Here is a 55,350-nt window from a genome sequence, read left to right on the forward strand (position 1 = left end):
TTCCTCCTCACCGGTGCCAGCGTCGCCGAGCGCACGAACGCCTCCACGACGGGGCTGCTGAGCATCGACGACGGTGATTGGGACACCGACCTCGCGACGCGCATCGGCATCCCGCCGCGTCTCCTGCCTCCGTTGGTCGACCCCGGCGCGGTGATCGGGTCGCTGCAGCCCGAGCTCGCCGAACTCGTCGGCAAGGCTCTCCCGGTGATCGCCGTCGGGTCGCACGACACCGCCTCTGCCGTCGTCGCCGTCCCCATGGCATCGCCCTCAGCCGCCTACATCTCGTGCGGCACGTGGGGCCTGGTGGGTCTGGAACTGGCGGAGCCCGTGCTGACGGATGCGGCGCGCGAGGCGAACTTCACGCACGAGCTCGGCGTAGACGGTCGATACCGCTTCCTGCACAACGTCACCGGCCTGTGGCTGCTGAGTGAGAGCGTGCGGGCGTGGGAGGCTCAGGACGGTGCACGCATCGACCTGACCGAGCTGCTCGCGGAGGCGGCCGCCGTATCGGACGACGTACCGCTGTTCGATGCGAACGATCCTTCGCTCAGTGCACCCGGCGACATGCCCAGCCGCATCGCGACGCTGGTCGAGGCGTCAGGAGCATCCGCTCCGACGGAGCGAGCCGTGTTCACGCGCAGCATCGTGGAGAGTATCGCCGCGGCGTTCGCCGAGACCGTGCGCGCGGCGTCCGACCTCTCCGGGCGTGAGGTCGACGTGATCCACCTCGTCGGCGGCGGATCCCTGAACGCGCTCCTCTGCCAGGCCATCGCCGATCGTTCGGCCCTGCCGGTGCTGGCCGGCCCTGTCGAGGCGACCGCGCTCGGCAACGTGCTCGTGCAGGCGCGTGCGCTGGGCGCAGCGGTCACCGACCTGGAGGGGCTGCGCGAGCTGGTCGCCGCCACGCATCCGGTCCGTCGGTTCGAGCCGCGCGGCTGACCGCTCCGCTACCGCGCGGCTGACCGTGCGGCTGACCGCTCCGCTGACCGCGCGGCTGACCGTGCGGCTGATCGCGCGGCTGACTCGATGGCGCCCTGACGGGCGCGACGTCAGATGACGTGCGTGTTCGGCAGCGAGCTCACGGTCGGGCGGGCGTAGGCGCGGCGCCGGGCGGAGATGTCGGTCGGGCGGGCGGCGCGCGGAACGCTCCGATCGACCGCCACGACCTCGAACTCCTGGATCTGCGCCGGCCGAACCGGGGTGAGGTGGATCATGCAGATCAGCTCGCCGCGCTCGCCGGGGATCGACCAGGTGATGTCGGCCGGTGTCGCCGCGGAGACGACTTCTGGCGTGCCGAGGTCGTCGCGCAGCGGACCCACCAGGGCGAAGAGCTCCTCGATCGCGGCCCGGCGCTGGAGGAGCGGGCGGTCGAAGTCGATGTTGTCGGCGAAGATCGCGGCAGCGGCGTCGTCATCCCAGGACCGGATCAGCGCGTCGGCCGCGGACATCAGCCGACGTGTCTCCGGCCACGGCTGCACGGTGCGGGCAGGGGCGTCGTGAAAGGCGAGTGCGCGGAACAGCGCCTCCTCCGAGAGGGCGACCGGGTTGCTCCGGTGGCTGTTCGTCAAGACGACGATGCCCATGCCGGACCCCGCGTGCCACACCATGTTCAGGATGAACCCCGGGAGGCCGCCGCTGTGCGTGACGATGCGTCCGCGGTGCAGGTCTTCGCGCACGAAGAGGCCGAGCGCGTAGCCGCCGGCGACGAACTTCCAGGAGCCGTCGGGGCGGGCCTGCAGCGAGGGGATGTCGACCTGATGGATGCGCTGCAGCTCTCGTCGTGAAGCCCGGCTCACCACGGCATCGTCGCTGCCAGGCAGTGTCGATGCCGCGAGGAACCTGACCCAGACACTGAGGTCGTTGATGGTCGACTGCATGCCACCGGCCGCGGCCATGGCGTCGGACACTTCCGACGGGAAGCCCACCCAGTCGCCCGCGCTGTCCAGCGAGTAGCCGACAGCCCTCGCGAAGCCGCCCTCCGGAGCGCGGTTGTCGAACCACGTGCTGTTCATCCCCAGCGGGCGCAGGATCTCATCGGTGACCCAGTCCTCGACACGGCGGCCCACGGCTGTGCCCACCGCGAGACCGGCCATCGTGAAGCCGATGTTGGAGTACTCGAAGGCGCTTCCGGGGTGGGTGCTGTAGTTGAAGCCGGGTCTGATCCGTTCGACCAGCTCCGCTTCGGAGAGGCCGAGGAACGGGTCGACCCAGGAGTTGTCCTCGGTGAGACCGCCGCCCATGCTGAGCAGCTGTCGCAGGGTCGGAGCGATCGCCGGTTCCTCGCCCACGGTCCCGTGCCATTCGGGGTAGAAGTCGGTGATGGGAGCCTCCAGGTCGAGGAGGCCGCGGTCGCGGGCGAGCAGGGCACCGAGCGCGACGAAGCTCTTGGTCATCGAGGCGATCGGGAAGACGGTGTCGGCGTCAGGAGACGTGCCTTCGTCGTCGGCGGTGCCGAACCCGCGCGTGTGCTCCAGGCCGTCGGGTCCGACGAGGCCGTACACCAGACCAGGCGACTGACCCGCGGCCGTGTACTGCCCGAAGAACGCGTCGAGCTGATCGACGAGCGGCACGACGAGGGTTTCGCTGGACATGGAGACTCCCTTGTTCTCGCGGTCGGCATTCGGCCGTCGCGCTGGTTCGTCTCCACACTCTCGTGTGCCGGGCTCGAAGTCATGTCCGCGGGCACCGAGTGTCGGCTCCTGCTTGTGCGAGGTGACGAAGAAGCGGCTCGGAGCGGGCTGGCCGGGACCCCGTCTACCCGGCCGTCTCCCGTACCGCGGGCCGGGTGAGCCTCGGGATCAGTACCGGAGTCTGTTCGCGGTAGGCGACGTAGTCGGCCTGGTCGCCCCACTTCTTCTCGGCGCGGGCTTCGAGCAGCGGGATGCCGCTGACGCGCGTGAGCAGCAGGATCACGAACAGGGGCGAGAGCAGCGCGACCCACTGCCATCCGACGAGCACGGGGGCGGCGGTGACGAACACGCCCACCCAGATGACGATCTCGCCGAAGTAGTTCGGGTGACGGGACCGCGACCATAGGCCGGTGCGGATGAAATCGTCCCGGTTGCGCGGGTCGGCGCGGAACGCCGACTTCTGGGCGTCGGCGACGATCTCGATCACCATGCCGAGGGCCCAGACGACGATGCCGACGACGGTCAGCCATCCGATCGGCGCGCGGGAGGAGGCATCCGCACTGATCGCGATCCAGGCGGCGGCCGCGGTCAGCGACACCCACGCACCCTGGATCACCCACACCTGCAGGAACCGCAGCGGCGACCCCTTGATCTGGTCGAAGCGCCCGTCGGATCCGGCCTTGTGCACGCGCAGGGCCAGGAACGAGCCGAGGCGCGCGGCCCACAGCATGACCATCGCCGCCAGGATCCAGCTCCGTGGGTCGGGCATCGGCGCCAGCAGGACGAGTGCTGCGGAGATCACGAAGAACGTGAGGCTGCCCGTCAGGTCGAAGAACCGTTCGGTCTGCAGCAGCATCGCGGGGATGAACGCGATGACCTGGATCGCGAAGGCCGCAGCGACGGCGAGGGCGAACAGCGGCACGCCGCCGATGGTCGCACCGCCCTGGCTGCCGGCGATCGCGACGAGCGCGCCGACCACGAGGGCGACGACGATCGCGATGAGAGAGGAGCGCGAGGAGGTCGGACGGGTGGGGGTGGGGGAGGACATGGTGTGCTTTCCGATTCTCAGAGGTACAGGTCTTCGACGGCGAAGGCGGCGCGATCCAGCACGACGCTCCGCTTCAGCTTCATGGTGGGGGTGACGAGTCCACGGTCGTCGAGGTCGGCGAAGACCACGCTGAACCGGCGGACCTGCTCGCTGCGCGCGACGAGCGCGTTGGCCTCGTCGACGGACCGCTGCAGGTGAGCGTGCAGGGCCGGGTCGTCCACCGTGCGGATGTCGGTCGGGCTGGTCGTGCTGGTCGACGGGATGCGGCTGCCCTGCGCTTCGGCCCAGGCGCCGGCCTGCTCCGGATCGAGCACCAGCAGCGCGGAGAGATACGGCTTCCCCTCGCCGACCATGACCGCATGCGAGACCAGCGGATTCGCCTCGACCGCGCTCTCCCAGCGGGTCGGCACGATGGTCTTGCCGTTCGAGGTGACGATCACGTCTTTGAGCCGTCCGTCGAGGATCAGCCTTCCCTTCTCGTCGAGCCGCCCGAGATCACCGGTGCGGAAGAAGCCGTCGATGAACGCACCGTCGTCGTGCGCGGGGTCCCGGTAGCCGTCGAAGACGCCGATGCCGCGAGCGAGCACTTCGCCCTCGTCGCTGATGCGGACCGTGAGCCCTGGCAGCGGTGCGCCGACGGTTCCCGAGGCTATGCGCCCTGGAAGGTTGCCGGTGAGCGGTGCGGTCGTCTCGGTCAGTCCGTAGCCCTCGATGACGGGAACCCCGATGCCGCGGAAGAACAGCGAGAGGTCGGCGTCGAGGGCGGCGCCGCCCGACAGGATGTAGCCGACCCGCCCGCCCATCACCGTGCGAAGGCGGCCGTAGAACAGTGCATCGAAGAGGCGGTGGCGCAGGCGCAGGCCGACGGTGCGTGCGGCGCCACGACCGGCATCGACTCGCTCGGCGCTGCGGCCCCACGCGATGGCCGTCGCCTCGGCATGCGCCCAGATCTTCGTGAGTCCCTTGTCGGCGGCCTTGCCCGCGGCGGCCGCCTGGATCTTCTGCAGCACCCGTGGCACGACCACCAGGAACGTCGGTCGGAGGGTGTCGAGCGTGGCGACCACGGTCGAAGGGTCGGACAGGTGCGCGATGCGCATGCCGCTGGCAAGGCAGATCAGCTGCAGGCCGCGCGCGAGCACGTGAGCGAGCGGGAGGAAGATGACCGTGTTGCCGGACTCGTTCACGATCTCGCGGTAGGCCGCGGCGATGTTCAGCACCTGACCGAGGAAGTTGCGATGCGTGAGCACGACGCCCTTGGGCTCGCCCGTCGTTCCCGAGGTGTAGACGATCGTCGCGGGGTCATCCTGCGTAGCTGCCGTCCTGCGGGCCTCGAGCTCCTCGTCGGTCACGTCGATGCCGCGGGCGGCCAGGTCGAGGAGGGTCCACGGCGAGGTCTCGGCGCTCATCACCCACGCCCCGAGGGTGACTCCGCCGGCGTGCGAGAGCGCCGACTCGAGCAGCGCCGCATGTTCGGTCGTACCGCCGATGGCCAGGCGCACACCGGCATCCGCGACGATCGCGTCCACCTGTGACCCCGACGAGGTCTCGTAGATCGGCACGACGACAGCACCGGCGTACCAGGCCGCGAGGTCGGCGACGGCCCATTCGTAGCGGGTGGGCGCCATGATCGCGATGGGGTCGCCGACTCGGACGCCCTGGGCGATGAACCCCTTCGCCAGAGCGCGCACCTCGTCCTCGAACGCTCGGGTGGTGATCGGCCGCCAGGAGCCCGTCGACGCGTCCTCGACCTCGAACGCCACATGGTCCGGGGCGGCGGCGGCCCGCGCAGCCAGCAGGTCGGTGACGTTGCGGTGGCCGTCGAGGGCGGCGAGCGGTGGTGTCGACGATTCGATCATCGGGGCTTCTCTCGGTCGTGCGGACGGCGCGGAGGGCGCACGAAATCGCCCTTCCTGTCTCTGTTCGGAACCGATGACGATTCGGATGGGATGCTTTTCCGCGGCCGCCCAGGCATCGAGAACGGGAAAACGATCTGCCAGTATGGCGTCATGTCCGGCACGCAGAAGGTCGCCCCCGCGCTCGTCGTGATCGGTGTGACCGCCGCAGTGCTCGTCGGGTGCACCTCGCCGGTGGCAGTCCAGACGCCCGAGGCATCCGCTCCCGCGGTCGACCTCCGGACGGCGGCCGAGGCTGCCTCGACGCCGAAACCGACGGAACCGGAAAGATGCTCCGGCATGTCAGAGGTCTACAGCGACGGCGACGGTCTGTATTGGGAGCGACACGGAACGCTCCGTGATCTCGGCGCGCGCGAGTTCGCGCGGGGCGAGGTGACAGTCGATGAGGACGGCACCCCGGTGACGTATACCGTCGAGCCCGGCGACGTCGAAGCCGTGGTCGCTGAACGGCTCTGCGCGTACCCGAACCTCGGCTCGATGAACCACCGGCGGGATATCCACCCTGGGCAGGTGCTCTGGCTCACGCCCGACCCCGATCTTCCCTGGGTGCCGTACTACAACCCTCATGACGCCCCCGGTGGGTTCCAGCAGATTCCTTACCAGCAGGCCATCGAGTCCGCGGGCGCGGCGGTCGATGCCGGTGACGTGGACACCGTGCGGGCGATCTGGAACGGCACGCTCAAGGGCATGTTCGCGACCCAAGAGACCATCGACGCCGTCCAGAAGGTGGTCGATTCCGGCGACCTCGAAGCGCTCCGCCAGCTCTTCTCCTGACGCGGCTCGGTCACGGACCCTTCGGCGGGGAGAGCTCGGTAAGTCACACGTGGAGGGGCTGACGGGAATCGAACCCGCGCTGTCTGCTTGGGAAGCAGAAGTTCTACCATTGAACTACAGCCCCGTACCCGCATCCGAGGAGCGGGCGAACGCCAGCCTACCCGTCCGGTGCCCTTTGGCCAAAGCAGGCACGGCGTCGGAAGCCCCTGGCAACTAGGCTGGTGCCGTGCTTCTCAGCGACCGCGACATCAAGGCAGAACTCGCATCCGGCCGCATCGGCCTCGACCCGCGTGAAGACGGGATGATCCAGCCGTCGAGCATCGACGTGCGTCTGGACCGGTACTTCCGCCTGTTCGACAACCACAAGTATCCGTTCATCGATCCGTCGGTCGACCAGCCGGAGCTCACGCGCCTGATCGAGGTCGACCCCGACGAGCCGTTCATCCTGCACCCCGGCGAGTTCGCGCTCGGGGCGACGTTCGAGCAGGTCACGCTGCCCGACGACATCGCGGCACGTCTTGAGGGCAAGTCGTCGCTCGGACGCCTCGGACTCATCACGCACTCGACCGCGGGTTTCATCGATCCCGGCTTCACGGGGCACGTCACGCTCGAACTCGCGAACGTCGCGACCCTGCCGATCAAGCTGTGGCCGGGCATGAAGATCGGTCAGCTGTGCTTCTTCCGGCTCACCTCTCCCGCCGAGAACCCCTACGGATCCGGCCCCTACGGCAACCGCTACCAGGGGCAGCGCGGACCGACGGCCTCCCGCTCGTTCCAGAACTTCCATCGGACGGATGTCGGCACCACCGACGTCGGAGCAGTCGGAGGCTGAGATGACCGACGCGAGCGGTACCCAGCCGGAAGAGCCCGTCATCCCGGAGCAGACGCCCTCCCTGGAGGAGCCGCGCTCGTCGGAAGGGCTCGATCTTCCGGACGAGTCGCTGATCCCGCCCGCCGACGTCGTGATCCCGCCGCCTCCGCCCGAGATCCCGATCCCGGACGGGCTGCTGACCCCGCCGCCGTCTGACCTCCCGTCCGCCGACACGGTGATCCCGCCGCCTCCGCCCGCGACGCGGCGCGGCGACCGTGCCCGTCCAACTCCCGCCATCCTCGAGGGGGAGCCGCCCGCCGCGGTGGCCGATGACTGGGCGCTGCCGTCCGTCGCACCCGAGGTGCCGACGTCGGGTGGCTACCGCGTGCTCACCATCGTGATCTTCGCGTTCCTGTTCCTGCTCCTCGTCGCCGCGATCGTCGTGGGCGTGTACCTGCTGAACACCACCAGCTTCCCGTTCGCGGGCGCCGACGTCGCAGCGTCGTCGATCTCAGGCGTTCCGCTCCTGTGACCTGCTGAGCTCAGGAGCGTTTCGGGGCCGTCCTGCGTCGAAGTGCTGCCGAGGCGACGGCGACGACCGTGCCGACGGCCACCCCGATCACGGTCTCGATCGCGCGGTCCTGCAGCAGCATGTCGACGGGCGTGGGTGCGGCCAGGTGCACCATGAGCAGGGCAAGCGGGGTGATGAAGATCATCGCGATGCCGTAGTTGCGGCCGACGAACAGCTCGGCGGCGGCCTGCAGCACGACCACGAGGGCGATCACGGCGAGTGGGGGCAGGTCGATGGCGAGGATGCCGGCGGCGACGAGCACTCCGAGCAACGTGCCGACAAGGCGCTGGATGCCGCGGATCACGCGGGCGTTGAGCTGAGGTCCGCTCACGGCGGCCACCGCGCCGACCGCCGCCCAGTACCAGTGCGAGTCCATGATCAGCAGCCCGGCGAAGCCCGCGCCCAGGATCGCGACTCCGACCGACGCGGCCATCTCGCCCGCGATCGGGCCGACGGGCTGCAGGGTCTTCGGCGGCACGTCGTCGGTGCTGCGGGTGAGGATGCCGATGAGGGCGGTGATGGCCAGGCCGAACAGCACGCTCGGTCCACCGACCAGCAGCACGTCCCCGAAGGAGGCGGCTGAGGCGGGGATCGTCGCGCAGGCTCCGACCGCGAACACCGGGAACAGCGGCCCCGGCGGGTGCCACCGCATCGTGTAGGCGAGCAGGGTGACGGCCGACGCGATGACCGCGACCACGAGGATGCTGGCCGGGGCCGGGGCGGCGAGGACCGACAGTGCCGTGCCGACGAGCATCGAGGCGAGGATCACGCCACCGGCGCTCGCCTGCATGCGGATGCGGTCGCGGAACACGTCGTGCCGCCCGTAGAGGGCGGCGAAGGCGCCGAAGCTGGCGTAGATGCTGAGGTCGAGGCGTCCCAGTGCCCAGAGCACGAGTAGGGGGACGGCCACGCTGACCGCGGCGCGCAACGCCACCCGGTGGTCGCCGCGGTGCGGCTCGACGCGCAGAACGCCGGTCCACACCCTTCCCCGCGAATCCGCCACTGATCCAGCCTACGTCCGACTCCCGACCGCCTCCGTCGCCGGGTCAGACTGCCGAGGCGCGTAGGAGCAGCCGGGTCTTCTCCAGGATGTGGTTCAGTGCTCGTGTGGCGGCGAGCGCGTCGTCGTGATCGACCTCGTCCCAGATGGGGCCGGCGACGCGTGCGATCTCGCGGCTGATCTCGGCCACCAGTGTCGTGCCCGTGGGGCTGAGGTGAGAACCCTCGACGAGTCCCCGCTCCTGGAGGGCGCGGAGGAAGAGCGCGGAGTCGGGGTCGTGTAGACGGTCAGCGACGAACCTGTCCACGCTGCCCTCTCCCTCGAACTGGGAGACGAGGCGCAGTGTCACCCATTCCCGTTCCGACAGGGCGTGGGGGAAGAGCAGGGTGAGCAGGAGGGCGTTCAGCGCCTTCTCCGTCTGGCCGATGAGCTGCGGGCCGAAAGGGATCATGAGGGCTCCATATCGTTGGTGCGGCCAACGGTAGCACATCATTGGTGATACCAACGAGTAGCATCGGTTCATGGATCGACTCGAACACAGGGCGACGTGGTGGGTCAGTCGGGCGCACCTGCGCTCCCACGCGCTTCTGCAGGAACTCTTTGCCGACGTGGGCGCTCGCGCGTACCACTACCGCCTGCTCGCGGCAGTGGAAGAGGCGGGCCCGATCAGTCAGGCCGACCTCGGACGCGCGACCGAACTCGACCGCAGCGACGTCTCGGTGGCACTGGTCGTGCTGGAAGAGGGCGGGTTCGTCGCGCGTGCCCCTCATCCGTCCGACCGCCGCCGCAACGTCGTCAGCCTCACCGCAGCAGGCCGCGCCGAGCTCGCCCGGCTCGATGCGGTGGTCGATCAGGCCCAGGAGCAGTTCCTGGCGCCGCTGACCGCAGACGAGCGTGCCGTGTTCCTCGACCTCACCCGCCGGGTCGCTGTCGCGACCGATTGATCGCCCTCCGGCGGGTCACTCGTCTTCCGCCTCGTCGCGGTGGGGCCGCTCGTCGTTCAGCACCTCGAACAGGCTGGAGAACCCCTGGTCGCCGTGGCCGTCGGAGATCCGGCGATCCATCAGCCGCCTGATCTCCCGCATGCGCACCGTGTCTATGCCGAGCGCTTCGCGATGGCTGACGAGGTCGTCCATGAGTGCTCTCTGCACGTGCAACGAACCCAGGTCGGGCCCGTACTCTCCTGCGGCCACGGCCTCGCCGAAGCTCTTCACCAGCGGCACATATCCCTCGACGGTCCCCGCGACGCGCTCCGCGAACCCCACGACATCGGCCCCCTCGGCCGTGATCAGTGCGAACGTATGCAGCAGTCCGATCAGGAACTCGTAGCCGACCGCCACCTGAGCGAGGAACTCGACGGCCGCGTGGCCCGCATCCTCTCCGTGGTATCCGACGGTGCCGAGGCCCTCCAGCGCCCCGCGGTGCGTGTCGAAGCCGACGCGATCTCCGCTGAAGGAGAGGAGCACCTCGGGCGACCCCACGGCGGCGGGGTCGCCCATGATCCCGCCGTCGACATATCGCGCGCCGTGCGTCTGCGCCCACTCCCCGGCGGCTCTGGCCTGGGCAGGAGAGCCACTGGTGACGTTCACGATCACCTTTCCTCGTGCCGCCCCGGCGATCGTCTCGAAGACCGCCTCCACGGCGGTGCCGTCGAGCAGGCACACGATCACGAGCGGGCTCGCGGCCACCGCATCGGCGGCCGTCCGGGCGACATCGGCACCGAGCGCAGCCAACGGTGCCGCTCTGCTCCCGGTGCGGTTCCACACGGTGGTCGGGTGGCCGCGTCCGACGAGCGTCCTCGCTATGGCTGTTCCCATCTCGCCGAGGCCGATGACGGTGACGGGCGTCCTCGGGTTCTCATCCACGTTCATCCTTTATGTCTCTCTCGTTCAGTCGGTGGCGGGTTCGGTGGCGGGAGTGGGAGCGAGGGGTGGGTCGTCGTCCGTCGAGGAGAGGCCGATGCCCCAGCTCGCGCCGCGGGCGACGAAGACTCCGAGCGCCGTGACGGCCGCGAACGCGAGCATGAGCAGTCGGGCGGCATCGACGACGTCGGGCATGGCGAGGTTCACGAGCACGCCGGCCATCGCCGAGCTGAACGCACTCGCGATGATGAAGACGGTGTTGACGGCCGCGGCGGCCTTGGCGCCCTCCTCTTCGCCCGAGGTGCTGCCGAGCGCCGCCACGGTCAGGTGGGGGAAGCCGATGCCGATGCCGGCTCCGGCGAGGAACAGTGCGATGAACCACAGGGCGATGACGAGGACGGAGGGGCCCTCGTGCTGGAGCAGGCCGTAGGCGGTCAGCCCGGCGGCGACCACGAGCGGACCGAGGGTGATGAGCGTGCGCCGGGACCGGATGCCCATCGCGTTCGCGCTGAACACCTGTGTCACCGACCATCCGAGGGACAAGGCTGCGCCGAGGAGCCCGGCGACGAACGGGGCGAGCCCGCCGATCTCCTGCCCGAACAGCGGGATGAATGCCTCGGTGCCGATCGCGAAGGCCAGCACGGCGACCGTGACGTAGACCCACCCGAGCGATGATCCGTGCGCGAAGGTGACGCGCGGCAGGATGCCGGTGCGACCGCGACGCTCGTGGCGCAGGAACCAGGCACCGAGAACGACACCGACGGTGATGGCGACCCCGGTGCCGAGGCCGCTGGGGACGACGCTCGCGATGCCCACGGCGGCGACCCCGCCGGCCAGCAGCAGGAGCGAGCCCCAGGGGAGTGACTCGCTCGACCGCGTGCGAGCGGTCCGCGGCAGTGCGCGGACCACGACGATGCCGATCAGCGCGGAGACCACGGCCAGTCCCACGAAGGTCACCCGCCAGGCATCGAGCTGCGCGAAGATGCCGCCCACGACGGGGCCGACGATGTTGCCGACGCCCCACATCGCCGAGACGAGCGCCGCGCCCCGCGCCCAGAGCCGCTCGGGGAGTGCGCGCTGGATGAGCGCGTAGCCGAGTCCGGCGAGAAGTCCGCCTCCGAGGCCCTGCACCGCCCGCCCGGCGAGCAAGGCCCACATCCACGGACTCGCGGCGCAGAGCAGCGACCCGAGAGCGAACAGGCCGAGGGCGAGCAGGTACGCCCGGACGGCGCCCTGCTGGGTGAGAACACGGCTGACCATCATCGAGCTCACCACGGAGGCCAACAGGAAGGTCATCATCGTCCAGGCGTAGAACTCCGCCCCGCCGATGTCTCCCACGATCGTGGGGAGCAGGCTGGTCGTGAGGTAGACGTTGCTCGCTTCGAGGAGCACACCGCCTGCGAGCACGGCGGCGGTCGGTGCGTAGCGGCGGCCGAGGAGTTCGCGCCAGCTGCCGGCGGGGGCGGTGCGTTGCGGAGTCTGGGTCATCGGGGGTGCCCTTCGTGGCGTCGATGGGGCGGGAGAGCCGCCCGGCGGCGCCGTGTCTCGGCGGCCGTTCGTCACGCTAATACCTCGAGTAAACTCGAGGTCAAGAGGAGGCGATGATGTCTTTGGAGCCCGACGATCTGCTGGCGATCGGCGAAGTCGTGCGACGCTCCGGCGTTCCCGCGACAGCGCTGCACTTCTACGAGCAGCTCGGCCTCATCGCCTCGACACGGACCTCGGGCAACCAGCGCCGCTACCGGCGCCACATGCTGCGTCGGATCTCCCTGATCGTCGTCGCCAAGCGGCTGGGCATCCCGCTCACCGATGTGCACGAGGTGTTCCAGAGCCTCCCGGTGGACGAGCCGCCATCGCAGCGGGACTGGCAGCGGGTGGCGAAGCTCTGGCGCGCACAGCTCGACCTCCGGCGCACACAGCTCGAGCATCTGCGCCGCGAGCTCACGGGGTGCATCGGCTGCGGGTGCCTCTCCCTCAAGGCGTGCCGACTGCTCAACCCCGAGGATGCACTCGCAACGGACGGTCCAGGACCGCGCCGCATCTGACGGCGGGCGCAAGCCGTTCGGGCGCCGTCAGTCCTCCGGATCGAGGTCTGTCGGCAGCAGCGGTCGCATGAAGGTGCGTTCGTAGCGCAGCACGCACCCGCTCTCGTCGCGGATACGGTCCGCCTCGATGAACTGCGGATCGACCCCGAAGCCCTTCCGGTACACCTCGTAGTCAGCGAGCGACGGGAAGGTGAACAGTGCCAGGGCCTGATCGCTCGCTCCCTCGGAGGGAAGGAAGTAGCCGTGATGTCTGCCGCCGTGATCATCGACCAGCCGCATCCAGGCGCGCGCGAACTCTTCGAAGGCGTCGATCTTGTCCGGATCGATCGTGTACGTCACGACGCAGGTGATCACGAGGTCAGGTTACCCCGGGTCACCGCACGTGCGGAGAGGCCGTCAGCGCGATGACGGCATCGAGCGTCGCATCCGCCGACAGCACCCTCGTGTGTCCCTGGCCCTCTGTGCGCACCAGACGCGACCGTGCGCCGTGGGCGTCGTGCAGACGGAGCGAATCGTGGTCGGGCATCCTCCGGTCGCCGCGGTCGTGCACCACGAGCAGGGCGGTGTCGGCGGGGAGAGGGCGCTTCACGGCGTCGTATCGTGCGGTGACGGCGGACTGATCCATGTGCAACCTCCTGCGGAATCGCTCCGACAGACGGGCGGTCGTCGCGGCGTCGAGGTGCAGGTCTGTGGCGAACTGTGCGAGGAAGGCGTCGGGGGCGGCGGCGCCGGCGATCACGGCGACGGCCGGAACCGGAACGGTCGAACGGGCTGCGGTCAGCGCCGCCAGCGCCCCGAACGAGTGGCCGACGATCACCACGAACGGCCCGTGCTCGGCCTGCAGCTGCTCGGCCGCGTCGATCCAGTCGCGGATGTCGGTGATCCGCCCGGACGATGAGCCGTGCGCAGGAGCGTCGAACGCGATCACCCGGAACCCCTCGGAGCGCAGTTCCCGCACCAGTGGCGCGAATTGCGAGGCTCGCCCTCGCCAGCCGTGCAGGAGCAGCGCGGTGTGAGGTCCGGTGCCCCATTCGTAGGTGACGACCTCCTGACCGCGTACCGTGAGCCGGCCCCGTCGGGCATCGGCGTGCGTGGGAGCGTCCGCTTCACTCACCCGCATCCGCGGCGACGTCGTGAAGAACAGTCGATAGGCGATGTCGCCGGCGAGCGTCGGCGAGACAGCGGCGGCGAGCGGGATGCTGCGGGCGAGCAACGCGGGCACGGACGGCATGGAGGCTCCTTCGCCGGAACAATACGAACGATCATACGTATAGTAGGCGAACGATCGTTCGTATACTAGGTGTGTGACCGAGAGCGCTGTTCTGGATGGGCGGAGGGCCCGTGGTGATGCCTCGCGCCGCATCGTGCTGCAGAGCGCGACCGACCTCGCATCGGTCGAAGGGCTCGACGGACTGAGTATCGGACGGCTGGCTGAGGCCTCGGGGTCGAGCAAGAGCAGCATCGCCACGCTGTTCCAGAGCAAGGAGGGGCTGCAGCTCGCAACCGTCGCCGCCGCCCGCGAGATCTTCACGGCGCGGATCGTCGAGCCGGCGCGAGTCCATCCGCGCGGGCTGCACCGTCTCGCCGCGCTGCTGCACAACTCGCTGTCGTACTCGCGGGACCGGGTGTTCACCGGCGGATGCTTCTTCGCGGCGACGGCCGCCGACGTCGACTCGAAGTCCGGACCGGTGAGCGATGCGGTGCGGTCGGCGCTGGTCGACTGGTACGGCTATGTGGAGGCCCAGCTGCGTCACGCCGTGGATGCCGGAGAGGTCGAGGCCGACCCCGAGGTGCTCGCGTTCGAGCTCGTCGCCCTGAACGAAGAGGCCAACTCGCGCTCCCTGCTGCTCGATGACGCCCGGCCGTACGCGATCGCCGCCGCCGCGATGCGAGCGCGGCTGCGTGCCGCCGGGGCGACCGAGTCGGCCCTGCTGCTGCTCGACCTCTGACTCTCGGGCGCTGAGAACGCGAAACGCCCCACCCGAGTGTCGGGTGAGGCGTCTCGCAGTGTTGCGGGGGGGATCAGGCGTCGCGCCCGCGGGTGAATCCCGCATCGAAACCGCGCTCGAAGGCGTGCTGGGCGATCCGCGCCGCACGGTGCGGACCGTGTCCACGACCGCGTCCGTGACCGTGCTCGCCGTGACCGTGCTCGCCGTGACCGTGCTCGCGGCTGTGCGCGTGCCCGTGCTCGCATGCGTGTTCGCGGTCGAAACCGTGCTCCCGGTCGTGTTCGAAGCCCCGCTCGACTCCCGCGCCGAAGCCACGACCGAAGCCGCGTCCGAAGGGTCGTCCGAAGCTGTGGCCGAATCCGCGACCGTGGCGGGGTTCGCCGAAGCCGTGACGGCGTCCGCGGGGAAGAGGGGTCTCCTCGTCCCATCCGAACGCGCGGGCGATCTTCTCGAGCGAGGCGAGCGTGGTGGCCATGTCCTCAGGGGAGACGGCTTCCTCCACCTTGGTGCGGATGTCGTCGACGATGGCGCCGAGGCGATCCTTCGCGGCGCGACCGTCGTCGGTGATCGCCCAGCCGTCGCCCTCGGGAGAGACCCAGCCGCGCTCGACGAGCCGATGCAGCTTGTGGCCGTTCAGTGGGCGGTCGGACGGGACGGTGCCGTCGACGATGTTGAGGATGCGCCAGTCGCGACGACTCGCGTGTTCGCCGTCGAAAGCGGCGGCGAACTCGGCCGCCATCAGGCGGTCGGCGGCCTTCAGCCAGTAACCGAAGGGGCGGGAGGTGTTCTGTGGTTCAGAGATGTTCTGTGGTTCAGAGGTGTTCATGAGAAGTCCTTTTGTCGGAGTGACGTAGTTGTCAATGTGCATGTGTATGTCACAGTGCATGTACATGTAGTGTGACATGAAGTTCTGATGCATGTCAAGTCGCATGTAAAATCGAGCCATGGCCACCGAACCGAACGATCCCGCCGAAGCCATCGCGCAGGCGCTGTCCCGTCTGCGCGGACGGCGTCCCGGCGAGCGCGGCCCGGGGGGAAGAGGTGGTCGCGGTCACGGCGGCCCCCACGCGTGGCAGGACGGCCCGCACGGCGGCCCCGGCGAGGGGCACGGTGGCGACGATCCGCACGACCACTTCGCCCATCACCGCGGTCACCCTGGGATGCCCCCGTGGATGGCCGACCCCTCGGGGCGCCTCGGCGGCCCCGCCCGCATGCGGATGCTCGAGGCGCTCGCCGCCGCGTCCGCCCCACTCAGTGTCAGTGACCTCGGCGCGGCGATCGGTGTCGACCAGCCCCGCGCCTCACGGCTCGTCCAGCAGGGGGTCGAACGCGGATTCGTGCGCCGCGAAGCCGACCCCGACGACGCGCGGCGCACCCGCATCGCGCTGACCGACGAAGGACGCCGCCTCGCCCGCGGCATGCGCGGCGAGCGTCGCGAGATGCTGACGACCGCGCTGACCTCGTTCACCGAGGAGGAACGCGTCGAGCTCGCCAGACTGCTCAACAAGCTCGCTGACAACTGGCAGCGCTGAGGGGAGCCTTGAAGCGGCGGCGTTAGCGGCTGAGTTAGCGGCGGATTTAGCGGCGGAGGCCCGCGACGTCGGCGGCGACGTCGATGACGGAATCCACCGGGATCGCCGTGTCGGCTGATGCCGAGAGCAGCATGCCGGTGGCCACGATCGTCGCCGTGCCGCGAGGGGAGAGCAGCTGAACCGAACCCACCTCGCCGAGATTGTCACCCTCGCCCAGCAGCAGCACCCGTCCATCGAGAGCTGCAGCGCGCGGATCGTCGATCGCCCCCTGGAGCGTGCTCAGCTCGTCCGTGCTCCAGGTCGTCTCATCGATGCCTACCGCGAGGGAGGCGTAGTCCTCGAGAGCGGTGGACGCGGAGGCCACCGCGTCGTTGATCCAGACACAGGTGGTGCCGGAGGTGTCTTCCCAGGAGTCGTCGGGCGAGAAAGCGAAGCCCGCGGTGATCGGCGCTGCGAGCGGCTCGATGTCCGCGCAGGTGATGTCGGGGTCCGCCGAGTCCGCAGGCTCAGGCCGACGCGAATCCCACCGACGGCTTGTCGTCTACCGATAGGGACAGCACAGCGGTCTCGACCGCGTCGTGCTGCTCGATCCGCTGCTCCAGGTCTCGCAGCTGCCGCGCCACGTCGTGCTCGCGCGCATCGCCGGCGAGGTCGACCTCCGCCACGATGAAGAGTCGATTCGGACCGACGTACTCGATGTGCAGGTAGGTCACCCGCTCGACCTGCGGCAGGCCCAGCAGGGCGCTCCCCACCCGCGCGCGCAGTTCCGGTGCGGCGGTCGCGCCCACGAGGAAGGCGATGTTCCGCCGGATCAGGATGATCGCCACCACCCCGAGCAGGACACCGACGAGGATCGAGCCGATGGCATCCCAGGCGGCGACGCCCGTGATCTGGTGGAGGAGGATCGCTCCGCCGGCGAGCACGAGTCCGATGAGTGCGGCGGAGTCCTCGAAGAACACGGCGCGCAGTGTGGTGTCGCTCGTCTCCAGCACGAAGTCCCAGGTCGACGAGCCGCGCTCCTTCGCGAGGCGGCGGGATTTCACCATCGCCTGCGTGAACGATGCGCCCTCGAGCACGAACGAGACACCCAGCACGATGTACGCCACGGTCGGGCTCTCGACAGGGCCGGTGTCGGACAGTTCCTGGATGCCGTGCATGATCGACACGATCGAACCGGCGGTGAAGATCCCGAATGCAGCGATCAGCGACCACACGAAGGCGTTGCGACCGTAGCCGAGCGGATGCCGCGCATCCTTGGCCTTCGCCCCTCGGCGGTCGGCGATGAGGAGGAACACCTCGTTCCCCGCGTCGGCCCACGAGTGCGCCGCCTCGGCCACCATCGACGCCGACGAGGTGATGATCGCGGCGACGGTCTTCGCGATCGCGACGAGGATGTTGGCCAGGAAGGCGAGGATCACAGTCACGCGGTCAGGCTACTCCCGCCCCGTGGCTCACGGTCTCCGCAGTACTCTCTCAGCGTGGAGCCTTGACGGGGAGCAGGAGCAGGAAGCCGGCGATCAGCACGACAACGATGCCCAGGATTCCGTAGGCGGTCTGGCTCGTCAGCACGATCAGCACGGTCCAGGCGCCTGACGCCATCCAGCTCGCCGCGCGCCCGGTCGTGGCGTAGAGACCGAAGATCTCGCCCTCGCGTCCGGCCGGCGTCACTCTGGCGAGGAAGGATCGGGCGGCAGCCTGGGCGGGGCCCACGAAGGCGCACAGGATCAGACCGCCGACCCAGAACACCATCACGCCGGCGTCACGGAGGAAGAACACGGCGAGACCCGCGACGATCATCGACCCGATCGAGGCGAGGATGATCCGCTTCGGCCCGAGCCGGTCGTCCAGCCGGCCGGCGGCGATGGTCGAGATGCCGGCGATCAGGTTCGCGGCGATGCCGAAGATGATGATGTCCTGCGCGCCGAACTTGAACACCGCGGTGCCGATGATGGCGCCGAACGCGAAGACGCCTCCCAGCCCGTCACGGAAGACCGCGCTCGCCAGCAGATACCAGAAGGTGGGCCGCGTCTCCTCGTTGCGGTAGAGACCTGCGACGTCCTTCACCAGCAGCGGATACGAGGCGAAGAAGCCGACCTTGCGCTCCGGACGGCCGAGTGACGGCTCCGGCACGTTCAGGAAGATCGGGATGCTGAAGATGATCGCCCAGACGGCGCATCCGACGGCGATCAGCCGGTAGGCCAGCCCGTTGTCGGTCGACATGCCGAACCAGTCGAAGGTGTCGAGCACGACCACGATCACGAGCGCGATGATGCCGCCGAGGTAGCCGAAGCCCCAGCCGAGGCCGGAGATGCGACCGACGTTCTTCGGGTTCGCGATGCCGATGAGCATCGCGTTGGAGTTCACCGCCGCGATCTCCTGGAAAACCGTCGCGGCCGAGATCAGGGCGACGCCCAGCCAGAACAGGCTTGGCATCGGCTCGACGAACCAGAGGCCGAGCATGCACAGGATCAGCGCGCCGGTGCCGATCCCGAGCCAGAGCTTCTGACGCCCCGCCGCATCCGCGCGCTGGCCGAGGACGGGCGCGAGCAGCAGGATGCCGAACGCCGCGATCGTCGAGCCCAGACCGAGACCGGACGCGAGGTCTGCCTCCGCGGCGAGCCGGACCGGATCGTCCACGTCGAGCGACGCGACCTCGGGCGGGAGGAAGCCCTCGCCCACGAGATAGAGCGCCGTGAACACGAACGTGAGGATGACGGTGTTGAACGGCTGCGTCGCCCAGTCCCACAGCGCCCACGAGTAGACCTGCTTCTTCGGGGCGGGCGTCTCGCCGCGCAGGTCCAGGCCGACGACGGCCACGGCGCCGCTGTTCGCGGTCGCCACGGGCTCGGGCACGGCGCTGTGCCCCTCGGTTTCGCTCATTCTCGAAGTCTGGCGGTGCCGGGTGAACGCCCGGTGACGGCGCGCCGCGCGGTGCGGCGCGGAAACGTGGTGGTGGGGCTCGTCAGAGGGCCGGCCCGCGGCGGATGCGGACCGGACCACGGGCCTCGTCGATCCCGACGGCCTCCCCCTTCTGCGTTACGACGATCTCTCCGCTCTCCGCCAGGGCCGCGGCCACGCGTCGGACGTCGGGCATCCGTGAACGCCAGGACTCCCCGCCGATGGCGCGGGCCACGTCGCTCGGACAGATCGATGACTCCGAGCGCTTGCGGGTGAGGGTTCGGATGGTGGCAGCGATCCGATCGTCCGCGGCTTCCGGCTCTGGGTCCTCCCACCATGGGGCTCCGCGCTCGCCGAGTGCGGTCTTGGCGTCGTGCACCCGGCGACGGGCATCGTCGTCCGAGGTCTTCACCGCTCGCCGCGCGGCCATGAGCTCATCCACCAGTTCCTGTCGCAGCGTGTCGGGGATCGACGGATCGCTCGCACGCCAGCGTCGCCCGTTCACGACGATGTGGTGCCCGTCCGCCGTGCGCTCGGGACCGGACTCCGTCGCGGAAGACTCCTCGCTGCTCATGCGGGCAGCCTGCCCCTGTCGGGCCGCGTCCTCCATCCCCTTGACGCAGGGGCCGCGCCTCAGTCCGTCCGCAGTGGACGCAGCGTGCGGGCGTAGTCCTCCTTCAGCACGGCGAGGTGCAGCCAGGCCTCGATGCGCGTCACTCCGGGCAGCGCACGCAGGCGTTCCAGGCTGGCGTAGAGCGCGCCGGCCGAAGGCTCGACCAGAGTGGCGACCGCGTCGAAGCGGCCGAGCGTGCGCGCGGCGAAGTCCACCCCACGGCCGCGACGCAGCTCGTCGATCACGGCGTCGTCGTCGTCTCCGAGGGTCATGCCCACCCCCATCGACAACTGCCGGTGCGCGAGTCCGCGCGCCTCGACCGCGCTGATCTTGATCACGCCGGCATCGATCAGCCGCTGCACCCTGGTCGCGACGGCCGAGGGGGAGAGGCGCACCTCTTCGCCGAGCGCGCGGAAGCTCTTGCGCCCGTCGGCCTGCAGCTGCTCGATCAGCGCCTCGTCGATCGCGTCGAGGGTGACGCCGCCGTGATACTCCGAGACGAAGAAGCCCTTGATCACGGTCGAATAGATGATCGTGCTGATGTCGAGCACCCCGTCGATCGCTCGGATCAGGGCCAGCAGGTCGTGCAGCTCCGACATCGACCCCACGCGCACTTCGGTGACCACGTCGTGCGCGCCGCCGACCGCCGACACCAGCACGGTCTCGCTCATGTCGCGCAGGTGCTCCGCCACGAGCTCGACCGATCCATCGGTGCGGATCGAGACGTGGGCGAGGACGTGCTGGCCGAGGAACACGGGGTCGACAGCGGCGACGACACGCACGGTGCGGTCGGCGAGCATCGTGCGCAGTCGCGCGGCGACAGCGGCTCTGGACTGCCCGAGCCGCTCGGCGAGGGAGAGGATGCTCGCCCGGCCGTCTTCCTGCAGCGCGCGGATGAGTTCGGCGTCGAAATCCATGGTTCCGCCCATTTCGTCAGTTTCCTGCGATCGCACGCTTCGCCGTGCGCAAGTTCAGTGTAGGAGAGGTGATCGCCGTCGGGAAGGCGCGCATTGCACAGATGCGCGATCATATATCCAGTGAATCCCCGTTATCGCTGGAGTTCTGCCCTTGCCGACGGGCCCGCACCTCCGTAGCATCCTTCGCTATCCGACATCTTCCGCAAAGGAGCGGGCACCCCCATGACCACTACCCCCACCAGCGGCACCCACAGCCGGGCGCGCCGCGCCGGCATCGCCGCCTTCGTCGGTACCACCATCGAGTGGTACGACTTCTACGTCTACGCCACCGCCGCGGCGCTCGTCTTCGGTCCACTGTTCTTCCCGAGCGGAGACCGGCTGGCCGAGACCGCAGCCGCCTTCGCGACCTTCGCGGTCGCCTTCCTCGTCCGGCCCCTCGGTGGCATCATCTTCGGTCACATCGGCGACAAGCTCGGCCGACGCACGTCGCTCGTCATCACGCTGGTGATGATGGGCGCGGCCACGGTGCTCGTGGGCTGCCTGCCCACCTACGAGAACATCGGCATCCTCGCCCCGATCCTCCTGATCCTGCTCCGTGCCGTGCAGGGCCTCGCGGTCGGCGGCGAGTGGGGTGGCGCGGTGCTCATGAGCGTCGAGCACGCCCCCGAGAAGTCGAAGACCTTCTACGGCGGTTTCACGCAGCTCGGCAACCCGGCCGGTGCGCTGCTGGCATCGGGCATCTTCGCGATCATGACCCGTATGGGCGACGACTTCATCATCAACGGTGGCTGGCGCATCCCGTTCCTGCTGTCGATCGTGCTGGTCGGCGTCGGCTTCTGGGTCCGTTATCGCGTCGAGGAGACTCCGGTCTTCGAGGCGAAGGTCGAGGGCCGCAAGCAGTCGATGCCGCTGGCCTTCGCGCTGCGCACCAACTGGCGCCCGATCCTGCTCGGCATCGGCATCCTGCCCATCTCGACCGGCGGTTACTACCTGGCCACCACCTTCGCCACGGCCTATGCCACCGGCGACGCGGTCGCGATCAGCGAGCAGGTCATCCTCGATGCCATGACGATCGCCTCCTTCGTGGAGTTCGTCGTGACCCTCCCCGTCGCCTGGCTGGGCGACAAGTGGGGGCGGAAGAACGTCATGTACATCGGTCTGATCACCTCGGTGCTCACCTTCGTGCCGTTCCTGCTGATCCTGCCCGGACGCATCGAACCGCTCATCTTCCTGTTCGCCTCGCTGGTGCGCATCGCGATGAGCGCCACCTACGCACCGATCGCCGCCCTGCTCTCGCAGATGTTCCGCCCGCAGGCCCGCTACACCTCGATCGCCCTCTCCTACGGTGTCGGCGCAGCGGTCTGGGCCGGATTCTCGCCGTGGTTCGCGACGCAGCTGATCGCCTGGACGGGCAGCATCTGGTCGGTGATCGCGATGTTCATCGGCATGGCCCTCATCGCCGGAATCTGCACCCGCCTCGCGCCGCAGCACTCCGACGAGGCTCCTGTGACGGCGTCCTTCACCGCGCGTACGGACACCACGGCGAACCGGCTGCCCTGACGCCGGAGCGTCCTCGACAGCCCTGACGCCAGAGCGTCCCCGACAGCCCGCCTTCCTCCGTCCGTCACGACCGCGAACAGGTTCCCCATGAGAAAGCTCACCCCCTTCGACCGCTCGGCTCAGACGGCTCCCCTCCTCCTGACCGCGCACGCCATCCATACCGCGGATGACGACGCCACCACGGCGACGGCGATGTTGACCGATCGCGGGCGCATCCTCGCGATCGGCACCCCCGCCGAGTGCGAGGCGGCGGCGGAGGGGGTGGGCCTCTCGCCCGAGCGCATCGATCTCGGCGACGCCGTGATCGTCCCCGGCTTCGTCGACGCGCACGCTCATCCGCTCATGTTCGGGCAGATGATGAGCTGGGTCGACTGCGGCCCCGAGAAGGCGGGCAGCATCCCCGAGATCGTGGCGCTGCTGAAGGCGGCGGCCGCCGAGCTTCCCGAGGGGCGCCCGGTGCGCGGCTACGGCTACGAGCAGCGCAACCTCGCCGAGAAGCGCCACCCCACCCGGTTCGAGCTCGACGAGGTCGCCGCCGACCGCGAGGTCTACCTCATGAACGCCTCGGGTCACGGCGGTGTGGTGAACTCGCACACCCTCACGACCAACGGTGTCGACCGGGACACCCCGAACCCCGACGGCGGAGAGTTCTTCCGCGACGCGGACGGTGAGCTCACCGGGGAGCTGTCGGATGCGGCCTGCAACATCCTCACCGGCGTCCACGGCGTGAAGATCGGCCACCACGGTCCGAACTTCCACCTGGCGGACGAGCCGGAGGAGCACCTGCGCCAACTCGACGCGGCGACCCAGCGGTTCCTGGCCGGTGGTGTCACCTCGATCGGCGACGCCCAGGTCACGCGCCGCGAGTTCGACATGTACCTGCGCCTCGCCGAGGCCGGGCGCCTGGAACTGCGCGTGTCGATGTACCTGCTGTCGCACCTGCTCGACGAGGCGCTCGAGATGGGTCTCGTCGGACAGTTCGGCAACGCGCACCTCAGCTTCGCCGGCATCAAGTTCTACGCCGACGGCACGCTGGGCGGCTGGACCGCATACTTCCCTGACGGCTACGTGGGCGATCCCTGCCGCACCGGCCAGCTGTACCACGAGCCCGCCGAGTACGAGGGGCTCATCCGCAAAGCGCACGCCGCGGGGTTGCAGACCGCGACACACGCGCAGTCGCCCACCGCAATCGAGATGGTCGTGTCCGCGATCGAGGCCGCGCTCGCCGAGCACCCCGATCCCGACGCCCGTCACCGCATCGAGCACTGCGGCCTGCCGACTCCCGAGCAGATCGAGCGGATGGCCGCCTCCGGCATCCGTCCGGTCAACCAGACCCAGCACTACTTCAACTGGGGCGAAGGCGTGGAGGAGGCCATCGGCACTCCGGGCGAGCGCTTCAACCCGCTGGGCGAGTTCGAGCGCGCGGGCGTGCCGTTCACGATCTCGTCCGATGCCCCGGTCGCCGAGCCCATCCCGCTCGAAGCGATCCAGACGGCCGTGACCCGTGTCACGCGTCGGGGGCACAAGCTCGGGCCGGACGACCTGCGCGTCTCGGCGCTCGCAGCTCTGCGCGCACACACGATCGAAGGTGCCGTGTCGATCGGCCGCGAAGACGATCTGGGGTCGCTCGAAGTCGGCAAGTACGCCGATTTCGCGGTGCTCTCCGGCGATCCGCTGGCCGTTCCCGCCGAGGAGATCTCGGCGATCACGGTGCGGGAGACCTGGGTCGACGGCGTCCGTCGTCACCGAGTGTGAGGATGATCCGATGAGCAGCGACACCACAGCGGCAGAGCAGTACGCCGACACCGCCGGGCGGGCCGTGCTGGAGACGATCCGCGCGTACGGGGTCACCGCGATCTTCGGTATCCCCGGCACCCACAACCTCGAGCTCTACCGCCCGCTCGCCGGCCTCGGCATCCGCGCGGTGACGAACCGTCACGAGCAGGGCTCCGGCTACGGTGCCGACGGGTGGGCGCAGCAGACCGGCCTCCCCGGAGTCGTGATCACGACCTCCGGTCCCGGACTGCAGAACGCCATGAGCGCGATCGGCACGGCCTTCTGCGAGTCGCGCCCGCTCATCGTGCTCTCGCCGGGAGTGCCGCTCGGTGCGGAGTTCGCCGACGTCGGCACACTGCACGAGACGAAGGACGCTTCGGCGATGGTCGCCGCGATCGCCGAGTGGTCGCGGCGGGTGACCAGCGCCGCCGAGGCGGTCGAGGCCGTGCACGATGCGTTCCACCTGTTCCGCACCGGCCGTCCGCGCCCCGTCCACATCGAGATCCCGCTCGACGTGCTGGAAGCGCCCGCCGACGTTCCCGCCGAGGCGCGGCAGCCGCGTCCGGTCCCTGCGCGGGTCTCGGGCGAGCCGGCTGCGCTCGCCGAAGCGGCCCGGCTGTTGGCGGAGGCGAAGACCCCGGTGATCGTCGCCGGTGGGGGAGCCGTGGATGCCGCGCACGAGGTCACCCTCCTGGCCGAGCGTCTCGGAGCCCCGGTGCTGACCACGCTGAACGGCAAGGGCGTGGTCGACGAGCGGCATCCGCTCTCGCTCGGGTCGAACCTTCGTCTCGCCGCGGCCCGCGCGGTCGCGGAAGATGCCGACGTGCTGCTCGTGGTCGGCTCGAAGCTCGGCGAGGCCGAACTGTGGGCGCCGCGGCTCGAAGCCGGAGGCGTGGTCATCCGCATCGACATCTCGCTCGCGCAGCGCGACAAGAACCTCGCCGCGACGGTCGGGATCACGGGGGATGCAGCTGCCGTTCTGGACGCGCTGTCGACTGCCCTCCCCGCCGGTGTACGCCCGGCGCGTGACCTCACCGCCGAGCGCACCGCGATCGACGCCGAGATGCGCGCGACCGCCCCCGACACGGTGGCACTGGCCGAGATCATCGTCGAGGCTCTGCCCGCCGATGCCGTCGTCGCGGGCGACTCGTCGCAGATCGTCTACATGGCGCTCGGCAGCGTGCTGTCGTCGGCGCATCCGCACTCCCTGCTCTACACCCCGACCTACGCCACCCTCGGCTACGGTCTTCCGGCAGCGATCGGTGCCGGAGTCGCGCAGACCGAGCACCCGGTCGTGACCGTGATCGGCGACGGCGCCCTGATGTTCTGCGTGAACGAGCTGGTGACGGCGGTCGAACAGCGCCTCGACATCACGATCGTGTGCGTCGACAACGGCGGCTATGCCGAGATCCGTCAGAACGAGGTCGACCGCGGCATGGAGCCGATCGGCGTCGACCTGGTACAGCCCGACTGGGCAGCGCTCGCCTCGGCCTTCGGCGCGACCGGGCGGCGGGTGGAACGCCGTGACGACATCGCATCGAGCATCCGCGCCGCGATCACCGACGGGGGAGTGCAGCTGGTGCACATCCCGCAGAGTGCGCTCTGAATCCCTCGACATCCCCGACGAACAGGAACGAGCAATGACCGACAACATCGGCCCCATCGACGCCTCCGTGAACCCGCGGTACTCCGGCATCGCGACCTTCGCCCGGCTGCCGCGTATCGAAGACGTGCCGCGTGCGGACATCGCCGTCGTCGGCATCCCCTTCGACTCCGGTGTGAGCTACCGACCGGGCACGCGCTTCGGCCCGTCGCACGTGCGGGAGTCCTCGCGGCTGCTGCGCCCCTACAATCCCGCCCAGGACGTGTCGCCGTTCGCGATCTCGCAGGTGGTGGACGCCGGTGACATCCCGGTCAACCCGTTCGATCTCACCGAGGCCGTGACCGAGGTCGAGCGCGCGGCGCTGGCGCTCGGCGAGCAGGTGCAGCGCATCGTCACGATCGGCGGCGACCACACGGTCGCTCTGCCACTGCTGCGTGCGGTGGCGGCGAAGCACGGGCCCGTGGCTGTGCTGCACTTCGATGCGCACCTCGACACCTGGGACACCTACTTCGGGGCCCCCATCACGCACGGCACTCCCTTCCGTCGCGCGAGCGAGGAGGGGCTGATCGACCTCACCGCGAGCTGCCATGTCGGCACCCGTGGCCCTCTGTACTCCAAGCAGGACCTGGAGGACGACGAGCGCCTCGGCTTCTCGATCGTGTCGAGCGAATACATCGAGGAGCACGGGGTCGAGGCCGCCATCGCCCGCATCCTGCAGCGCATCGGCGACAAGCCGCTGTACGTGTCGATCGACATCGACGTGCTCGACCCCGCCCACGCGCCCGGCACCGGCACCCCCGAGGCGGGCGGGCTGACGAGCCGCGAGCTGCTGCGGATCCTGCGGGCCCTGACCTCGCAGAACATCGTCGGGGCGGATGTGGTCGAGGTGTCGCCCGCCTACGACCACGCGCAGATGACCGGCATCGCCGCGAGCCATGTGGTCTACGAGCTCGTGACCCTGCTGGCTGCGCGCGTGGGATCCGGCGCTCAGTAGAGCACGGCGAGCAGCTCGGCGAACAGCTCCTCGGGGTCGCAGTCGACGCGTCGCCGGGTGAACCACTCGCAGATGTTCATGCAGTCGCGGTGCAGCAGGTCGAGGCCCTGTGGGTTGGCGATGATGTCGACGATCTGCGGCAGGTCGATCACGCGCACCCGCCCTTCGTGCACGAGCAGGTTGTATGCCGACAGGTCGCCGTGCGCGAAGCCGGCTGCGGCGAAGGCCCGCATCAGGTCGACCGTCTGCGCGTAGAAGTCCTGCAGCTCGGCGCGATCGCTGCGCACCTGGGCGAGGCGGGGCGCGGCCGTGCCGTCGGAGGTGCCGAGGAACTCCATCAGCACCTCGGTTCCGTTCACCTGCACCGGGTACGGCACGGGTGCGCCGAGCTCCCACATCCGGCAGAGCGCCTCGAACTCGGCGAACGACCACTGCGCTGCGGCCACCTCCCGGCCGTGGACCGACTTCCGTGCGAGCGCGCGCGTATCGCGGGTGTTCCGGGTGCTGCGGCCCTCCGTGTAGATCGACGAGCGGTGGAAGCTGCTGTGCTCGGCGCTGCGGTATCGCTTGGCGGCGAGCAGGCTGTGCTGCGTCGGGTCGCCAGGCACCGCGCGTTCGAGCAGGAACACGTCGGCTTCCTTGCCGGTCTTGAGGATGCCTCGCTCCGTGTCGAGCGCCCCGGCCGAGGTCACGATCCACGCGGGCCGGGGTTCGGGACCGCGCTCGGACGGTGTGACCGCCGGCCACGTCGTCCACCGCTGCCCCTCGCCGGGAACGACGTCGGCGAAGGTTAGTTCGGTCTCGAGGGCGTCGAAGGAAGAGGCGTCGAAGGATGGTGCGTCGAAGGACGCGGCTTCCGAGGAAGCGAAGAGATCAGACAAGATGTGGCTCCGGGAGCAGGAGGCCACACCAGGATCAGGAGCGGGTGGCCTCGGAGGGAAGGTGGTCGGCGGGGAGCGCGACAAAGACGGTGTTCATGTCTTCGGCTCCTTCCGCTCGGGCTTCCCGGGATCCTCCCGGTGCGTCGTCGAGCCTAGGGCGTCGACCACACCGTGTCCAGAGGCGGAGTGAGCCCGCTGGAACCGGACCGGACGAATGGTCGGATGCGGCGGACGCCTGATCGGGCGTCGGCCTCCGCGGACTGCGAGTGTGGAGAACATGACCACGACTGCCCCCGTCCCCACCCTGCCGCCGTCCGCGGCTGTCCGCATCCGCTACGGCGGACTGATCGTCCTGATGCTGATGGGGTTCCTGCTGGTCACGGCCGAGTTCCTTCCCAACGGCGTCCTCACCGAGATGGCCGACGGGCTCGGGGTCACCCCGGGGCAGGCAGGGCAGACCGTCACCGTCACCGCGCTGGTGGGGCTCGTGGTCGCTCCGACCGTCGGACTCATGTTCCCGCGGCTCGACCGGCGGTCGCTGCTTGTATGGATGGCGCTCGCGGCCGCCGTGTCGAACCTCATCGTCGCGATCGCCCCGAACCTGATCATCGTGCTGCTGGCGCGCTTCCTGCTGGGCGCGGCGATCAGCGCGTTCTGGGCGATGTCGATCACGGTCGCGGCACGGCTCGCGGGACCGGAGAATCTCGGTCGCGGTGTCATGTTCACCTCGGCGGGGGTGTCGCTGGCGACGGTGGCGGGTGTGCCGCTGGGGGTCATGCTGAGCGAGCTCGTCGACTGGAGGATGGTCTTCGCCATCGCCGGTGTGCTGATGGTCGTCCTCGCCGTCGTCCTGCGTTTCGCGCTGCCCTCGGTTCCGGCCGAGAGGGCGTCGAGCCTGCGTCTGCTCGTGGACACGCTGCGCCGCCCGGGGATCGGTCTCGGCATGGTGGGCCACGTCCTGGTCGTGCTCGGACACTTCCTCGCCTACACCTATGTGCGTCTCGCGTTGGAGCGCATCCCCGAGGTGGACGCCTCGACCATCGTGGTGCTGCTGGCGCTGTTCGGCGTCGGCGGGCTCCTCGGCAACATCACGATCGGGCTCGTCATCGACCGCACCTTCGCGTTCTTCGCGGTGTTCGCACCGCTGGTGATCGCCGTGTCCGTGATCTCGATGATCCTGTTCTCCGGGTCGATCATCGGCGTCGGCATCGTCGTGCTGGTGTGGGGCTTCTTCTTCTCGTCCTGGTTGATCGTCGCCAACACCTGGGTCGGTCACCGCATGCCGGATCGTCTCGAAGCGGGAGGCAGCCTGGTGGTCGTCGGGTTCCAGGGAGCGATCACGCTGGCGGCGGGCATCGGCGGTCTCCTCGTCGACACCCTGAACGTCGAGCTCGTCTACGTGATCGGCGCGATCGCGCTGCTCGCCGGTGCGGTGCTCTTCGGCGTCTCCAACCGGGTCAGCAGCAAGGACTGAGTCGGACGCGGCCTCAGGCCGAGACGGGGAGGCGGTGGGCGAGCCGCCACGACGAGGGGGTCATGCCTGTGCGGCGTCGGAACGCACGGCTGAACCCCTCGTCGGAGGCGTATCCCAGCTCGCGCGAGATGTCGGAGACGCTGCGTCCTGCCTCGAGCATCCGCTTCGCCGCGTCGACACGCACCTCGGTCACATAGTCCGCCGGTGAGCGGCCGACCGCGCTGCGGAACCTCTCCGCGAAGGTCGACCGCGACATGGCGCCGATGCCGGCCAGGCGCTCGACCGTCCAGTCGCGTCCGGGCTCCTCGCGGATGGCGTCGACGACGCGGTCGAGGAATGGATCGTTCGACAACGAGGGCCATCCCGTCGGCGCGCAGCCGTTCGCCGCCCATGCCCTGATCAGGGACAGCAGCACGGTGGTCGCCATCATGCGGCAGATGATGGGGTCGCCCTGGCGCGCGGGTGTCACCGTGTGATCGATGATCCCCATGTTGAGGGCGAGGGCTGCGGCGGCGGGCTCCACGGCGTCGAAACCGGTGACCGTGAGGAACGGGGGCAGCAGGGCGGGGAGCGGGGATGCCGCATCCGCGAGCTCGATGTCGGCGATCATCAGACTCGTGTCGTCCTGTGCTTCGAGAACGAAGGGCGAACGACCGAGCGTCAGGAAGGCGTCACCCGCCACGAGCATGTCTCGGCGGGCCTTCGGGTCGAGGGCGAGGGAGTCGAGCGAGAAGCGCTTCGAGTCGGTGTCGACGTCGAGTCGGCAGCCGTCGCCGAGCGGCGGGTGCCCGTTCACGCCTCCTGCGGCGACGTAGACCAGGGTGATGCTGTCGGCCGGGATGGGCAGCAGCGATCCCGCGGGCAGCGAGGCGCGTCGACCGATGCCGACACGGAGGTCGACGGAGCCGAGCACGTTCGAGAGCGCATCCGCATCCACTGTCACCATGCCTTCGGCAACGCCGTCGGGCCGTTCGCTATTCCGTCGCGGCGTCTGTGGCGGCCTTGCGATGATGCGCTGTGCGGTGTCGGCGCTCTGCTGACCGACCTCAACCATTCGGTTGATTCGGAGCCCTGAGCGTGCGGATACGGTGGAGGGACACCACCCGAGGAGTACCGTGTTCCGCACCCCCGACCGCCTGTTCCGAGTTCTCGCGATCGCCGAGGCGATCACCTGGACGATCCTGATCTCCGCGATCATCGCGCGCGCCGTCGGCGCTCCAGGAGTCGTGGTGACCGTGGGCGGTGGCATCCACGGGTTCGTGTTCCTGTCGTACGCCGCGACGGCGATCCTGGTCGCGCTGAACCAGCGCTGGCATCCCGGCGTCGGCGTGCTCGCGGTGGCCAGCGCCATCGTCCCCTATGCGACGATCCCCATGGAGATCTGGCTGCATCGCACCGGCCGACTCACCGGAGACTGGCGCCTCGAGGCGACGGACGATCCGCGCGATCGGCGCTGGTACGACCGGCTGATGCGGTGGTTCCTGCAGCGGCCGTGGGTGCTCGCGCTGCTGCTGGTCGTGGGCATCGTCGCGCTGTACGTCATCCTGCTGCTGGTCGGCCCTCCCGGCGGGAAGTGAGCCGACGCGGGCCGTCCTCCGCCGTTCAGGGCGTGACCACGACCGCGTTCTCCTCGTTGATCTTCGCCATGGTCGCTTCGGCGTCCCCGGCGGTGCAGTCCACGATCACGGAGAGTCCCACCCCGGTCTGGGTGAAGGCGCGTGCGGCCATCAGCCAGGTGCGGCTGCCGTCCACTCCGACGACCTGACGCGTCTCGACTCCGCCGTTCCCTCCCGCCATGTAGCTGAACTCACCGGTGGTGGCGGGCGGCGTGATGTCTGCCGTCGGCATCTGCAGCAGCACGCCGAGGATCGCGTCGGACGACGCGCTGTCGTCACCGGGGACCACGGCCACGTCGGTCGTGTGACCCTGCCAGAACCGTGCCGTGCAGGTGCCGTCGACCGTGCCGTAGGTCCACCCGCCGTTGCCGTCGTCCGGCGCGACGATCTTCCACCCGTCGTCGACGACGAGACCGTCGCCCCACTCGATGTAGGTGTCGCTCGTGAGATCGAGCCCTTCCGCGAAGGTCAGGGTCGAACCGGAGGGGCCGTCGGCCGGTGCGTCGGTTTCCGTGCCCGCGGAGGGAGCGTCGGAGGGCGAGCCCGTCGGGATCTGCGCGTACAGACATCCGCTGAGGGACAGGACGGCCAGGGTGGCGACGGCCGCGGCGGTCAGGCGCAGGGAGATCGAGAAGGCGCGCGTCATGCCGGTCAGCCTAGTCCGGTCCCGTTGCGCTCTCACGCCGATGATCGTTCAGTGCGCGGTGGCCACGCCGATCGAGTCGTGCACCATGACCGCCGCGACCCGAGCGCCCGCACCTGCTGCGACGATCAGCTGCTGCGGTCCGGGAGCCGCCGCGTCGCCTGCAGCGTAAAGTCCGGGTACGTCCGTGCGCCCTGAACGATCGATGCGCAGATGCCCGGCGTCATCCGTCGCCGGTGCGATCCCCTCGAGGAACGACAGCGTGCTGTGCCATTCGGGGCGTACGAATCCGCCGTCGATGGCGACCGTCGTGCCGTCAGCCAGGCGGATGCTCTCGATCTGACCTCGGTCGCCGACGAGCTCGACGATGGGTTCCCGGCGTAGCGCGATCCCGGCGGCGGCGAGTTCGACCTCCTCCTCCGCCGTGACCACATCCGCGCCGTGGGTGAACACCGTGAGGTTCTCGGTCAGGCGACCGATGAGGCGGGCACGTTCGGCGATGTCCGGTGCCTCACCGATGAGGGCGAGGCGACGACTCCGGAGCTCCCAGGCATCGCAGGCGGCGCAACTGAACAGACTCATGCCGTAGTAGCCACGGAGGTTCGGCACCTCGGGGAGCGTCTCGCGCAGGCCGGTGGCGAGCAGCACGGCGCGTGCCGTCACCGTCGTCTCCGCCTCGCGGCGCCCGATCTCGGCCGCGAACCCGCCGTCGCTCGGGCGAAGCGAGGTGACGCGGGTGCGCCGTCGCACCTCGACATCCGGATAGGCCGAGAGCTCCTCCCTCGCGAGCCGGCGCAGCTCCTGCGGCGGGATGCCGTCGCGGGTGAGGAAGCCGTGCGACCGCAGGGTCGCAGCATTGCGTGGACGATCGGCGTCGATCACCAGCACGCGCATGAGCGCGCGGCCGAGGTTGAGGGCGGCGGACAGACCGGCCGGCCCGCCGCCGACGATGAGCACGTCGTAATCGGTGCTCTCGCTCCCATCCATCGCCGCAGATCTCATCCGCACGGTCCTTCCGAGAAAGGGACGGATCCATGCCGCGGCGTCTGCCGGGCGACACCGCCGGGGCGGCCGGTAAGGCTCGCCTTACTCTCATCCTGCCACGGTTCGACGCCCGCGGCGCCGTGTGCCTCAGCCCCGCCGCACGGGCTGCTGCAGTTCCGTGACCCAGTCCGACTGGTCGTCGGAGACGGCGCGCACGTAGAGCTCGCGGCAGGGGCCGTCGTGCGTGAGGCCGCGGGCCACGATCTCGGTGTGGATCGCGTGCCAGCTCTCGGCGATGTGCTCCATCGAGCCGAGGTGGATGCCGCACACGGCCTCGTCGGCCGGAGGCAGCTCGATGATCTCGAGACCTTCCCGTGCGGGCCCGGCATAGATGTATCCGGCGATGACCTGCAGGGCGTCGTCGAGGGTCTCGTACTGCGCGATCGGGGTCGCCAGGGAGTGGTCGTCGCCGATGATGTCCGCCACAGTGTCGAACGCGGGACCGACGACACCTGCGACGGCGGGCTGGTCGGCCACGATGGTGCGGATCGCGGCCAGGCGGACGGCGGGGAGCGGCTTGTCGATGATCTCGATCTGGGACATGTGATTCTCTCTCTCGATGAGGTGGAGGCGCCTTTCCACGTCGACGAGTCTCTCTGCGGCGATGCGGTGCTCCTGCTCGACCTCGGTGCGACGGATCCGCAGCAGAGCGGCGATGCGCTCGGCATCGACGCCACGGTCGAGGATCGCGGAGATGTCATCGAGCCCGAACCCCAGCTGGCGCAGGGCGACGATCCGGTGCAGCCGTTCCAGCTGTGACGGATCGTAGGAGCGATAGCCGCTGAACTCGTCCACGTGGGCGGGCATGAGCAGGCCGGCGGCGTCCCAATGCCGGAGCATCCGGTGGGTCACCTGGCCGATCTGCGCGAACGCTCCGATGGACAACATGCCTCAGTTCTCCCGCCTGCCACTGTGTGAGGGTCAAATGAGTGTGAGGGTCAAATGACTCTCGGGGTCAAGTATCGCGGTGGGACGGCGGGGGCATCGGCGCGCTAACGTCGACGCGTGGACGAAGAGGTGCTGGCCGGAGGGAACGCGAGCGGGGCCGTGGTGCGCATCGGCGACACGGTGCGCAAGGCGTGGACGGCGGCCACTCCGAGCGTCGATCATTTCGTCGCGGCGATGCGGGTGGCGGGGGTCGATGCGCCGGAACCGCGTGGCCGCGACGAACGGGGCCGGCACGTCGTGGAGTTCGTGCCGGGAACCCTGGCCATGGACGGTGAGCGGCTGACGGTGGCCGAGCTGAGGCGCGTCGGCTCGATGATCCGCGGGATCCACGACGCCAGTACCCGCTACACGCCGCAGGCGGACGCGGTCTGGGAGACGGCGATCGTCGCGCCCGGTGGCGAGCTCGTCTGCCACAACGATCTGGCGCCATGGAACCTCGTCGTCGGCGACCGCTGGGTGTTCATCGACTGGGATGCCGCCGCTCCGAGCACCCGGCTCTGGGACCTCGCCTACGCGGCACAGGCGTTCGCGCTGTCGGATGTCGAACGAGACCCGGTGGATGCATCTCGGGATCTCGCTGCGCTGGTCGATGGATACCGGGCGGACGATGTCATGCGCCGTGATCTGCCTCGCGGCATGGAGGACCGGACGGCGGCGATGCTCGCGCTGCTCGAACGGTCTCACGCCGTCGGCGACGAGCCGTGGGCCTCGATGTACGTGGACGGGCACGGCGACCACTGGGCGAACGCGCTGCGGTACGTGCGAGAGCATCGAGCGGTGTGGGCCGGCGCGCTCGGCGGTGACTGAGCGGCTTTCCGGGGTGCTCTCGGGTGCTGTGACGACCACATTCCGATATATCGTTTTTCAGCTGTGATCTGGGGCTTCGAATGTCGGTGGCCCCTGATTCACTGCAGGTATGACGGCACTGACTGACGCGACTATCGAGCAGGTGGGCGCGCTCGCCGCGCTCACCGAGATGCTCGTCGAGGTCGAGCGCACGATCAGCAGTCTGCAGGCCGCGCGCGACGGCATCCTGGCGTTGGGGTCACGGATCGCTCTCGAGGTCGCCGACCAGGCGGAGCATCCCGATCACGGCGACATGTCGGCGCGCACGGTGGCTGCCGAGTTCGCTGCCGCCCTGCGGGTGAGTGATCGGACGGTGCAGCGCCGGATGGCAGACGCGGCATGGATCGTGGAGCGCTTCCCGCTGGTCTGGGAGGCGCAGGGCGCCGGTCGCATCAGTGCGGCGCACGCCCGGGTCATCTGCGAAGCCGGGGAGCACCTCGATGAGGGGGTGACTCGTGATGCCTATGCGACGCAGGTGATCGCCTTCGCCGAGTCGGAGTCTCCGGGGCGGGTGGGCCGAATGGCTCGGCGGGTGGCTGAACGATTCCAGGCGCGGTCGATCGAGGACCGGCACCTCGACGCACGGGAGAAGAGATCCGTGTGGGTGAAAGACGTCGGCGACGGGATGTCGCAGCTGGGCCTGCTCGGGCCGTCGACGCTCGTCCACGGCGTCTTCGACCGGCTGACGCAGATGGCCAAGATCGTGCAGGGAGCGGATGAACCTCCGGGTCCGGAATCGGCCGCTGCCACCACCGATCCGCCCACCGCCGATCCGTGCACCTCCGATCCGTGCACCTCTGATCCGCGCACCGTCGCTCAGCTCCGTGCCGACCTCGCCCTCGACCTGCTTCTCGCGGGTGCTCCGATCGGGCACGACGCTCCCGAGGGGCTCCTCTCGGGTGTCCGTGGAGCGGTGTCGATCACCGTTCCCGTCACCACCCTGATCAGAGGCGGCGGGGCGTCGGCCGAGTTGAACGGCTGCACTCCCATCGACCTCGAGACCGCTCGCGCGCTCGCCGGAGCGGCCTCCGGATGGGATCGAGTGCTGACCCACCCGATCACCGGCGCGCTTCTCGCAGTCGACCGCTATCGTCCGGGGTCTGATCTGAAGCGACATCTGAGAGCGAGGGATCAGCGCTGCCGATTCCCCGCCTGCGGATATGCCTCCACTGATTGCGACATCGATCATCATCACGACGCCGCTCTCGGGGGAGCCACTCGCGAATCGAACCTCGGCCACCTCTGCCGGCGCCATCACATGCTCAAACACCACTCTCCGTGGATGGTCGAAGCTCTGGGTGCCGGTGTCTACGCCTGGACGAGTCCGACCGGCAGGGTCTACGTCGACCGGCCACCCCTGCAGAACACCGTCACCTTCACTGAAGACCTCGCGGTGGCCCCGTTCTGACCCGTTTCTCAAAGTTGAGCCAGTTCATATCAAGTTCATTTGACTCCTCGTCGACACCGACGTACACTTGAGTCATCGCGACTCAGGTTTTCCTGATCGCCGCAGATTTCTGAGACACAGAGAACTTCCCACGAAGAGAACTTCCAACAAAGGAGAGAACACATGGCACGTGCTGTCGGTATCGACCTCGGAACCACCAACTCCGTCGTCAGCGTCCTCGAGGGTGGCGAGCCCAAGGTCATCGCCAACGCAGAGGGCTTCCGCACGACCCCTTCGGTCGTGGCCTTCACCAAGGACGGGGAGGTGCTCGTCGGTGAGACCGCGAAGCGCCAGGCCGTCACCAACGTCGACCGGACGATCGCTTCCGTCAAGCGCCACATGGGCACCGACTGGACCTTCGACGTCGATGGCAAGAAGTGGACGCCGCAGGAGATCTCCGCGCGCATCCTGATGAAGCTGAAGCGCGACGCCGAGGCGTACCTGGGCGACACGGTGACCGACGCGGTCATCACGGTCCCCGCGTACTTCAACGACGCCGAGCGTCAGGCCACCAAGGAAGCCGGCGAGATCGCGGGCCTCAACGTCCTGCGCATCATCAACGAGCCGACCGCTGCCGCTCTGGCGTACGGCCTCGACAAGGGCAAGGAAGACGAGCTCATCCTGGTCTTCGACCTGGGTGGTGGAACGTTCGACGTCTCGCTGCTCGAGGTGGGCAAGGACGACGACTTCTCCACGATCCAGGTGCGCGCCACCGCCGGTGACAACCGCCTCGGTGGAGACGACTGGGACCAGCGCCTGGTCGACTACCTGATCAAGCAGTTCAAGGAGACCACGGGCGTCGACGTCTCGGGTGACAAGATCGCCCTGCAGCGTCTCAAGGAAGCTGCGGAGCAGGCGAAGAAGGAGCTGTCCTCCTCGACGTCGACCAGCATCAACCTGCCGTACCTGTCGCTGACCGACTCCGGCCCCGTGTCGCTGTCCGAGACCATCACCCGCGCGAAGTTCGAGGACCTCACGAAGGACCTGCTCGACCGCACCAAGAAGCCGTTCGAGGACGTCATCCGCGAAGCCGGCATCAAGGTGTCCGAGATCGACCACATCGTGCTCGTCGGTGGATCGACGCGTATGCCCGCGGTCGCCGAGCTCGTCAAGCGCGAGACAGGCAAGGACGCCAACAAGGGTGTCAACCCGGACGAGGTCGTCGCGGTCGGTGCCGCCCTCCAGGCCGGTGTCCTCAAGGGCGAGCGCAAGGACGTCCTGCTCATCGACGTCACCCCGCTGAGCCTCGGCATCGAGACCAAGGGCGGCATGATGACCAAGCTCATCGAGCGCAACACGGCCATCCCGACCAAGCGCAGCGAGACCTTCACCACGGCAGACGACAACCAGCCGTCCGTCGCGATCCAGGTCTTCCAGGGCGAGCGTGACTTCACGCGTGACAACAAGCCGCTCGGCACGTTCGAGCTGACGGGTATTGCCCCGGCTCCCCGTGGCATCCCGCAGATCGAGGTCACCTTCGACATCGACGCCAACGGCATCGTGCACGTGTCCGCCAAGGACAAGGGCACCGGCACCGAGAAGTCGATCGTCATCTCCGGCGGCTCGTCGCTGTCGAAGGAGGACATCGAGCGCATGGTGCGCGAGGCCGAGGAGCACGCGGCCGAGGACAAGGCGCGTCGCGAGGCCGCCGAGGTCCGCAACCAGGCCGAGACGCTCGCGTACTCGATCGACAAACTGATCACCGAGAACGACGACAAGCTGCCCGAAGACGTGAAGACCGAGGTCAAGGCCGACGTCGACGCGCTCAAGACGGCTCTGGCCGGTGAGGATGACGACGCTGTGAAGACCGCGTTCGACAAGCTCAACCAGTCGCAGTCCAAGCTCGGCGAGGCCATCTACGCCTCCTCGCAGGCGGATGCCGCTGCCGGCGCTTCGGCTGACGGCGAGGCCCCGGCCGGTGACGCTCCCTCCTCCGACGAGGACGTCATCGACGCCGAGGTCGTCGACGACGAGGACGAGAAGAAGTAACCATGACCGACAAGAACTTCGACGAGAACCAGAATCCTGAGTCCGCCGAAGGTCGCAGCGAGGGGTCGGATGCTCAGGCATCCGGCCCCGCGCCGCACCACCAGGACTCCCGCGATGCGCAGGCCGCCGAGGGCTCGGACGAGACCCCGGCAGACGGCGCTCCCGACGACCTGACGGTCGACGACATCCTCGGCGCGACCCAGACCGGCGAAGCCGCGGCGGAAGACGCCGTGCTCGCCGACCTCGAGTCCACTCTGCTGAACGACCTCAAGCGTCTGCAGGCCGAGTACGCCAACTACCGTCGCCGCACCGAAGAGCAGCGGCAGGTCGAGATCGAGCGGGCGAAGGGCGAGGCCGCCAAGGGCCTGGTCCCCGTGCTCGACGACCTCGATCGCGCGGCCCAGCACGGTGATCTGGTCGAGGGCACGCCCTTCGCCGTGATCGCCGAGAAGGTGCGCACGGTCGTGGAGCGTCTCGGAGTGGTCGCTTACGGCGAGAAGGGCGAGGAATTCGACCCGCAGCGTCACGAGGCGATCTTCCAGCAGCCGACGCCCGGCGCCGAGAAGACCACGATCCTCGAGGTCGTCGAGGTGGGCTACCGTCTCGGTGATGTCGAGCTGCGCCCTGCGAAGGTCGTCGTCGCCGTCCCGGAAGGGTAGGTGATCGATGGCCAGCCAGGATTGGTTCGACAAGGACTTCTACAAGACCCTCGGGGTGTCCAAGGACGTCAGTGATGCGGAACTGAAGAAGACGTACCGCAAGCTCGCGCGCAAGTATCACCCGGACTCCAATCAGGGTGATGCCAAGGCCGAGGCGAAGTTCAAGGAGATCAGCGAGGCCTACTCTGTGCTCTCCGATGCGGAACAGCGCAAGGAGTACGACGAGATCCGCGCCATGGGCTCCGGTGCCCGCTTCACGGCGGGCGGCCAGGGCGCAGGCGGCTTCGAAGACGTGTTCAGCCGTTTCGGCCAGCAGGGCCGAGGGCAGACGGCGGACTTCGAGGACATCTTCGCGATGTTCAACCAGGGCCAGGGTGCGAGCTTCGGCGGCGGGCGCTTCGGCCAGCCGAGCGGCGGCTACCGCGGCTTCGGCGGCCCGCAGCGCGGTGCTGACGTGACCGCGCGCACCACGCTCGACTTCGTCACCGCCGTGCAGGGCGAGACCATCTCGCTGCAGGGCGAAGACGGCAAGCCGTTCAAGGTGAAGATCCCCGCCGGTGTCGCCGACGGTCAGAAGATCCGTCTGCGCGGCCGCGGCCGGCCCTCGCCCGATGGTGGGGAGAGCGGTGACATCGTGGTGCAGATCACGGTGCGCCCGCACCCTGTCTTCACGCGCGACGGTCTCAACCTGCGCGTCGTCGTGCCCGTGACCTTCACGGAGGCGACCCTGGGGGCGACCATCGAAGTCCCGACCCTCGGCGGCGACGTGGTCAAGCTCCGCGTCGCACCGGGCACCCCCTCAGGGCGGGTGCTGCGGGTCAAGGGTCGCGGAGTCGCGACGTCGAAGGGCACGGGCGATCTGCTCGCCGAGCTCCAGGTCGCGGTGCCGACGCACCTCGACGAGGCCGCACGCGCGGCGCTGGAGAAGTTCCAGGAGCTCGAGCCCGACGAGAACCCGCGAGCCGAGTTGATGGCGAAGGCCCGGCGATGAGCAGCCGTCGGGATCACATCGCCGGGACAGGCGTTCGCGCCGGATCAGGCCGTTCTGTGAAGAACGCGCCTGTTCCGGCGCCTCTGCCTGAGTCCGCGCGTACGACAAGAGACACGGGTAGGAGAGGAGAGGGGAATCGATGATGAACGCCGACACCCCGGTGTTCGCGATCGCGGCCGCCGCCGAGCTCTCCGGCCTTCACCCTCAGACGCTGCGGCAGTACGACCGCATCGGCCTCGTCGTCCCCGGCCGCACCTCGGGCGGCTCGCGCCGCTATTCGTCTCGCAACATCGAGCAGCTGCGCGAGGTCGCACAGCTCTCCTCCGAAGGGGTGAGCCTTCCCGCGATCGCTCGTCTGCTCGACCTCGAAGACGAGAACAGGGCGCTGCGCAACCGGATCGCCGTGCTCGAAGCCGCCCTGCGCACCGAGCGGGAGAATCGCCCCGGGGTGCGCGTGTTCGCCGCAGGTTCCGCAGGTGTCGTGCCCATGCCGACCGGTCGCCGTCTGCGCCGCTCGACCGAGGTCGTGCTCTGGGACCCGCGAGGCAGCGCCTAGAGGCAGCGCCTAGAGGCAGCGCCTGGAGGCAGCGCCTAGAGGCAGCGCCTGGAGGCAGCGCCTCGATCAGAGCGGCTCCACGGAGAACCGGAACGCCGCACCATTGCGGAACGGTTCGACGATCTCGAAGTTCTCGTACGCGGGACCCCCGGGGATCGGCGAAGAACTCGCCCAATAGGACCAGCGGGCGTTGACCACTGCCTCGAGCGCCGGGTGCGGGTCATCCACGCGCCAGGTCTGCACGGCTCGACGACCGAGGAAGCGCCAGTGTTCTGCGGTATCAGCGGAGTACTCGACGGACCAGGGCTCCTCCTCGTCGCCGGTGGCGCTCACCATCGCCGATTCCCCGTCGCGGGTCAGGTCGGCGAGCGGAAAGCGGCCGTGAGCGGTGAACGCGGTGCCCGAGAACTCCGGCCACAGCTCGGCAGGCGACACCACGCGGTCCGCCAGGTGCAGCAGCCGCAGTCGTGCCCAATTGCCCATCGTCGCGGTGAGGATCAGGTGAGAGAGCGGCACAGATGTCGCCCTCGTGAACCCCGCGACCTCCACCTCGTGCGGCCGGTCGGCGAAGAACCGTACCCTCACACTCACATCCGCACCGTTGGCGAAGCGTTCGACGCCGATCCAGACGGTGAGCGTCTCCACGCCCTCGACGGTACCGATCCGTCCACGGGCCGGGGACGTCGACGGCATGGAGTTCGCACCTGCAGAATCGTCCGCCGACCAAAACCTCTTGCCCTGCTTGCCGGGATCCAGCGTGCTCGGCTCCATCTCTGAGAATCCCCGTTCTGTCGCGCCCTCCGGGACCGGCTCCACGGCGATGAAGTTCATTAGCCGCTCGTGGGGGTGGTCGAGGTAGGGGGTGAAGACGCGCAGGAGCCCGCGCGGCCCCGGTGTCGGCGGGATTCCGACCTGGAGCCCGCCGACAGGCCCCCACCGGGGCTCGGATGCGCCGTCACCAGAGGGCCGAAGCCAGTGGGGTGTTGCGAAGTCGAGCATGTCGATGACCCTAGTGTGTTGAAATCGATTTCGCTAGATTCGAGGCATCACGTCGATCGAGGAGGATCATGTCCCGCCCTGTCGCCTTCCTTCCTGTCGTCTTCCGCCGAGTGGCCGCGGCGGTATCCCTCGTTCTGGCCGTCGCTGTTGTCGGGTGCAGTGGAGAGGGCGGTGTGATCGTCGATCCCGATCCTGACAAACCGTTCGTGCTCGATGGGGTGTCCGGCCTCACCGAGATCGCGCAGCTCACGGGGCCGGGCGCCATGAACGACACGGAGTCGGTCTCGGTCGCGGGCACCGACCTCGGATCGATGGTGAACGTCGGTGACAAGACCTTCTTCTTCTTCGGCGACACGTTCGGCGAACGTGAGCCCGGGTCGATCGGTGGGCAGGGCGGGTTCTGGCGCTCGAACGTGGCTGCGTGGACAACCGACGACGACCCGTCGGACGGCATCGAGTTCGAGGGGTGGCTGGAGGATGAGGTCGGCCTCGCCGCGCCCCTCATCGAAGGCGATCACGACGCGAACGGCGCCGGTGGCGAGGTCACGAAGATTCCGACCTACGGCTTCGCTGTCGGAGACGCGATCTACGTCTCGTACATGTCGGTGCGTTTCTGGGGCAGTCCTGGAGCCTGGGATTCCAACTACGCCGCCCTCGTCGTCTCGCGGGATCACGGATCTACATGGCGCCCTGTCGAAGGCGTGGAGTGGCCGGGCGACTCGAACTTCGTGCAGTTCGCGACGGCCGAGGTGAGGGACGGCGACGCGGACTGGATCTATTTCTGGTCGATTCCGTCCGGCCGATTCGGTGGTGTTCAGCTGATGCGCGTCCCGGCCACCGAGGAAGCCGTCGAAGACCAGTCGGAGTACTCGTACTTCGCAGGTCTCGAAGGAGGGACGCCGCAGTGGAGCGACGACCTGCGCGACGCCGAGACGATTCTGGAAGGCACGGTCGGCGAGCTCTCGGTGATGTGGTCGACGTATCTGGACCGCTGGATCATGACCTATTCGGATGCCGGTTCGGCATACATCCGTGAGGGCGTCACGCCGTGGGGCCCGTGGGGCGAGGCGATCGAACTCGTTCCCCGCGAGGACCATCCCGGGTTGTACTCGCCGTATCTGAATCCGCGATACGTGAGCGACGGCGGACGTCGGATCTACTTCACGCTGTCGCTCTGGGATCCGTACAACGTCTTCTGGTTCTCCGCAGACCTGGAGCGCGCAGAGTGATCGACGCACGGATCACGCCTTGCGTATGAAATCGATTTCGCCTACTCTGGCGCATACCCGATCACCGACGATCCAGGGATGCGACCGGGGCCCGTCGGCGGCAGCCGAGATCACCGCAGCGACTCGATGAGGAGTCCGTTCTTGAGGAGGAACCCATGAGAATCACAACTCGTACGCGCAGGGCCGCGATCGCCGCTCTGGGCGCGCTCACGGTCGGCGTCATGCTGGCCGCGTGCGGTTCCGGCACGCCGGGGGAGTCTGCCGGCGACGGCGGCGGAGAGGACGGCGTCACCACGGTGCAGTTCTGGCACCGGACGTTCACGCCTGTGGAGAACGAGTGGTACGCCGACATCGTGAAGAAGTTCAACGCCTCGCAGGACAAGATCAAGGTCGTCGATACCGAGGTGCCCGCCGACGCGTGGGACCAGAAGATGAAGGCGGCCCAGGCCGCCGGCAAGGCCCCGGACGTCTACACCAGCTCCGCCAACCTCTACGACCTCGTGAACGCCGGATCGGTGCACGAACTCGACTCCATCGTCCCGAAGGACGCCCTCGACGAGATCCTCGACAACGCGAAATCGATCTCCGAGATCGACGGCACGCACTATGCCTATCCACTGCTGCTCGAGCCTCAGACCGTGCTGTTCTGGAACAAGGACATGTTGGACGCTGCCGGTGTCGATTCAGGGAGCGCCCCGGCGACATGGGACGATCTCCTCGCCGCCTGCGCGAAAATCCAGCCGACGCTCTCCGACGGGCAGTACTGCATCTCGCCGGCGCAGGATGCGGTGACAATGGCGTGGTCGACCGTGGGACAGCAGTACAACTTCGCCGGACACCTGGCGCTCACCGACGACTGGACCGCCCCTGACATCGACAACGAGGGCTACCGGAGCCTGATGGAGCAGTACCAGCAGCTGTGGGACAAGGGATACATGCCCAAGCAGCCTCTCGCGGCATACGTCGCAGGCGAGGACTTCGGTCAGCAGAAGGTCGCCTTCAAGGTGTCCGGTTCGTGGATGATGTCCGAGATCGGCTCGGACTACACCGACCTGCTCAGCAAGACCGGCGTCGGTGCCTTCCCGAGTTCGTCGGATGCGGACGGCCGCACAGCCACCACGATGGGCAACTTCACCTGGGTTGTCGACGCGAAGAGCAAGGCCCCCGAAGCCGCCGGCGAATTCCTCGCCTGGGCGATCGGCGGCGAGCCGCAGAACCTCGTCCCATTCTTCGTCGACACACAGTTCACCAAGGTGCCGGTGCGTCAGTCCGTGCAGGATGCCGTCGCGGCGAGCGAAGAGGCCGCTGACGCTCCGTGGTCGAGCATCATCGTCGACGACATCGCGCCGGACGCCATCCCCGGTTCCACCTACCCCTGGGATGTCAATCTCGCCGTCGGCACGGCGATGGAATCCGTGATGAAGGGCTCCGCCTCGGTGGATGACGCGATCAAGACCGCGAATGCGGCGATCCAGACCGTCATCGACCGCGACGGGCTGTCCGACAAGGCACCAAAGAACTGACGTCGCTCACTGTTCGGGGGTCGGCCCCGGCCCCCGAACAGTGAAGGACACGAGATCACGACGAGGTGGATATGGCCAATCAGGCTGTGCAGGAACGCCGGGCGATCCGGCAGCGGCAGAACCGTTACCGCTATCGCGACAACAGGACCGCGTACTGGTTCCTGTTGCCGCTGGTGGTGCTGCTGGGGATCTTCGTGATCTGGCCGGCCATCTACGCCGGATACCTGTCATTCCAGGACTGGAGCTTCTACAAGGACCCGGAGTTCGTCGGCATCCGCAACTACGCCAACGTGCTCAAGGATCCGCTGTTCCTCGCGACCATCGGTCGCGGCTTCGCCTTCGTGCTCCTCACCGTGCCGATCATGCTCGTGCTGGCGTTCCTCTTCGCAAGCCTCGTCGTGACCGTGTCTCGACGGGCGGCCAGCCTCCTGAAGGTCAGCATCTACATCCCGACGATCATCTCCGCCGTGATCGCGTCGATCATCTTCGTGCTGATCTACAACTACTCCGGCGGACTCCTCAACGCTTTCCTCGGTACCTTCGGCATCGAGCCGATCGCCTGGATAGGTGATCCCAAGTGGGCGCTCCTCGCCATCGCGGTCCCAGCGATCTGGCTGGGCATGGGACTGACCTCGCTGATCATGGTCGCCGCGATGGTCGACATCCCGGCGGAGTACTACGAGGCGGCGGCGATGGAGGGGGCCAACTGGGGCCAGAAGACCGCGTACATCACCATCCCGCAGATGAAGAACGTGGTGCTGTACCTGCTCATCACCGGTTTCGTCGCCGCGATCCAGCAGTTCGAACTGCCCCTCGTCATGACCCAGGGCGGTCCGCTGGATTCCACGACCCTGCCGAACCTGTTCATCTTCAACCACTTCCGCAACGATGTGAACGTCGGCTACTCGATCGCCGCGGCGCTGTTGCTGTTCGTGGTGCTGGGTACGATCTCTGCCCTCGTCTTCAAGTTCGTCAACTCCGAGAGGCTGGTGGACTGATGGCCGTCATGCAGGAGACCACGCGCATCGTGCTCGCCGGCAGAGAACCTCGCTCGACCAGGCCGCCGCGCAGCGCCGGAGGCTGGCTCGTCGTCATCGGCAAGGTGATCCTGGGTGCGCTGTTCGTCATCGCGTCGCTGTTTCCGCTCGCCTGGATGGTGATCGCCGGCTTCAAGTCGAAGACCGAGGTCGTGGAGACCCCCTTCCAGTTCTTCCCCGAGGTGTGGCTCTGGCAGAACTACGCGCAGATCCTGGCCGATCCGACGTTCCTGCGCACTCTGTTGTGGACGTTCTTCGGTGCCGTGCTGTTCACCGTGGGCAGTCTCGCCGTGAACTCGCTCGCCGCCTACGCCTTCGCACGCCTCGACTTCCGGTTCAAGAAGACGATCTGGGCGATCGTGATCACGACGATGTTCATCCCCGGCATGACGATCCTGCTCACGAGCTTCATCGTGGTCACCCGCCTCTCCATGCTCGACACGCTGGCCGTGCTGGTGATCCCCGGGCTTGCGAGCGCCGGCATGGTGTTCTTCATCCGGCAGTTCTACCTGAACATCCCCAAGAGCTTGGAAGAGGCCGCGATGCTCGACGGCTGCGGTCGTTTCGGCATCTTCGTACGCATCTTCCTGCCGTTGTCGAAGCCGCCGTTCGTCGTGATGGGGATCACCGCGTTCCTCGCGTACTGGAATTCGTACGTCTGGCCGATCCTGACGATCACCTCGCCGGAGCGGTTCGTGCTCCAGCAGTATCTGGCGACGTTCCGCTCCGAGCGCAGCACCGAGCTCGGCCTCTTGATGGCCGGGTCCGTGCTCGCCGCAGCGCCGGTGATCATCCTGTTCCTCATCTTCCAGCGTCAGATCATCGGCAATATCAAGATGGCAGGCCTGAAATAGCAGCACTCTGCAGCACCACCGGCACCCGCCACCCGGCGGCAGCGAGAGGAGAGATCGATGGAGATCGAGCAGAACCAGGAGTCATGGCTCAGCCGCAGGGGCGTCCTGCAGGGAGCGGTGGTAGCGGGAGCGGCGTTCCTGGCTGCGACCGGCCGGCCCGCTCCCGCGGCCGCCGCCGGACTGTCCGTGACGAGGGTCAAGGTGCTCGCAGGCACGCAGAGCCCCGTGCAGTACGGCATCGGGGCCACGGATCTCGGGATCCCCGCTCGCACACCGGATGGTCGGATGCTCTTCATGTTCGGCGACACGTGGGCCGATGGTGTCGGCGGCGCGAACTGGCGTTCCCCCGTCGCTCTCTACTCCTCGACGACGAACCTCGCCGCGGGGGTCACGTTCAACGGGAGCGCGGGTGCCGGAGCGAACACGCAGGGCGTCGCTCCGCAGCTCTGGTATTACCCGCACGACGCCTACTTCACGACAGTGATCCCCTCCGATGTGATCACCGTCGGATCGCGAATGTATCTGCACGCGATCGTCAATGGCCCTCAGTTCGGAGCCGTGCGCTGGACGGAACTCTGGAAGTCGGACGACAACGGCGCGTCCTGGCAGCACACGGGGCTGCAGTTCCCCGCGGATATGGCGGGCGGCAAGTTCCAGTGCATCACGTGGGGCGAGGGCAACGACGGCTACGTGTACATCTACGGCACGGGCTTCCAGCGCGACAAGGGCATCGTGCTGTACCGGGTGCCGTCGAACAACATGACGACGCTCTCGGCCTATCAACCGTGGGGCTTCGCAAACGGTTCATGGGGGTGGGGCAAGCCCGTCACCGAGGTGCTCGGCGGCAAGTTCGGTGAGATGTGCCTGCGACCGCTCGGCGGGAAGTGGATTCTCACCTGGTTCAACTCCGGCGCGTATCGGATCGACGCGATGGTCCTGAACACGCCGACCGACAACCTCTACACGGCCACGAAGACCACTCTCCTCACCGGCACCGAGTGGAACACGGAAGATGCCTCGCACGTCGCGCAGCTCTACGGCGGCTACATCATCCCCGGGTCGACCCTGTCGGACCTGCACCTCAGCGTGAGCCAATGGAACACGGGCAACAACAGCGTGTACCACTCGGAGCAGTTCCGCGTGCAGGGGCTGGTGTAGGCGGGCGCGTCCAGGAGACCGAAAGCAACGCTTCCTAGCTTGGGGAGCAGGGAACGACCCTGCTCCGCGCCTGGCGCGCGGGTGTCCTGCCACGAAGGAAGAACTCCTCATGACGAACACCAAAGCCCCCTCTGCCGCCGCCTCGACCGGCCTCCTGGCCCTCCGGGTCGTCGTCGGCGCGATCTTCGCCGCCCACGGCGCGCAGAAGATCTTCGAGTTCACGCTGCCCGGGACCATCGGCAGCTTCGCAGGCATGGGAGTGCCGTTCGCCGAGATCGCCGCCCCGCTGGTGGCGTTCCTCGAGCTCGTCGGCGGCATTCTTCTGATCATCGGATTCCTCACGAGGCCGGTCGGCATCCTGCTCACCATCGACATGGCGGTGGCGCTTCTCCTCGTGCACCTCCCCGCCGGGCTGTGGGTCGGGGACGGGGGCTACGAGTTCGTCGCGGTCCTCGGTGTCGCCGCGCTCGCGCTGGCGCTCACGGGAGCCGGCCGTTTCTCCATCGACGGCACCCTGCTTCGCGGTCGTGCCCCTGCCTGGCTCGCCTGAGAGCCGCCGCGCTCAGTCCTGAGGCTCGCGGGGCGGAGTGGCGCCGATGTCCGGCACCGGGGCTGTGCCTAGGTGCACCTCCAGGTCGTCGGCCGTCGGCGTCTTCGGGCGCCGCGCGGTCGGGCGGTCGAGGTAGAACAGTGCTGTGGAGGCGATGTCGTCGCGCAGCGGTAGGTACCGCCAACCGCTGCGCCATCCGAGCGCCTGGATGTCGACCTTCGGGATACCGGTCGCGAAATGGATCGGGTCGAGCAGGTGCCAGCGGTACATGCCGAAGCGCTGCTGCGACACGTACAGCCCGTCGGGACGGATCACCTGGGGCATGCCCAGATAGGGAGTCGAGAACTCCGTGTAGCCCTGGCCGGGGATGTCGAAGTTCCAGGCACCGCCGAAGTAGTCCTCTGTCCCCGTGCCGCAGATCGTCGGATAGTCGGTGTCGTCGTCGAGGTAGAACTTGATCTCGCCTTCGCCCCACCATCCGTTGGAGTTCACGCCCCAGGCGATGTACGTGCCGACGTACTGACCCTGCCCTTCGACGCCCTCCAGAATCACGTGCGGGGTGAGATCGGCCAGCGGGTTCGATCGACGCCACTGCGCGTGGAAGTACGCGTCGTTCGAGTGGTCGCCTCCGACCTCGTAGGTCACCTGGTAGTAGACACGCACGTCGACGACGGAGGTGTTCTCGAGGGTCAGTCTGGCGCCGTCCTTGAACGGCATCGGCCAGTAGGAGTTGAATCCGCCGTGCGGGTTCGCAGCGATCGTCTGCGAGTTCACCTGCGCGAAGACTCCCCAGGCGTTGCAGAAGAAGTCGCCGTACGGCACCTCGACGGCGGGTTCGTCGGCGCCGTCCCAATATGCGCGCAGCAGCAGGGTGCGCCAGTTGTCGGTATGGGTCGTGATCCAGAGGTGGGTGATCTTGCCCGCACCGGTGATGTTCGCGAGCTCGAGCGTCTCGCCGGCCTTGATGTCCATGCTGGGCGAGATCTTCCAACCGGGACCGAGGTCACGAGCGTTCATCGCGCCCGTGCCCTCGGTCGCGCGGCCACCGCCTCCAGCGGATCCGTCGAAGTTCTCGGGGGAGATCGATCGGGTCTGCACCGGTCGCAGCGCTGCGAGGGATGCCAGATCAGAAGCAGAGGAAGTCATGGGCGCCAATGTAATCGATTTCAGATGAGAACGCCAGAGAATCGAGGTGTGCGCGATACTGTTGCTTTCACGTCCGGCGCGTCCGGGCAGGCAGTGAGGGTGCATGGCCACGATCTATGACGTCGCGGAACTCGCGGGTGTCTCCCCGGCGACCGTCTCGCGTGTGTTCAACGGCACGAGCGTGTCCGAGGAGAAGGTGGCCGCCGTGCGCGACGCCGCGGCCCGGCTGAACTTCACGCCGAATCGCACGGCTCGTACACTCCGACGCCAGAGCTCCGAGGTCATCGCGCTCGTGATCCCGGACATCGAGAACCCCTACTTCACGGAGATGGCGCGAGGGGTCGAAGACGTCGCCTCCGAGGCGGGCTACTCGGTCGTCCTGTGCAACTCCGACGCGCAGATGGAGAAGGAGGCGACATACCTCCGTATCGCGATCTCCGAGCACATGTCGGGGATCATCATCGCGACCGCCGACGAGCGATCCAACCTCGAGGGCATCCTCGCGACGGGGCGTCCCGTCGTGGCGGTCGACCGCAGCACCACGTACGACATCGACGGTGTCGTGATGGCGAACCGTGCAGCGGGCACGTCCGCGACGCAGGATCTGATCGACGCGGGCTATCGTCGCATCGCCTATATCGGCGGGCCCGAGCACATCGATACCGCGGCGGAGCGAGCCGCAGGATGGCGCTCCGTGCTCGCTGCGGCTCAGCCCGACCTCGACCTCGACGAGCTCGCACGATTCGCGACGTTCCGCGTGGAGGGGGGCCGTGCCGCTATGGAGGAGCTCCTCGCGCTTCCCGAGCCGCCCGATGCCGTGGTCGCCGGGAACAACCTCATCGGCGTCGGCGCCATCCAGGTGCTCACCGAGCACGGGCTCACTCCGCCGCAGGTCGGTGTCGCCGTGATCGGGTCACTGCCCTTCACGACGCTGTCTCCCACCGCCGTCACCGTCGTTCGCCTGCCGGCGCGCCACATGGGTGTGACGGCGGCGCGGATGCTGCTCGAGCGCATCAAGGGCGACCGGCAGCCCTCGCGCACCGTGGTGCTGCGCAACGAGATCCAACCCGCCAGCCAGCGGGTCTAGCGGGAGCCCCAGAAGCGGGTCGCCAGGTGGGCGACCTCTTTGTCGAGCTCTTCGAGTCGTCGATCGACAGAGCCCAGTCGCGCGTCGAACGTCGCCTCCAGAGCGTCGAATCGGGTGTCGACCCTCGCGTCCATCGCCTCGAACTTCGTCTCCATTGCCTGGAGCTTCGTCTCCATCGTCTCGAACCGGTATCCCAGCTCGCGCCGGAGGGACGATGTCATCTTGTCGTTCTGGCGGATGAGGACGGTGAGCGCCCCCAGCATGAAGGCAGCGAACACGCCGATCAGAGTCCAGACCTGGGGTTCGTTCATCTGCATGGCTCCATCCTGCGGGGGAGTCCTCAGATTGTCACGGTATTCCAGTGCGGCTCGGGCTCGAGCCCGTGAAGAGTGGAGAGCGCGCGCTCCCCGCAGATCGTGCAGGAAAGGTCGGATCTTCTTGCTATGTGAAATCGATTTCGCATAAAGTGGCCACAGGTTTCAGATTCTGTGCCCGGTTTCAAGGAGGACACCATGCGCTGCACCCTCGGGGTGGACATCGGCACGTCCAGCAGCAAAGGCGTGCTGGTGGGGGTCGACGGCACGATCATCGCGTCGGCGAGCCGTGCGCACGAGGTCCGCCGCCCCCACACCGGCTGGGTCGAGATGGACGGCGACGTGTGGTGGGACGAGTTCGTCTCGATCTCTCGCGAGCTGCTTGAGACGGTGCCCGATGCCGAGGTGGTCGGAGTCGGTGTGAGCGGGATGGGGCCGTGCATCCTCCTCGCCGACGAGGATGACCGCCCGGTGCGTCCCGCCATCCTCTATGGCGTCGACACACGCTCGACGGCGCAGATCGATCGGATGACGGCCGACCTCGGCATCGAGGAGATCACGCGCGTCGGCGGATCGACGCTCACCTCGCAGGCGGGTGGCCCCAAGATCGCCTGGATCGGGGATGAGGAGCCGGAGGCCCTGGCGCGTGCGCGACGCCTCTTCATGCCGGCGTCGTGGCTGACCAGGAACCTCACCGGGGCGTATGTGCTCGACCACCAGTCCGCGAGTCAGGTCTCGCCGTTCTACGACATCGAGGCCGAGAGCTGGTACGGGCCGTGGTGGGAGCTGTACGCGGGCGGTATCGAGCAGCCCGCACTGCTCTGGGCGGGCGACTTGGCAGGAGAGGTCACCGCCGCCGCGGCAGCGGCAACCGGCATCCCGGCGGGAACACCCGTGATCACGGGCAGCATCGACGCCTGGACGGAGGCGGTCAGCGTCGGCGCGCACGAGGTCGGCGACCTCATGCTCATGTACGGGACGACGATGTTCCTGGTCGCGACGGGGGCGGAGACTCTGCGCACCCCGTCGATGTGGACCACTGCGGGAGCGTTCGCCGGCACACGCAACCTCGCGGGCGGGCTCTCCACGTCCGGCGCGCTGACCGCCTGGTTGAAGGATCTGACCGGGGCGGATTACCCCGAGCTGCTGGCAGAGGCGGAGCTCTCTCCACCCGGTGCGAGGGGATTGCTCGTGCTGCCGTACTTCGCCGGGGAGCGTACCCCGATCCAAGACCCTGATGCCCGGGGCGTGATCGCCGGACTCACGCTCGAGCACACGCGAGGCGACCTCTATCGTGCCGCTCTCGAGGCCACGGCGCTCGGCGTGCGCCACAACGTGGAGACCATGCGCGCGGCGGGTGCCGACATTCGTCGGATCGTCGCGGTGGGCGGGGGCACCCAGGGGCGGCTCTGGCTGCAGGTGGTCTCCGATGTGACAGGTCTCGTGCAGGAGGTGCCGCAGACGACGATCGGCGCGAGTTACGGTGCGGCCTTCCTCGCCGCGACCGCGATCGCCGCGCCTGACGAGACGCCGGTGATCACGGACTGGAACCCCGTCGCGGAGACGATCCGGCCTGATGAGGCGCTGCGCCCGGCCTACGACGACCTGTTCGACAGATACGTGCGCCTCTACGCGGATTCGAAGGACGTCGTGCACGAACTCGCAGACACGCAGCGTGGAGCATCCGCATGACCCGCGAACGGCGCGCCCGCGGTATCCCGCACACGTCGCAGGCGACGGCGTTCCCGCTGGGAGGCATCGGGACGGGCAATGTGTCGATCGGTGCCAGGGGAGAGCTGCGCGACTGGGAGCTCGAGAACCTTCCGGACAAGGGGCGTCGCAACCCGCACTCCTTCTTCGCGATCCACGCGGCTCCGGAGGGCGGCGACGCGGTCACCCGAGTGCTCGAAGCGCGGCTCGGCGGGCGTCACGATGCAGACGCGGGCTACGCGTTCGACCAGCTCGCGGGCCTCCCGCGACTCGATGCCGCGACGCTGCACGGCGAGTACCCGGTGGTCGACGTCGACTTCAGCGACGCCGTCCTGCCGGTCGAAGTCTCGCTGCACGCCTTCACACCCCTGGTGCCTCTCGACGCGGACGAGTCCGGCATCCCGGCAGCGGTGCTGCGTTACCGCGTGACGAACCCTGGGTCGGTCCCGGTGGCGGTCACGGTCGTGGGCAGCATCTCGCACACGGCGGGGCGTGGCACCCCGGGGCCGGATGCGCCATGGGGGATGCGTGCGACGCAGACGGTGCGCTGGCGCGACGACGGCGAGGTGCGCGGACTCGACTTCGGGGTGGATCTGCCCGAGGATGACTTCGGCTACGGGACGCTGAGCCTCACCACGACGGATGCGGCCACGACCGCCAAGCCGCAGTGGGTCACCAGCTACTGGCCCGACGGTGCACGGCTGTTCTGGAACGATCTGACTGACGACGGGCTGCTCGCGGCGGAGCCGAGGCTCACGCTGGAGGATCGGCCCAGAGGGCTCTTCGCCGAACCCGATGCCGACCCGGACGCCGCGCCGCTGACCGAAGCGGAGATGCTGGCGAAGCTTCCCCGTCTGCGCACCGGCTCGCTCGGCATCGTGCACGTCCTCGCTCCCGGTGAGAGCCGCGACTTCGAGTTCGTGCTGTCGTGGAGCTTCCCGAATCGTCGTCGTGGGTGGAACGGGCATATCGTGTTCGCCGACCCGAACCTCGACGAGATCGTGCGGAACCACTACGCGACGCTGTGGCCGGATGCCTGGGCCGCCGCTGCCCACGTGCACGCGCACCTCGCAGAGCTCGAGGAGACGACGGATGCGTTCGTCGAGGCGCTGTACGGCGGGAGTCTCGATCCGGTGCTGATCGATGCGATCGGAGCGAACATCGCGGCCGCCCGTTCCACGACCGGCTTCGTCATCGAATCCCCGAACTCCGAGCTGGGCGATGGACCGGTGTTCGCGGCGTGGGAGGGATCTTTCGATCACGGCGGCTCGTGCGAGGGAACCTGTACCCACGTGTGGTCGTATGCGCAGACCCTCGCCTGGCTCTTCCCCTCGCTCGAAAGAAGTGCTCGGCGGGTGGAGTATCTGCTCGAGACGGACGAGTCCGGGGCGCAGAAGTTCCGCGGCAACCGCGTCTTCGGAGGTCCCTCCTGGTTCATGGGTCCGGCCGTCGACGGACAGCTCGGCACTCTGCTCCGCCTGCACCGGGAATGGCGCTTCAGCGGAGAAGACGACTTCCTGCGTGAACTGTGGCCCGCAGCGGCTCGCACCCTGGACTACGCGATCAGGGAATGGGATCGCGACGGAGACGGGCTCCTCGACGGGGAGATGCACAACACCTACGACATCGAGTTCCACGGGGCAGAGCCCCTCGCGAACGGCGTGTACCTCGCGGCGCTCCGGGCGGGTGCGCGCATGGCTGCCCATCTCGGTGAGGACCGGCGGGCGGAGGCATGGTCGGCTCGAGCGGACCATGTCGCCGCGGCGATGGACGAGACGCTGTGGAACGGTGAGTACTACCGCCAGGTGATCGGCGATGCCGACGCGCACCGGTACCAGTACGGCGATGGCGTGCTGTCGGATCAGCTCCTCGGGCAGTTCCACGCATTCGTGAACGGCCTCGGGCACATTCTTCCCCCGGAACGAGTCGATTCGGCGCTTGCCGCGATCGTGGCGCACAATCACCGTGACGACCTGTCTGCGCACGAGAGCACGCAGCGCGTCTACGCCCTGAACGACGAAGGTGGGCTCCTGCTCGCATCCTGGCCGCACGGTGGACGCCCGGCGATCCCCTTCGTCTACTCCGACGAGGTGTGGACGGGAGTCGAGCATCAGGTCGCGGCCTCGCTTCTCTATGCCGGCCGCGTCGATGACGCGATCCTCGTCGAGCGTTCGTTGCGCGGGCGGTATGACGGGCGTCACCGCAGTCCGTGGAACGAGATCGAATGCGGCAACCACTACGCACGATCGCTCGCGTCGTGGGCGCTTCTGCTCGGAGCGAGCGGTGTGCAGTGGGATGCCCCAAGCGGCGAGCTCTCCTTCGCTCCGGCGACCGGCGGTGATCTCCGCAGCCTGTTCACCACGGGAACCGGCTGGGGGCGTGTCGAGATCGACGAGCATGAGCTGGCCATCCATCTCGACGGCGGCACGCTCGATGTCGCAGACCTGCGGCTGCGCGGCCGGACCGTCGGCCGCGACATCCGACTCCGAGCCGGGGATACGCATCGTTCCCGGCTCACCCCGACCCCAACCCCGGAGGCATCATGACCACCTACACCCTGCCGACGACGGCATCCCGCCCGACGACCGCTCCGAAGACCGCGTATCTCATCACGTCCGGAGACCTTCGTGAGTCGGCGAACGTGGCGGGGTGGCCCACCCAGGTCGAGCTGGAGACCGGCGTCACCGGAGTGCTGAACGCCCTCGGGTGGGAGGTCGTCCGGCCCTTCGGCGTCGACCCCGAGACCGGGCACGGATTCATCTCGAGCCAGCGCATGGGCCTCGAGGTGTTCACGCGCATCCCCGTCGACGCGCCGCTCATCGTCGCGATCGCCAACTGGCAGTACTCGCACCATGTGCTCGCCGGACTGCGATCCCACGAGGGGCCGATCCTCACGGTCGCGAACTTCGCCGGCGATTGGCCGGGCCTCGTCGGCCTTCTCGGGCTGAACGCGGGTCTGACCAAGATGGGCAAGCCCTACGCGACCACCTGGTCCGTCGACTTCGCCGATGAGTGGTTCACCGACGGCATCAAGGAATGGACGGAGTCCGGCGCCATCACGCACGACAGCTCGCACGTCCGATCGCTGCCCGCACTGCCGGACAGCCCGGAGAAGCAGCTCGGCGAAGCGCTCGCGGCACAGCTGCTCTCCGAGAAGGCGATCATCGGCGTGTTCGATGAAGGCTGCATGGGCATGTACAACGCGATCTTCGACGACGAGCTGCTCAACCCGACCGGCATCTACAAGGAGCGCCTCTCGCAGTCGGCGTTGTACGCCGAGATGCTCGACGTCACGGAAGACGAGGCCGATGCCGCTTACGACTGGCTGATCGACGCGGGGATGACGTTCCGCTACGGCGAGGACGGCGTCACCGAGCTCACCCGCGACCAGGTGCAGTGGCAGCTGAAGATGTACATCGCCGCGCTCCGCATCGCCGACGATTTCGGACTCGACGCGGTCGGCATCCAGTACCAGCAGGGGCTGAAGGACCTGGTGCCCGCCTCAGACCTGGCCGAGGGCATTCTGAACTCGACCGAGCGACCGCCGGTGACCTCGCGCGACGGCTCTCGCGTTCTGCACGAGGGACGGGCCTTCCCGCACTTCAACGAGGCCGACGAGGGCGTCGCCGTGGACGCGCTCGTGACCGACCGGGTGTGGCGCGCGATGGGGCTCGTGCCCGACAACACGCTGCACGACGTCCGCTGGGGCGAGGACTACGACGGACAGTTCGTCTGGGTCTACGAGATCTCAGGGTCGGTGCCGGCATCGCACCTCGGGGGCTGGCAGCACGCGGAGGGATGGCGGCAGGGTCATGTGTTCTTCCCCGCGGGCGGCGCCACGATCAACGGCGTCTCGAAGCCCGGCGAGGTCGTGCTCTCCCGAGTGTTCATCGCCGAGGGCATCCTGCAGGCCGACATCTTCCGGGCGTCGGTGGTCGAGCTGCCGGCGGAGGAGACCCAGCGGCGGAAGGATGCCACGAACCCCGAGTGGCCGATCGCCCACGTGGTGCTGCACGGCGTCTCGCGCGACCAGTTCATGGCACGGCACAAGGCGAACCACGCGCAGCTCGTCTACGCGCCCGACGCCGAGACCGCGGACAAGGCCCTGATCGCGAAGGCCGCGATGTTCGACGGCATGGGGATCAAGGTCAAC

General features: G+C 68.4%; 53 protein-coding genes and 1 tRNA gene (2 of these 54 only partly in view). 30 read left to right on the forward strand and 24 right to left on the reverse strand.

Annotated elements, in window-relative coordinates; genetic code table 11:
• Nucleotides 1–939, forward strand: partial view of a rhamnulokinase gene (locus AAY78_RS12815; RefSeq protein WP_046748668.1) — the 3' portion only. Its footprint begins 471 nt before the window's first position; the window shows 939 of its 1,410 coding nt (coding positions 472–1,410); its start codon lies beyond the left edge, outside the window; the stop codon is at nt 937–939.
• A gap of 110 nt (nt 940–1,049) precedes the next feature.
• Here AAY78_RS12815 and AAY78_RS12820 read toward each other — a convergent pair whose 3' ends face one another.
• From AAY78_RS12820 to AAY78_RS12830, 3 genes are all read right to left on the reverse strand, one after another.
• Nucleotides 1,050–2,591: a serine hydrolase domain-containing protein gene (locus tag AAY78_RS12820; RefSeq protein ID WP_046748669.1), complete on the reverse strand. Its 1,542-nt coding sequence runs from the start codon at nt 2,589–2,591 to the stop codon at nt 1,050–1,052.
• Nucleotides 2,592–2,754: 163 nt separating this feature from the next.
• Complete coding sequence (locus tag AAY78_RS12825) at nt 2,755–3,678, reverse strand: DUF1295 domain-containing protein (RefSeq protein WP_046748670.1); 924 nt, start codon at nt 3,676–3,678, stop codon at nt 2,755–2,757.
• A 17-nt stretch (nt 3,679–3,695) separates the two neighbouring features.
• Nucleotides 3,696–5,534, reverse strand: coding sequence for an AMP-dependent synthetase/ligase (locus tag AAY78_RS12830; RefSeq protein ID WP_046748671.1), 1,839 nt, complete (start codon nt 5,532–5,534; stop codon nt 3,696–3,698).
• A 150-nt stretch (nt 5,535–5,684) separates the two neighbouring features.
• Between AAY78_RS12830 and AAY78_RS12835 the strand changes: the two genes are divergently transcribed.
• Nucleotides 5,685–6,365 (forward strand): hypothetical protein, encoded by a 681-nt coding sequence (locus AAY78_RS12835; RefSeq protein WP_046748672.1) that lies wholly within the window; start codon nt 5,685–5,687, stop codon nt 6,363–6,365.
• A 50-nt stretch (nt 6,366–6,415) separates the two neighbouring features.
• Here AAY78_RS12835 and AAY78_RS12840 read toward each other — a convergent pair.
• Nucleotides 6,416–6,489 (reverse strand) — tRNA-Gly (locus AAY78_RS12840).
• Nucleotides 6,490–6,591: 102 nt separating this feature from the next.
• Here AAY78_RS12840 and dcd point away from each other — a divergent pair.
• Nucleotides 6,592–7,197, forward strand: a complete 606-nt coding sequence (gene dcd / locus AAY78_RS12845; protein WP_045263886.1) for a dCTP deaminase — start codon at nt 6,592–6,594, stop codon at nt 7,195–7,197.
• 1 nt (nt 7,198) lies between these two features.
• Entirely contained in the window at nt 7,199–7,708 is a 510-nt protein-coding gene (locus tag AAY78_RS12850) for a hypothetical protein (protein WP_046748673.1), read from the forward strand.
• A 10-nt stretch (nt 7,709–7,718) separates the two neighbouring features.
• Here AAY78_RS12850 and AAY78_RS12855 read toward each other — a convergent pair whose 3' ends face one another.
• Both AAY78_RS12855 and AAY78_RS12860 read right to left on the reverse strand, forming a co-directional pair.
• Complete coding sequence (locus AAY78_RS12855; RefSeq protein WP_046748674.1) at nt 7,719–8,750, reverse strand: FUSC family protein; 1,032 nt, start codon at nt 8,748–8,750, stop codon at nt 7,719–7,721.
• A gap of 43 nt (nt 8,751–8,793) precedes the next feature.
• Nucleotides 8,794–9,198 (reverse strand): hypothetical protein, encoded by a 405-nt coding sequence (locus AAY78_RS12860; protein WP_046748675.1) that lies wholly within the window; start codon nt 9,196–9,198, stop codon nt 8,794–8,796.
• Nucleotides 9,199–9,268: 70 nt separating this feature from the next.
• Between AAY78_RS12860 and AAY78_RS12865 the strand changes: the two genes are divergently transcribed.
• Complete coding sequence (locus AAY78_RS12865; RefSeq protein ID WP_046748676.1) at nt 9,269–9,691, forward strand: MarR family winged helix-turn-helix transcriptional regulator; 423 nt, start codon at nt 9,269–9,271, stop codon at nt 9,689–9,691.
• Nucleotides 9,692–9,706: 15 nt separating this feature from the next.
• Here the strand turns inward: AAY78_RS12865 and AAY78_RS12870 are convergent, their stop codons facing one another.
• Both AAY78_RS12870 and AAY78_RS12875 read right to left on the reverse strand, forming a co-directional pair.
• A complete protein-coding gene (locus AAY78_RS12870) occupies nt 9,707–10,612 on the reverse strand; it encodes an NAD(P)-dependent oxidoreductase (protein ID WP_197077700.1) in 906 nt (301 codons plus the stop codon).
• A 24-nt stretch (nt 10,613–10,636) separates the two neighbouring features.
• Complete coding sequence (locus tag AAY78_RS12875; protein WP_046748678.1) at nt 10,637–12,097, reverse strand: MFS transporter; 1,461 nt, start codon at nt 12,095–12,097, stop codon at nt 10,637–10,639.
• A gap of 116 nt (nt 12,098–12,213) precedes the next feature.
• Between AAY78_RS12875 and soxR the strand changes: the two genes are divergently transcribed.
• A complete protein-coding gene (gene soxR / locus AAY78_RS12880) occupies nt 12,214–12,654 on the forward strand; it encodes a redox-sensitive transcriptional activator SoxR (RefSeq protein ID WP_046748766.1) in 441 nt (146 codons plus the stop codon).
• 27 nt (nt 12,655–12,681) lie between these two features.
• Here the strand turns inward: soxR and AAY78_RS12885 are convergent, their stop codons facing one another.
• Complete coding sequence (locus AAY78_RS12885; protein WP_046748679.1) at nt 12,682–13,008, reverse strand: NIPSNAP family protein; 327 nt, start codon at nt 13,006–13,008, stop codon at nt 12,682–12,684.
• A gap of 19 nt (nt 13,009–13,027) precedes the next feature.
• The gene (locus AAY78_RS12890) at nt 13,028–13,885 is read right to left on the reverse strand and encodes an alpha/beta fold hydrolase (RefSeq protein WP_046748680.1); all 858 of its coding nucleotides are present in this window, start codon (nt 13,883–13,885) and stop codon (nt 13,028–13,030) included.
• Nucleotides 13,886–13,958: 73 nt separating this feature from the next.
• Between AAY78_RS12890 and AAY78_RS12895 the strand changes: the two genes are divergently transcribed.
• Nucleotides 13,959–14,603, forward strand: coding sequence for a TetR/AcrR family transcriptional regulator (locus tag AAY78_RS12895; protein ID WP_046748681.1), 645 nt, complete (start codon nt 13,959–13,961; stop codon nt 14,601–14,603).
• 73 nt (nt 14,604–14,676) lie between these two features.
• Here the strand turns inward: AAY78_RS12895 and AAY78_RS12900 are convergent, their stop codons facing one another.
• A complete protein-coding gene (locus tag AAY78_RS12900) occupies nt 14,677–15,429 on the reverse strand; it encodes a hypothetical protein (protein ID WP_046748682.1) in 753 nt (250 codons plus the stop codon).
• A 118-nt stretch (nt 15,430–15,547) separates the two neighbouring features.
• Here AAY78_RS12900 and AAY78_RS20100 point away from each other — a divergent pair, with 118 nt between their 5' ends.
• On the forward strand, nt 15,548–16,135 hold the full coding sequence (locus AAY78_RS20100; RefSeq protein WP_231589720.1) for a MarR family winged helix-turn-helix transcriptional regulator: 588 nt from the start codon (nt 15,548–15,550) through the stop codon (nt 16,133–16,135).
• 46 nt (nt 16,136–16,181) lie between these two features.
• Here the strand turns inward: AAY78_RS20100 and AAY78_RS12910 are convergent, their stop codons facing one another.
• From AAY78_RS12910 to AAY78_RS12930, 5 genes are all read right to left on the reverse strand, one after another.
• Nucleotides 16,182–16,499 (reverse strand): hypothetical protein, encoded by a 318-nt coding sequence (locus AAY78_RS12910; RefSeq protein WP_046748683.1) that lies wholly within the window; start codon nt 16,497–16,499, stop codon nt 16,182–16,184.
• Between the two features lie 142 nt (nt 16,500–16,641).
• Nucleotides 16,642–17,559, reverse strand: coding sequence for a cation diffusion facilitator family transporter (locus AAY78_RS12915; RefSeq protein WP_046748684.1), 918 nt, complete (start codon nt 17,557–17,559; stop codon nt 16,642–16,644).
• Between the two features lie 49 nt (nt 17,560–17,608).
• Entirely contained in the window at nt 17,609–19,015 is a 1,407-nt protein-coding gene (locus AAY78_RS12920) for an MFS transporter (RefSeq protein WP_052748776.1), read from the reverse strand.
• Between the two features lie 82 nt (nt 19,016–19,097).
• Nucleotides 19,098–19,607: a DUF3253 domain-containing protein gene (locus AAY78_RS12925; protein ID WP_046748685.1), complete on the reverse strand. Its 510-nt coding sequence runs from the start codon at nt 19,605–19,607 to the stop codon at nt 19,098–19,100.
• Nucleotides 19,608–19,666: 59 nt separating this feature from the next.
• A complete protein-coding gene (locus AAY78_RS12930; protein WP_227750885.1) occupies nt 19,667–20,575 on the reverse strand; it encodes an Lrp/AsnC family transcriptional regulator in 909 nt (302 codons plus the stop codon).
• Between the two features lie 210 nt (nt 20,576–20,785).
• Between AAY78_RS12930 and AAY78_RS12935 the strand changes: the two genes are divergently transcribed.
• From AAY78_RS12935 to speB, 4 genes are all read left to right on the forward strand, one after another.
• Nucleotides 20,786–22,123, forward strand: coding sequence for an MFS transporter (locus AAY78_RS12935; protein ID WP_046748686.1), 1,338 nt, complete (start codon nt 20,786–20,788; stop codon nt 22,121–22,123).
• An 87-nt stretch (nt 22,124–22,210) separates the two neighbouring features.
• Nucleotides 22,211–23,878, forward strand: a complete 1,668-nt coding sequence (locus AAY78_RS12940) for an amidohydrolase (RefSeq protein ID WP_046748687.1) — start codon at nt 22,211–22,213, stop codon at nt 23,876–23,878.
• 10 nt (nt 23,879–23,888) lie between these two features.
• Nucleotides 23,889–25,505, forward strand: coding sequence for a thiamine pyrophosphate-binding protein (locus AAY78_RS12945; protein WP_046748688.1), 1,617 nt, complete (start codon nt 23,889–23,891; stop codon nt 25,503–25,505).
• 34 nt (nt 25,506–25,539) lie between these two features.
• Nucleotides 25,540–26,496, forward strand: coding sequence for an agmatinase (speB, locus tag AAY78_RS12950; protein WP_046748689.1), 957 nt, complete (start codon nt 25,540–25,542; stop codon nt 26,494–26,496).
• Here the strand turns inward: speB and AAY78_RS12955 are convergent.
• Complete coding sequence (locus tag AAY78_RS12955; RefSeq protein WP_046748690.1) at nt 26,490–27,377, reverse strand: serine protein kinase RIO; 888 nt, start codon at nt 27,375–27,377, stop codon at nt 26,490–26,492. The genes speB and AAY78_RS12955 overlap by 7 nt on opposite strands.
• A gap of 277 nt (nt 27,378–27,654) precedes the next feature.
• Between AAY78_RS12955 and AAY78_RS12960 the strand changes: the two genes are divergently transcribed.
• Nucleotides 27,655–28,851 (forward strand): MFS transporter, encoded by a 1,197-nt coding sequence (locus AAY78_RS12960; RefSeq protein WP_046748691.1) that lies wholly within the window; start codon nt 27,655–27,657, stop codon nt 28,849–28,851.
• 13 nt (nt 28,852–28,864) lie between these two features.
• On the opposite strand, the gene AAY78_RS19290 is transcribed toward AAY78_RS12960, so the two are convergent.
• A complete protein-coding gene (locus AAY78_RS19290; RefSeq protein ID WP_052748777.1) occupies nt 28,865–29,797 on the reverse strand; it encodes a helix-turn-helix domain-containing protein in 933 nt (310 codons plus the stop codon).
• Nucleotides 29,798–29,966: 169 nt separating this feature from the next.
• Here AAY78_RS19290 and AAY78_RS12970 point away from each other — a divergent pair, with 169 nt between their 5' ends.
• A complete protein-coding gene (locus AAY78_RS12970; protein WP_046748692.1) occupies nt 29,967–30,428 on the forward strand; it encodes a DUF3817 domain-containing protein in 462 nt (153 codons plus the stop codon).
• Between the two features lie 25 nt (nt 30,429–30,453).
• Here the strand turns inward: AAY78_RS12970 and AAY78_RS12975 are convergent, their stop codons facing one another.
• From AAY78_RS12975 to AAY78_RS12985, 3 genes are all read right to left on the reverse strand, one after another.
• Complete coding sequence (locus tag AAY78_RS12975; RefSeq protein WP_046748693.1) at nt 30,454–31,113, reverse strand: hypothetical protein; 660 nt, start codon at nt 31,111–31,113, stop codon at nt 30,454–30,456.
• Between the two features lie 48 nt (nt 31,114–31,161).
• Nucleotides 31,162–32,112 carry an NAD(P)/FAD-dependent oxidoreductase gene (locus tag AAY78_RS12980; RefSeq protein ID WP_046748694.1) on the reverse strand — a complete coding sequence of 317 codons (951 nt, stop codon included), beginning with the start codon at nt 32,110–32,112 and terminating at the stop codon, nt 31,162–31,164.
• A gap of 129 nt (nt 32,113–32,241) precedes the next feature.
• Nucleotides 32,242–33,042, reverse strand: a complete 801-nt coding sequence (locus tag AAY78_RS12985; RefSeq protein ID WP_046748695.1) for a MerR family transcriptional regulator — start codon at nt 33,040–33,042, stop codon at nt 32,242–32,244.
• A gap of 117 nt (nt 33,043–33,159) precedes the next feature.
• Between AAY78_RS12985 and AAY78_RS12990 the strand changes: the two genes are divergently transcribed.
• From AAY78_RS12990 to AAY78_RS13015, 6 genes are all read left to right on the forward strand, one after another.
• Nucleotides 33,160–33,909: a phosphotransferase gene (locus AAY78_RS12990; protein WP_046748696.1), complete on the forward strand. Its 750-nt coding sequence runs from the start codon at nt 33,160–33,162 to the stop codon at nt 33,907–33,909.
• A 109-nt stretch (nt 33,910–34,018) separates the two neighbouring features.
• Complete coding sequence (locus AAY78_RS12995; RefSeq protein ID WP_046748697.1) at nt 34,019–35,356, forward strand: HNH endonuclease signature motif containing protein; 1,338 nt, start codon at nt 34,019–34,021, stop codon at nt 35,354–35,356.
• Between the two features lie 162 nt (nt 35,357–35,518).
• A complete protein-coding gene (gene dnaK, locus AAY78_RS13000) occupies nt 35,519–37,384 on the forward strand; it encodes a molecular chaperone DnaK (RefSeq protein WP_045263917.1) in 1,866 nt (621 codons plus the stop codon).
• Nucleotides 37,385–37,386: 2 nt separating this feature from the next.
• Nucleotides 37,387–38,043: a nucleotide exchange factor GrpE gene (locus AAY78_RS13005; protein ID WP_046748698.1), complete on the forward strand. Its 657-nt coding sequence runs from the start codon at nt 37,387–37,389 to the stop codon at nt 38,041–38,043.
• Nucleotides 38,044–38,050: 7 nt separating this feature from the next.
• Nucleotides 38,051–39,034, forward strand: coding sequence for a DnaJ C-terminal domain-containing protein (locus AAY78_RS13010; protein WP_046748699.1), 984 nt, complete (start codon nt 38,051–38,053; stop codon nt 39,032–39,034).
• A 142-nt stretch (nt 39,035–39,176) separates the two neighbouring features.
• Entirely contained in the window at nt 39,177–39,590 is a 414-nt protein-coding gene (locus AAY78_RS13015; protein WP_046748771.1) for a heat shock protein transcriptional repressor HspR, read from the forward strand.
• A gap of 66 nt (nt 39,591–39,656) precedes the next feature.
• On the opposite strand, the gene AAY78_RS13020 is transcribed toward AAY78_RS13015, so the two are convergent.
• Nucleotides 39,657–40,589, reverse strand: coding sequence for a hypothetical protein (locus AAY78_RS13020; protein WP_046748700.1), 933 nt, complete (start codon nt 40,587–40,589; stop codon nt 39,657–39,659).
• Nucleotides 40,590–40,657: 68 nt separating this feature from the next.
• Here AAY78_RS13020 and AAY78_RS13025 point away from each other — a divergent pair, with 68 nt between their 5' ends.
• The 6 genes from AAY78_RS13025 to AAY78_RS13050 all read left to right on the forward strand — a co-directional run bounded on the left by AAY78_RS13025 (nt 40,658) and on the right by AAY78_RS13050 (nt 46,940).
• Nucleotides 40,658–41,818: a DUF4185 domain-containing protein gene (locus AAY78_RS13025; protein WP_046748701.1), complete on the forward strand. Its 1,161-nt coding sequence runs from the start codon at nt 40,658–40,660 to the stop codon at nt 41,816–41,818.
• Between the two features lie 155 nt (nt 41,819–41,973).
• Nucleotides 41,974–43,341, forward strand: a complete 1,368-nt coding sequence (locus AAY78_RS13030; protein WP_046748702.1) for an ABC transporter substrate-binding protein — start codon at nt 41,974–41,976, stop codon at nt 43,339–43,341.
• A 71-nt stretch (nt 43,342–43,412) separates the two neighbouring features.
• Entirely contained in the window at nt 43,413–44,339 is a 927-nt protein-coding gene (locus tag AAY78_RS13035; RefSeq protein WP_046748703.1) for a carbohydrate ABC transporter permease, read from the forward strand.
• The gene (locus AAY78_RS13040; protein WP_046748704.1) at nt 44,339–45,232 is read left to right on the forward strand and encodes a carbohydrate ABC transporter permease; all 894 of its coding nucleotides are present in this window, start codon (nt 44,339–44,341) and stop codon (nt 45,230–45,232) included. The genes AAY78_RS13035 and AAY78_RS13040 overlap by 1 nt, the downstream gene beginning before the upstream one ends.
• 57 nt (nt 45,233–45,289) lie before the next feature.
• Nucleotides 45,290–46,390 (forward strand): DUF4185 domain-containing protein, encoded by a 1,101-nt coding sequence (locus AAY78_RS13045; RefSeq protein ID WP_052748778.1) that lies wholly within the window; start codon nt 45,290–45,292, stop codon nt 46,388–46,390.
• A gap of 109 nt (nt 46,391–46,499) precedes the next feature.
• The gene (locus AAY78_RS13050) at nt 46,500–46,940 is read left to right on the forward strand and encodes a DoxX family protein (RefSeq protein WP_046748705.1); all 441 of its coding nucleotides are present in this window, start codon (nt 46,500–46,502) and stop codon (nt 46,938–46,940) included.
• Between the two features lie 12 nt (nt 46,941–46,952).
• Here AAY78_RS13050 and AAY78_RS13055 read toward each other — a convergent pair whose 3' ends face one another.
• Nucleotides 46,953–48,086, reverse strand: coding sequence for a glycoside hydrolase family 172 protein (locus AAY78_RS13055; protein WP_046748706.1), 1,134 nt, complete (start codon nt 48,084–48,086; stop codon nt 46,953–46,955).
• A gap of 103 nt (nt 48,087–48,189) precedes the next feature.
• Here AAY78_RS13055 and AAY78_RS13060 point away from each other — a divergent pair, with 103 nt between their 5' ends.
• Nucleotides 48,190–49,173, forward strand: coding sequence for a LacI family DNA-binding transcriptional regulator (locus AAY78_RS13060; RefSeq protein WP_046748707.1), 984 nt, complete (start codon nt 48,190–48,192; stop codon nt 49,171–49,173).
• Here AAY78_RS13060 and AAY78_RS13065 read toward each other — a convergent pair.
• On the reverse strand, nt 49,170–49,490 hold the full coding sequence (locus AAY78_RS13065) for a hypothetical protein (RefSeq protein ID WP_046748708.1): 321 nt from the start codon (nt 49,488–49,490) through the stop codon (nt 49,170–49,172). The two genes, AAY78_RS13060 and AAY78_RS13065, sit on opposite strands and share 4 nt — an antisense overlap.
• Before the next feature lie 195 nt (nt 49,491–49,685).
• On the opposite strand from AAY78_RS13065, the gene AAY78_RS13070 reads away from it, so the two are divergent.
• The 3 genes in view from AAY78_RS13070 to AAY78_RS13080 are tightly spaced (each overlapping or abutting the next) and all read left to right on the forward strand, a layout consistent with a single transcriptional unit that may run on beyond the window.
• Nucleotides 49,686–51,179 carry an FGGY-family carbohydrate kinase gene (locus tag AAY78_RS13070; protein ID WP_046748709.1) on the forward strand — a complete coding sequence of 498 codons (1,494 nt, stop codon included), beginning with the start codon at nt 49,686–49,688 and terminating at the stop codon, nt 51,177–51,179.
• Nucleotides 51,176–53,743: a GH116 family glycosyl-hydrolase gene (locus tag AAY78_RS13075; protein ID WP_046748710.1), complete on the forward strand. Its 2,568-nt coding sequence runs from the start codon at nt 51,176–51,178 to the stop codon at nt 53,741–53,743. Before AAY78_RS13070 ends, AAY78_RS13075 begins: the two co-directional genes overlap by 4 nt.
• Nucleotides 53,740–55,350 carry the 5' portion of a fucose isomerase gene (locus AAY78_RS13080; protein ID WP_046748711.1) on the forward strand. It continues 24 nt past the right edge of the window, so the window shows 1,611 of its 1,635 coding nt (coding positions 1–1,611); it begins with the start codon at nt 53,740–53,742; its stop codon lies beyond the right edge, outside the window. The genes AAY78_RS13075 and AAY78_RS13080 overlap by 4 nt, the downstream gene beginning before the upstream one ends.

This window comes from Microbacterium sp. Ag1, from assembly GCF_001005635.1.
Taxonomy (GTDB): domain Bacteria; phylum Actinomycetota; class Actinomycetes; order Actinomycetales; family Microbacteriaceae; genus Microbacterium; species Microbacterium oxydans.

What these genes read in the sequence shown, in the direction of transcription:
- AAY78_RS13050 (WP_046748705.1), top strand. Translation starts at nt 46,500, where the DNA reads ATGACGAACACCAAAGCCCCCTCTGCCGCCGCCTCGACCGGCCTCCTG.
- AAY78_RS12875 (WP_046748678.1), bottom strand. Translation starts at nt 12,097, where the DNA reads ATGACCCAGACTCCGCAACGCACCGCCCCCGCCGGCAGCTGGCGCGAA.
- AAY78_RS19290 (WP_052748777.1), bottom strand. Translation starts at nt 29,797, where the DNA reads ATGGTGACAGTGGATGCGGATGCGCTCTCGAACGTGCTCGGCTCCGTC.
- AAY78_RS12860 (WP_046748675.1), bottom strand. Translation starts at nt 9,198, where the DNA reads ATGATCCCTTTCGGCCCGCAGCTCATCGGCCAGACGGAGAAGGCGCTG.
- AAY78_RS13020 (WP_046748700.1), bottom strand. Translation starts at nt 40,589, where the DNA reads ATGCTCGACTTCGCAACACCCCACTGGCTTCGGCCCTCTGGTGACGGC.
- AAY78_RS13075 (WP_046748710.1), top strand. Translation starts at nt 51,176, where the DNA reads ATGACCCGCGAACGGCGCGCCCGCGGTATCCCGCACACGTCGCAGGCG.
- AAY78_RS12960 (WP_046748691.1), top strand. Translation starts at nt 27,655, where the DNA reads ATGACCACGACTGCCCCCGTCCCCACCCTGCCGCCGTCCGCGGCTGTC.
- AAY78_RS12825 (WP_046748670.1), bottom strand. Translation starts at nt 3,678, where the DNA reads ATGTCCTCCCCCACCCCCACCCGTCCGACCTCCTCGCGCTCCTCTCTC.
- AAY78_RS13040 (WP_046748704.1), top strand. Translation starts at nt 44,339, where the DNA reads ATGGCCGTCATGCAGGAGACCACGCGCATCGTGCTCGCCGGCAGAGAA.
- AAY78_RS13015 (WP_046748771.1), top strand. Translation starts at nt 39,177, where the DNA reads ATGAACGCCGACACCCCGGTGTTCGCGATCGCGGCCGCCGCCGAGCTC.
- AAY78_RS13035 (WP_046748703.1), top strand. Translation starts at nt 43,413, where the DNA reads ATGGCCAATCAGGCTGTGCAGGAACGCCGGGCGATCCGGCAGCGGCAG.
- AAY78_RS13030 (WP_046748702.1), top strand. Translation starts at nt 41,974, where the DNA reads ATGAGAATCACAACTCGTACGCGCAGGGCCGCGATCGCCGCTCTGGGC.
- speB (WP_046748689.1), top strand. Translation starts at nt 25,540, where the DNA reads ATGACCGACAACATCGGCCCCATCGACGCCTCCGTGAACCCGCGGTAC.
- AAY78_RS12820 (WP_046748669.1), bottom strand. Translation starts at nt 2,591, where the DNA reads ATGTCCAGCGAAACCCTCGTCGTGCCGCTCGTCGATCAGCTCGACGCG.
- AAY78_RS13005 (WP_046748698.1), top strand. Translation starts at nt 37,387, where the DNA reads ATGACCGACAAGAACTTCGACGAGAACCAGAATCCTGAGTCCGCCGAA.
- AAY78_RS12975 (WP_046748693.1), bottom strand. Translation starts at nt 31,113, where the DNA reads ATGACGCGCGCCTTCTCGATCTCCCTGCGCCTGACCGCCGCGGCCGTC.
- AAY78_RS13065 (WP_046748708.1), bottom strand. Translation starts at nt 49,490, where the DNA reads ATGCAGATGAACGAACCCCAGGTCTGGACTCTGATCGGCGTGTTCGCT.
- AAY78_RS12900 (WP_046748682.1), bottom strand. Translation starts at nt 15,429, where the DNA reads ATGAACACCTCTGAACCACAGAACATCTCTGAACCACAGAACACCTCC.
- AAY78_RS13045 (WP_052748778.1), top strand. Translation starts at nt 45,290, where the DNA reads ATGGAGATCGAGCAGAACCAGGAGTCATGGCTCAGCCGCAGGGGCGTC.
- AAY78_RS20100 (WP_231589720.1), top strand. Translation starts at nt 15,548, where the DNA reads ATGGCCACCGAACCGAACGATCCCGCCGAAGCCATCGCGCAGGCGCTG.
- AAY78_RS13070 (WP_046748709.1), top strand. Translation starts at nt 49,686, where the DNA reads ATGCGCTGCACCCTCGGGGTGGACATCGGCACGTCCAGCAGCAAAGGC.
- AAY78_RS12890 (WP_046748680.1), bottom strand. Translation starts at nt 13,885, where the DNA reads ATGCCGTCCGTGCCCGCGTTGCTCGCCCGCAGCATCCCGCTCGCCGCC.
- AAY78_RS12865 (WP_046748676.1), top strand. Translation starts at nt 9,269, where the DNA reads ATGGATCGACTCGAACACAGGGCGACGTGGTGGGTCAGTCGGGCGCAC.
- AAY78_RS12925 (WP_046748685.1), bottom strand. Translation starts at nt 19,607, where the DNA reads ATGAGCAGCGAGGAGTCTTCCGCGACGGAGTCCGGTCCCGAGCGCACG.
- dnaK (WP_045263917.1), top strand. Translation starts at nt 35,519, where the DNA reads ATGGCACGTGCTGTCGGTATCGACCTCGGAACCACCAACTCCGTCGTC.
- AAY78_RS13010 (WP_046748699.1), top strand. Translation starts at nt 38,051, where the DNA reads ATGGCCAGCCAGGATTGGTTCGACAAGGACTTCTACAAGACCCTCGGG.
- AAY78_RS12930 (WP_227750885.1), bottom strand. Translation starts at nt 20,575, where the DNA reads ATGGGCGGAACCATGGATTTCGACGCCGAACTCATCCGCGCGCTGCAG.
- AAY78_RS13055 (WP_046748706.1), bottom strand. Translation starts at nt 48,086, where the DNA reads ATGACTTCCTCTGCTTCTGATCTGGCATCCCTCGCAGCGCTGCGACCG.
- AAY78_RS12850 (WP_046748673.1), top strand. Translation starts at nt 7,199, where the DNA reads ATGACCGACGCGAGCGGTACCCAGCCGGAAGAGCCCGTCATCCCGGAG.
- AAY78_RS12920 (WP_052748776.1), bottom strand. Translation starts at nt 19,015, where the DNA reads ATGAGCGAAACCGAGGGGCACAGCGCCGTGCCCGAGCCCGTGGCGACC.
- AAY78_RS12835 (WP_046748672.1), top strand. Translation starts at nt 5,685, where the DNA reads ATGTCCGGCACGCAGAAGGTCGCCCCCGCGCTCGTCGTGATCGGTGTG.
- AAY78_RS12945 (WP_046748688.1), top strand. Translation starts at nt 23,889, where the DNA reads ATGAGCAGCGACACCACAGCGGCAGAGCAGTACGCCGACACCGCCGGG.
- AAY78_RS13025 (WP_046748701.1), top strand. Translation starts at nt 40,658, where the DNA reads ATGTCCCGCCCTGTCGCCTTCCTTCCTGTCGTCTTCCGCCGAGTGGCC.
- AAY78_RS12985 (WP_046748695.1), bottom strand. Translation starts at nt 33,042, where the DNA reads ATGTTGTCCATCGGAGCGTTCGCGCAGATCGGCCAGGTGACCCACCGG.
- AAY78_RS13060 (WP_046748707.1), top strand. Translation starts at nt 48,190, where the DNA reads ATGGCCACGATCTATGACGTCGCGGAACTCGCGGGTGTCTCCCCGGCG.
- AAY78_RS12830 (WP_046748671.1), bottom strand. Translation starts at nt 5,534, where the DNA reads ATGATCGAATCGTCGACACCACCGCTCGCCGCCCTCGACGGCCACCGC.
- AAY78_RS12995 (WP_046748697.1), top strand. Translation starts at nt 34,019, where the DNA reads ATGACGGCACTGACTGACGCGACTATCGAGCAGGTGGGCGCGCTCGCC.
- AAY78_RS12935 (WP_046748686.1), top strand. Translation starts at nt 20,786, where the DNA reads ATGACCACTACCCCCACCAGCGGCACCCACAGCCGGGCGCGCCGCGCC.
- AAY78_RS12940 (WP_046748687.1), top strand. Translation starts at nt 22,211, where the DNA reads ATGAGAAAGCTCACCCCCTTCGACCGCTCGGCTCAGACGGCTCCCCTC.
- soxR (WP_046748766.1), top strand. Translation starts at nt 12,214, where the DNA reads ATGTCTTTGGAGCCCGACGATCTGCTGGCGATCGGCGAAGTCGTGCGA.
- AAY78_RS12980 (WP_046748694.1), bottom strand. Translation starts at nt 32,112, where the DNA reads ATGAGATCTGCGGCGATGGATGGGAGCGAGAGCACCGATTACGACGTG.